Annotated in this window: 54 protein-coding genes, 5 tRNA genes and 1 pseudogene (2 of these 60 running past the window's edge); 11 read left to right on the top strand and 49 right to left on the bottom strand. The window is 71.2% G+C overall.

All coding sequences use genetic code 11. From position 1 onward, the window contains the following. From ACQPZG_RS09925 to ACQPZG_RS09990, 14 genes and pseudogenes are all read right to left on the bottom strand, one after another. A protein-coding gene (locus ACQPZG_RS09925; protein ID WP_433545460.1) for a YifB family Mg chelatase-like AAA ATPase crosses the window boundary here: on the bottom strand, positions 1-1,022 show its 5' portion. Its footprint begins 610 nt before the window's first position; the window shows 1,022 of its 1,632 coding nt (coding positions 1-1,022); its start codon is at positions 1,020-1,022; its stop codon lies beyond the left edge, outside the window. Further along, on the bottom strand, positions 1,022-1,408 hold the full coding sequence (locus tag ACQPZG_RS09930) for a YraN family protein (RefSeq protein ID WP_433545461.1): 387 nt from the start codon (positions 1,406-1,408) through the stop codon (positions 1,022-1,024). Before ACQPZG_RS09930 ends, ACQPZG_RS09925 begins: the two co-directional genes overlap by 1 nt. 171 nt (positions 1,409-1,579) lie before the next feature. Then, complete coding sequence (locus ACQPZG_RS09935; protein ID WP_185034425.1) at positions 1,580-1,888, bottom strand: DUF2469 domain-containing protein; 309 nt, start codon at positions 1,886-1,888, stop codon at positions 1,580-1,582. A 55-nt stretch (positions 1,889-1,943) separates the two neighbouring features. Further along, positions 1,944-2,495, bottom strand: a complete 552-nt coding sequence (locus ACQPZG_RS09940; protein WP_433545462.1) for an NUDIX hydrolase — start codon at positions 2,493-2,495, stop codon at positions 1,944-1,946. After that, a complete protein-coding gene (gene lepB, locus ACQPZG_RS09945; RefSeq protein WP_433545463.1) occupies positions 2,492-3,217 on the bottom strand; it encodes a signal peptidase I in 726 nt (241 codons plus the stop codon). Before lepB (ACQPZG_RS09945) ends, ACQPZG_RS09940 begins: the two co-directional genes overlap by 4 nt. Before the next feature lie 44 nt (positions 3,218-3,261). Continuing rightward, complete coding sequence (lepB, locus tag ACQPZG_RS09950) at positions 3,262-4,248, bottom strand: signal peptidase I (RefSeq protein WP_433549336.1); 987 nt, start codon at positions 4,246-4,248, stop codon at positions 3,262-3,264. After that, positions 4,130-5,250, bottom strand: a pseudogene (lepB, locus tag ACQPZG_RS09955) (signal peptidase I). Before lepB (ACQPZG_RS09955) ends, lepB (ACQPZG_RS09950) begins: the two are co-directional and overlap by 119 nt. Further along, complete coding sequence (gene lepB, locus ACQPZG_RS09960; RefSeq protein WP_433545464.1) at positions 5,243-6,073, bottom strand: signal peptidase I; 831 nt, start codon at positions 6,071-6,073, stop codon at positions 5,243-5,245. The pseudogene lepB (ACQPZG_RS09955) and the gene lepB (ACQPZG_RS09960) overlap by 8 nt, the downstream one beginning before the upstream one ends. 45 nt (positions 6,074-6,118) lie before the next feature. After that, on the bottom strand, positions 6,119-6,469 hold the full coding sequence (gene rplS / locus ACQPZG_RS09965; protein ID WP_433545465.1) for a 50S ribosomal protein L19: 351 nt from the start codon (positions 6,467-6,469) through the stop codon (positions 6,119-6,121). Positions 6,470-6,598: 129 nt separating this feature from the next. Further along, on the bottom strand, positions 6,599-7,420 hold the full coding sequence (gene trmD / locus ACQPZG_RS09970) for a tRNA (guanosine(37)-N1)-methyltransferase TrmD (RefSeq protein ID WP_433545466.1): 822 nt from the start codon (positions 7,418-7,420) through the stop codon (positions 6,599-6,601). Then, a complete protein-coding gene (rimM, locus tag ACQPZG_RS09975; RefSeq protein WP_433545467.1) occupies positions 7,420-7,977 on the bottom strand; it encodes a ribosome maturation factor RimM in 558 nt (185 codons plus the stop codon). The genes trmD and rimM overlap by 1 nt, the downstream gene beginning before the upstream one ends. 182 nt (positions 7,978-8,159) lie before the next feature. After that, positions 8,160-8,399: an RNA-binding protein gene (locus ACQPZG_RS09980; protein WP_067164759.1), complete on the bottom strand. Its 240-nt coding sequence runs from the start codon at positions 8,397-8,399 to the stop codon at positions 8,160-8,162. Positions 8,400-8,401: 2 nt separating this feature from the next. Next, complete coding sequence (rpsP, locus tag ACQPZG_RS09985; protein WP_398420563.1) at positions 8,402-8,842, bottom strand: 30S ribosomal protein S16; 441 nt, start codon at positions 8,840-8,842, stop codon at positions 8,402-8,404. A 191-nt stretch (positions 8,843-9,033) separates the two neighbouring features. Then, complete coding sequence (locus ACQPZG_RS09990; RefSeq protein WP_185034411.1) at positions 9,034-9,627, bottom strand: hypothetical protein; 594 nt, start codon at positions 9,625-9,627, stop codon at positions 9,034-9,036. 544 nt (positions 9,628-10,171) lie between these two features. Between ACQPZG_RS09990 and ACQPZG_RS09995 the strand changes: the two genes are divergently transcribed. Then, a complete protein-coding gene (locus ACQPZG_RS09995) occupies positions 10,172-11,008 on the top strand; it encodes an SAM-dependent methyltransferase (RefSeq protein ID WP_433545468.1) in 837 nt (278 codons plus the stop codon). A 182-nt stretch (positions 11,009-11,190) separates the two neighbouring features. Here the strand turns inward: ACQPZG_RS09995 and ffh are convergent, their stop codons facing one another. The 5 genes from ffh to nsdA all read right to left on the bottom strand — a co-directional run bounded on the left by ffh (position 11,191) and on the right by nsdA (position 19,053). After that, positions 11,191-12,750, bottom strand: a complete 1,560-nt coding sequence (gene ffh / locus ACQPZG_RS10000; protein WP_433545469.1) for a signal recognition particle protein — start codon at positions 12,748-12,750, stop codon at positions 11,191-11,193. Between the two features lie 328 nt (positions 12,751-13,078). Next, the gene (locus ACQPZG_RS10005; RefSeq protein ID WP_433545470.1) at positions 13,079-15,523 is read right to left on the bottom strand and encodes a [protein-PII] uridylyltransferase; all 2,445 of its coding nucleotides are present in this window, start codon (positions 15,521-15,523) and stop codon (positions 13,079-13,081) included. Positions 15,524-15,574: 51 nt separating this feature from the next. After that, positions 15,575-15,913: a P-II family nitrogen regulator gene (locus tag ACQPZG_RS10010; protein WP_128977495.1), complete on the bottom strand. Its 339-nt coding sequence runs from the start codon at positions 15,911-15,913 to the stop codon at positions 15,575-15,577. Beyond that, on the bottom strand, positions 15,910-17,295 hold the full coding sequence (locus ACQPZG_RS10015) for an ammonium transporter (protein ID WP_433545471.1): 1,386 nt from the start codon (positions 17,293-17,295) through the stop codon (positions 15,910-15,912). Before ACQPZG_RS10015 ends, ACQPZG_RS10010 begins: the two co-directional genes overlap by 4 nt. Before the next feature lie 267 nt (positions 17,296-17,562). Continuing rightward, a complete protein-coding gene (gene nsdA / locus ACQPZG_RS10020; RefSeq protein ID WP_433549337.1) occupies positions 17,563-19,053 on the bottom strand; it encodes a transcriptional repressor NsdA in 1,491 nt (496 codons plus the stop codon). 470 nt (positions 19,054-19,523) lie between these two features. Here nsdA and ACQPZG_RS10025 point away from each other — a divergent pair, with 470 nt between their 5' ends. Beyond that, a complete protein-coding gene (locus ACQPZG_RS10025; protein WP_433545472.1) occupies positions 19,524-20,177 on the top strand; it encodes a bifunctional DNA primase/polymerase in 654 nt (217 codons plus the stop codon). A 70-nt stretch (positions 20,178-20,247) separates the two neighbouring features. On the opposite strand, the gene ftsY is transcribed toward ACQPZG_RS10025, so the two are convergent. Continuing rightward, on the bottom strand, positions 20,248-21,453 hold the full coding sequence (ftsY, locus tag ACQPZG_RS10030; protein WP_433545473.1) for a signal recognition particle-docking protein FtsY: 1,206 nt from the start codon (positions 21,451-21,453) through the stop codon (positions 20,248-20,250). Between the two features lie 205 nt (positions 21,454-21,658). On the opposite strand from ftsY, the gene ACQPZG_RS10035 reads away from it, so the two are divergent. Then, on the top strand, positions 21,659-23,116 hold the full coding sequence (locus ACQPZG_RS10035) for a cytosine permease (RefSeq protein WP_433545474.1): 1,458 nt from the start codon (positions 21,659-21,661) through the stop codon (positions 23,114-23,116). A 62-nt stretch (positions 23,117-23,178) separates the two neighbouring features. Continuing rightward, positions 23,179-24,219 (top strand): LLM class flavin-dependent oxidoreductase, encoded by a 1,041-nt coding sequence (locus ACQPZG_RS10040; protein WP_433545475.1) that lies wholly within the window; start codon positions 23,179-23,181, stop codon positions 24,217-24,219. On the opposite strand, the gene ACQPZG_RS10045 is transcribed toward ACQPZG_RS10040, so the two are convergent. From ACQPZG_RS10045 to ACQPZG_RS10060, 4 genes are all read right to left on the bottom strand, one after another. Continuing rightward, entirely contained in the window at positions 24,216-25,643 is a 1,428-nt protein-coding gene (locus ACQPZG_RS10045) for a sugar porter family MFS transporter (protein ID WP_433545476.1), read from the bottom strand. The two genes, ACQPZG_RS10040 and ACQPZG_RS10045, sit on opposite strands and share 4 nt — an antisense overlap. 207 nt (positions 25,644-25,850) lie before the next feature. After that, complete coding sequence (locus tag ACQPZG_RS10050) at positions 25,851-29,579, bottom strand: AAA family ATPase (RefSeq protein WP_433545477.1); 3,729 nt, start codon at positions 29,577-29,579, stop codon at positions 25,851-25,853. A gap of 224 nt (positions 29,580-29,803) precedes the next feature. After that, positions 29,804-30,025 carry a hypothetical protein gene (locus ACQPZG_RS10055; RefSeq protein ID WP_185034388.1) on the bottom strand — a complete coding sequence of 74 codons (222 nt, stop codon included), beginning with the start codon at positions 30,023-30,025 and terminating at the stop codon, positions 29,804-29,806. Between the two features lie 393 nt (positions 30,026-30,418). Beyond that, on the bottom strand, positions 30,419-30,712 hold the full coding sequence (locus tag ACQPZG_RS10060) for an acylphosphatase (RefSeq protein WP_433545478.1): 294 nt from the start codon (positions 30,710-30,712) through the stop codon (positions 30,419-30,421). A 134-nt stretch (positions 30,713-30,846) separates the two neighbouring features. Between ACQPZG_RS10060 and ACQPZG_RS10065 the strand changes: the two genes are divergently transcribed. Continuing rightward, on the top strand, positions 30,847-31,812 hold the full coding sequence (locus ACQPZG_RS10065) for a CAP domain-containing protein (protein ID WP_433545479.1): 966 nt from the start codon (positions 30,847-30,849) through the stop codon (positions 31,810-31,812). A 102-nt stretch (positions 31,813-31,914) separates the two neighbouring features. Here ACQPZG_RS10065 and mutM read toward each other — a convergent pair whose 3' ends face one another. The 9 genes from mutM to rpmB all read right to left on the bottom strand — a co-directional run bounded on the left by mutM (position 31,915) and on the right by rpmB (position 39,697). Beyond that, positions 31,915-32,778, bottom strand: a complete 864-nt coding sequence (gene mutM, locus ACQPZG_RS10070) for a bifunctional DNA-formamidopyrimidine glycosylase/DNA-(apurinic or apyrimidinic site) lyase (RefSeq protein WP_433545480.1) — start codon at positions 32,776-32,778, stop codon at positions 31,915-31,917. 102 nt (positions 32,779-32,880) lie between these two features. Next, the gene (gene rnc, locus ACQPZG_RS10075; RefSeq protein ID WP_433545481.1) at positions 32,881-33,768 is read right to left on the bottom strand and encodes a ribonuclease III; all 888 of its coding nucleotides are present in this window, start codon (positions 33,766-33,768) and stop codon (positions 32,881-32,883) included. Positions 33,769-33,787: 19 nt separating this feature from the next. Further along, positions 33,788-33,961 (bottom strand): 50S ribosomal protein L32, encoded by a 174-nt coding sequence (rpmF, locus tag ACQPZG_RS10080; protein WP_003965982.1) that lies wholly within the window; start codon positions 33,959-33,961, stop codon positions 33,788-33,790. Between the two features lie 2 nt (positions 33,962-33,963). Then, on the bottom strand, positions 33,964-34,602 hold the full coding sequence (locus tag ACQPZG_RS10085) for a YceD family protein (RefSeq protein ID WP_433549338.1): 639 nt from the start codon (positions 34,600-34,602) through the stop codon (positions 33,964-33,966). Positions 34,603-34,774: 172 nt separating this feature from the next. Further along, complete coding sequence (locus ACQPZG_RS10090; protein ID WP_433545482.1) at positions 34,775-35,863, bottom strand: cell division initiation protein; 1,089 nt, start codon at positions 35,861-35,863, stop codon at positions 34,775-34,777. 91 nt (positions 35,864-35,954) lie between these two features. After that, positions 35,955-36,455, bottom strand: coding sequence for a pantetheine-phosphate adenylyltransferase (coaD, locus tag ACQPZG_RS10095; RefSeq protein WP_433545483.1), 501 nt, complete (start codon positions 36,453-36,455; stop codon positions 35,955-35,957). 26 nt (positions 36,456-36,481) lie between these two features. Continuing rightward, positions 36,482-37,084 carry a 16S rRNA (guanine(966)-N(2))-methyltransferase RsmD gene (gene rsmD, locus ACQPZG_RS10100; RefSeq protein ID WP_433545484.1) on the bottom strand — a complete coding sequence of 201 codons (603 nt, stop codon included), beginning with the start codon at positions 37,082-37,084 and terminating at the stop codon, positions 36,482-36,484. 66 nt (positions 37,085-37,150) lie between these two features. Further along, positions 37,151-39,364 carry an ATP-dependent DNA helicase RecG gene (recG, locus tag ACQPZG_RS10105; RefSeq protein WP_433545485.1) on the bottom strand — a complete coding sequence of 738 codons (2,214 nt, stop codon included), beginning with the start codon at positions 39,362-39,364 and terminating at the stop codon, positions 37,151-37,153. A 147-nt stretch (positions 39,365-39,511) separates the two neighbouring features. Further along, positions 39,512-39,697 carry a 50S ribosomal protein L28 gene (rpmB, locus tag ACQPZG_RS10110; protein ID WP_003957616.1) on the bottom strand — a complete coding sequence of 62 codons (186 nt, stop codon included), beginning with the start codon at positions 39,695-39,697 and terminating at the stop codon, positions 39,512-39,514. 245 nt (positions 39,698-39,942) lie between these two features. On the opposite strand from rpmB, the gene ACQPZG_RS10115 reads away from it, so the two are divergent. After that, complete coding sequence (locus tag ACQPZG_RS10115) at positions 39,943-41,580, top strand: DAK2 domain-containing protein (RefSeq protein ID WP_433549339.1); 1,638 nt, start codon at positions 39,943-39,945, stop codon at positions 41,578-41,580. A 196-nt stretch (positions 41,581-41,776) separates the two neighbouring features. Here the strand turns inward: ACQPZG_RS10115 and thiD are convergent, their stop codons facing one another. Together thiD and ACQPZG_RS10125 are read right to left on the bottom strand one after the other, a co-directional pair. Then, positions 41,777-42,604: a bifunctional hydroxymethylpyrimidine kinase/phosphomethylpyrimidine kinase gene (thiD, locus tag ACQPZG_RS10120; protein ID WP_433545486.1), complete on the bottom strand. Its 828-nt coding sequence runs from the start codon at positions 42,602-42,604 to the stop codon at positions 41,777-41,779. A gap of 46 nt (positions 42,605-42,650) precedes the next feature. After that, entirely contained in the window at positions 42,651-43,616 is a 966-nt protein-coding gene (locus ACQPZG_RS10125; RefSeq protein ID WP_433545487.1) for a thiamine-phosphate kinase, read from the bottom strand. Positions 43,617-43,860: 244 nt separating this feature from the next. Between ACQPZG_RS10125 and ACQPZG_RS10130 the strand changes: the two genes are divergently transcribed. Beyond that, on the top strand, positions 43,861-44,094 hold the full coding sequence (locus ACQPZG_RS10130) for an Lrp/AsnC ligand binding domain-containing protein (RefSeq protein ID WP_185034368.1): 234 nt from the start codon (positions 43,861-43,863) through the stop codon (positions 44,092-44,094). Positions 44,095-44,114: 20 nt separating this feature from the next. Then, entirely contained in the window at positions 44,115-44,603 is a 489-nt protein-coding gene (locus ACQPZG_RS10135) for a DUF3515 domain-containing protein (protein ID WP_433545488.1), read from the top strand. Between the two features lie 56 nt (positions 44,604-44,659). On the opposite strand, the gene ACQPZG_RS10140 is transcribed toward ACQPZG_RS10135, so the two are convergent. From ACQPZG_RS10140 to ACQPZG_RS10150, 3 genes are read right to left on the bottom strand one after another with little or no spacing between them, the layout of a single operon-like run. Next, positions 44,660-45,832 carry a D-alanine--D-alanine ligase family protein gene (locus tag ACQPZG_RS10140; protein ID WP_433545489.1) on the bottom strand — a complete coding sequence of 391 codons (1,173 nt, stop codon included), beginning with the start codon at positions 45,830-45,832 and terminating at the stop codon, positions 44,660-44,662. Positions 45,833-45,866: 34 nt separating this feature from the next. Further along, positions 45,867-46,868, bottom strand: a complete 1,002-nt coding sequence (locus ACQPZG_RS10145; protein ID WP_433545490.1) for an NAD(P)H-dependent glycerol-3-phosphate dehydrogenase — start codon at positions 46,866-46,868, stop codon at positions 45,867-45,869. After that, on the bottom strand, positions 46,865-47,647 hold the full coding sequence (locus ACQPZG_RS10150; RefSeq protein WP_433545491.1) for a lysophospholipid acyltransferase family protein: 783 nt from the start codon (positions 47,645-47,647) through the stop codon (positions 46,865-46,867). Before ACQPZG_RS10150 ends, ACQPZG_RS10145 begins: the two co-directional genes overlap by 4 nt. 277 nt (positions 47,648-47,924) lie before the next feature. Here ACQPZG_RS10150 and cofC point away from each other — a divergent pair, with 277 nt between their 5' ends. Then, positions 47,925-48,542, top strand: a complete 618-nt coding sequence (gene cofC, locus ACQPZG_RS10155) for a 2-phospho-L-lactate guanylyltransferase (protein ID WP_433545492.1) — start codon at positions 47,925-47,927, stop codon at positions 48,540-48,542. Between the two features lie 35 nt (positions 48,543-48,577). After that, positions 48,578-48,781, top strand: coding sequence for a hypothetical protein (locus ACQPZG_RS10160; protein WP_433545493.1), 204 nt, complete (start codon positions 48,578-48,580; stop codon positions 48,779-48,781). A 183-nt stretch (positions 48,782-48,964) separates the two neighbouring features. On the opposite strand, the gene ACQPZG_RS10165 is transcribed toward ACQPZG_RS10160, so the two are convergent. From ACQPZG_RS10165 to leuC, 4 genes are all read right to left on the bottom strand, one after another. Further along, on the bottom strand, positions 48,965-49,651 hold the full coding sequence (locus ACQPZG_RS10165; protein ID WP_433545494.1) for an HU family DNA-binding protein: 687 nt from the start codon (positions 49,649-49,651) through the stop codon (positions 48,965-48,967). Between the two features lie 154 nt (positions 49,652-49,805). Further along, positions 49,806-50,033 carry a hypothetical protein gene (locus ACQPZG_RS10170; RefSeq protein ID WP_433545495.1) on the bottom strand — a complete coding sequence of 76 codons (228 nt, stop codon included), beginning with the start codon at positions 50,031-50,033 and terminating at the stop codon, positions 49,806-49,808. A 245-nt stretch (positions 50,034-50,278) separates the two neighbouring features. Beyond that, positions 50,279-50,872, bottom strand: a complete 594-nt coding sequence (gene leuD / locus ACQPZG_RS10175; protein ID WP_433545496.1) for a 3-isopropylmalate dehydratase small subunit — start codon at positions 50,870-50,872, stop codon at positions 50,279-50,281. Positions 50,873-50,877: 5 nt separating this feature from the next. Beyond that, positions 50,878-52,308: a 3-isopropylmalate dehydratase large subunit gene (leuC, locus tag ACQPZG_RS10180; RefSeq protein ID WP_433545497.1), complete on the bottom strand. Its 1,431-nt coding sequence runs from the start codon at positions 52,306-52,308 to the stop codon at positions 50,878-50,880. A 173-nt stretch (positions 52,309-52,481) separates the two neighbouring features. Between leuC and ndgR the strand changes: the two genes are divergently transcribed. Beyond that, positions 52,482-53,201 carry an IclR family transcriptional regulator NdgR gene (ndgR, locus tag ACQPZG_RS10185; RefSeq protein ID WP_185034348.1) on the top strand — a complete coding sequence of 240 codons (720 nt, stop codon included), beginning with the start codon at positions 52,482-52,484 and terminating at the stop codon, positions 53,199-53,201. Between the two features lie 482 nt (positions 53,202-53,683). Here the strand turns inward: ndgR and ACQPZG_RS10190 are convergent. From ACQPZG_RS10190 to gltX, 7 genes are all read right to left on the bottom strand, one after another. Then, positions 53,684-53,756: transfer RNA gene (locus ACQPZG_RS10190), tRNA-Glu, on the bottom strand. A 62-nt stretch (positions 53,757-53,818) separates the two neighbouring features. Further along, positions 53,819-53,890: transfer RNA gene (locus ACQPZG_RS10195), tRNA-Gln, on the bottom strand. 37 nt (positions 53,891-53,927) lie between these two features. Beyond that, positions 53,928-54,000 (bottom strand) — tRNA-Glu (locus tag ACQPZG_RS10200). Positions 54,001-54,063: 63 nt separating this feature from the next. Next, positions 54,064-54,136 (bottom strand) — tRNA-Glu (locus ACQPZG_RS10205). A 48-nt stretch (positions 54,137-54,184) separates the two neighbouring features. After that, positions 54,185-54,256: transfer RNA gene (locus ACQPZG_RS10210), tRNA-Gln, on the bottom strand. Between the two features lie 90 nt (positions 54,257-54,346). Beyond that, positions 54,347-55,066 (bottom strand): HAD family hydrolase, encoded by a 720-nt coding sequence (locus tag ACQPZG_RS10215; protein WP_433545498.1) that lies wholly within the window; start codon positions 55,064-55,066, stop codon positions 54,347-54,349. A 91-nt stretch (positions 55,067-55,157) separates the two neighbouring features. Then, positions 55,158-55,853, bottom strand: the 3' portion of a protein-coding gene (gene gltX, locus ACQPZG_RS10220; protein WP_433545499.1) for a glutamate--tRNA ligase. It continues 789 nt past the right edge of the window; 696 of the gene's 1,485 nt are visible here — the last part of the coding sequence; its start codon lies off the right edge, out of view — the gene reads right to left on this strand; the stop codon is at positions 55,158-55,160.

The raw sequence follows: 55,853 nt of genomic DNA on the forward strand, positions 1-55,853 counted from the left end.
TGCCGCAGCGCATCGAGCGCTTTTCCGGCGAACTCGGGTGCTTCGTCCATGAAGAGGACGCCCCGATGGGCCAGGGACACCGCGCCCGGCCGCGGCAGTCCGTTGCCGCCGCCGATGAGCGACTGCATCGTCGCCGAGTGGTGTGGTGCGCAGTAGGGGGCCCTGGTGACGAGCGGCTCGCCCGGGGGCAGGATGCCCGCCACCGAGTGCACGGCGGTCACTTCGAGGGACTCCCGTCGGGTGAGCGGCGGCAGCAGACCCGGCAGCCGCTCGGCCAGCATCGTCTTGCCCGCCCCCGGCGGGCCGTGCAGCAGCAGGTGGTGTCCCCCCGCCGCGGAGATCTCCAGGGCCTGCCGCGCCGCCTCCTGCCCCCCGACGTCCGCGAGCTCGGGCAGCGCGTCCTCGCGACCGGGCGCCAGCCCGGTGCCCGCCCCGGCGCCGGGCACCATGAGCCCGGCCAGCATCGCGTCGGGCCGTCCCCCCTCCACCGGTTCCTCGTCGGGCACCTGCTCCCCGGCGAGTACGGCGATGAGCTGGCGCAGGCTGCGTACGCCCAGTACCGAGATGCCCGGCACCAATGCGGCCTCCGCAGCGCTCTGTTCGGGAACGACCACCTGCTGGTATCCGGCCTCGGCGGCGGCGAGCACCGCCGGCAGGACGCCGCGCACCGGTCTGACCCGGCCGTCGAGTCCGAGTTCGCCGACCAGGACCAGGTCGGCGATCTCCTTGGGGTCGATCCGCTCCGCCGCGCTCAGCACGGCGACCGCGACGGCCAGGTCGAAGCCGCTTCCGCTCTTGGGGACCGAGGCGGGGCTCAGCCCCACCGTGAGCTTCTTCTGCGGCCAGGCGACCCCGGAGTTCACCACCGCGGCCCGCACCCGGTCCTTGCTCTCCACCAGGCTCTTGTCCGGCAGTCCCACCAGGGTGAAGGCGGCGACACCGGGTTCCAGGTCGGCCTGCACCTCGACCACCACGCCCTCGACGCCGACCAGCGCCACGGAGCAGGTACGTGCGAAGCCCATCAGGCCACCCCCCGCGCATGCTCCAGGACCGGGGCCCCGCGCCGGGGCAGTGTGACGCCCACGAGGTCGATCCTGGCGCCGCCGGGCGGCGGCCCGCCGTGCTCGTACAGCCAGAGCTCGGCCAGGGTCCGCAGCCGGTCGGCCTTCCTGGGCGTGACGGCTTCCATCGGGTGCTGGAAGGGTCCCGACCGCCGGGTCTTGACCTCGCAGACGACGATCGCGTCGCCGTCCCGTGCCACGATGTCGATCTCGCCCGCCTGGCAGCGCCAGTTGCGTTCCAGGACGGTCATTCCCACTTCGGCCAGCCAGCGGGCCGCCAGGTCCTCGCCGTAGCGGCCGAGGTTTCCGCGTGCGGTGCGCGGCTTGCGTTCACTCTTCGCGTTCATTTCGATTCCACCTCCGGAACCGAATGTGACGCAATCCCCGCGGGCTGGTGGATCTTGGTGGAGAACTCCGCGATTGTGGAAAACCCGGTCACCCGGAAGTCTTCGTCGGACGTTGCCCGGGATCCTCGGCCGGACAGTGTCCTCGAAGCCTCAGCCGGACGACGCGGTCCTTCAGCCGCCCGGCAGCTCCAGGTCGCTCTTGTTGAGCTCCTCCACGTTCACGTCCTTGAACGTGAGCACCCGCACCTGCTTGACGAACCTGGCGGGCCGGTACATGTCCCAGACCCACGCGTCCGCCATGGATACTTCGAAAAACACCTCGCCCTGGACCGAGTGCACCTGCATCTCGTAGTCGTTGGTGAGGTAGAAGCGCCGTTCGGTCTCGATCACGTATTTGAACAGACCGACGACATCGCGGTACTCCCGGTAGAGCTTCAGCTCCATCTCGGTCTCGTACTTCTCGAGGTCCTCGGCGCTCATGGCATGTTCCCCTTCAGCCGTGCGTCCCCCTATTGTGCGCCAGCCCCGTACGCCCCTATGCGATTTCCGGGACCAGGACGATCGGCGTACTCGGAGGACCCTCGTCGAGCAGCGTGCGCAGCAACTCGGCGAGCCTGGTCGGGTACACCGTCTCACGCGTCGCGGACAGTGCGGCGGAGGACCACCACCGCAGTCCCGCGACACTGCGCCGTTCCAGCTCCGTCAGCCCCGTCAGCACGGTCGCGGTCTGCCGCGTGCGCGCCAAATAGAACCATTCGTCCTGGTCCCAGCGGCGGCCGTCGAAGAGGAACGAGCAGTTCCGCTGCCACAGCACCGGTCCGAGTTCCACGTCCGTGATCCCCGTCTCCTCGGCGAGTTCACGCAGCGCCGCCTCGGCCCACGTCTCCTCGCCCTCCAGACCGCCGCCGGGCGTGAACCACCACATGCGGCCGGGGTCCTCGGGTTCGAAGCCGTGCATCAGCAGGATCCGGTCCTGCGGATCGAGCAGGACGACCCGCGCGACCCTGCGCCGCCGGCCCGCGGCGCCGTGCGCCCCGGTGTCCGCGGGCGGCCTCTCGGCTCCCCCGGCCCCGCTCGCCGTGGTCATGCGCGCGCCTTCCGTCGTCGTCCGACCAGCTTCGACAGGGGCCCGTGGGCCGCGCCGCCGAGGATGAGCACCACACCGGCCGCGATCGCCGTCACCACGGTCCGCACCGGCCCCGGCTCGGAGATTCCGCCGGGCATGTCCGCGAAGGTCTGCGGCCGTTCCAGCACGCCGCCGACGGGCCAGGCGACGGCGTCCACCCTGGCGGTCACCTTAGAGACCGGGACCGTGCCGCGGCCGGCGTCCATGAGATGTCCCCGGGAGTCCACCGAGGTCCGGCGCCGGTCGCCCAGGAGGAAGAGTTCGCCGTCGGGCACCGTGGCGCCGAAGGGCCGGGATCCCGCGCCGTCCCCGGAGCGCAGATACGGTTCTTCGACTGACGTTCCGTTCAGGGTCAGCCGGTTGTCCTTGTCGCAGCAGGCCACCGTGTCGCCGCCGACGCCGATCACCCGCTTCACCATCGGCATGTCCCCCCACACCGGATCGCTGAAGACCACCACGTCCCCGCGCCGCACCGGCTCGCCGGACAGCCGCTGTGCGAGTACCCGGTCGCCGGTCCCGATGGCCGGGGCCATCGAGTCCGTGGGCACGGTGTACGGCTTGTACACCACCGCTCCCCAGGCGAATCCACCGAGGAAGAGCACACAGCCGACGGCCACGGCCAGCCCCGACAGCACACTGCCGAGGCGGCCGCGGCCGTCGTCCGTACGTCCTGTTCCGCCCATCCCAGCGCACCCCCGCCTCGGAGAACACGATCCGGGACGGCACCCTACCCGGCGGTACGCCCGTCGGTCAGCCTCCGGCGGCGCCACAGCACCAGCGGCACCGCCGCCGCCAGTCCGAGCGCGCCGGGCGCCGCCGAGGCGGCGGCAGCGGCGGCAGCGGCGGCAGCGGCGGCCCCGCCGGCCAGGCCCTGCTGCTCGAAGGTGTCCGGCACGGGCAGCGTCGACCACCGGTTGATCGGCCAGGCCACGACGAAGGCCCTGCCGACGACCTCGTCCGTGCTGACGAACCCCTTGGTGGTGAGCTCCTCGTGGTAGCGGGAGTCCATGGAGTCCGAGCGGTTGTCGCCCATCACCCAGAGCTTGCCGTCCGGCACCTTCAGCGGCCCGAACGGGTTGTCGTTGCACGGGGCGCCCTTGGGCGCGATGTACGACTTGTCGTCGAGCGCCTTGCCGTTGACCGTGACGGACCCGCCGGCCTTGCACTCCACGGTGTCGCCGCCGACCGCCATGACCCGCTTGATCAGGTCCTTGTCCTCGGCGGACGGCATCAGGCCGATGAAGCTGAGCGCCTTCTGGAAGACGTTCGGCTCGGCAACCACGGTGTTGGTGAGCCAGTCGCCCGGGTCGTGGAAGACGATGACCTCGCCGCGCTTCGGCTCCGCGCCGAACCACGGGGTCAGTTTGTCGACCAGTACCCGGTCGCCCTTCTGGAGCGTCTCCTGCATGGACTCCGAGGGGATCGAGAAGGCCTGCACCAGAAACGTCTTGATCAGCAGGGCGAGGACCAGTGCGATGCCGATCAGCAGGGGCAGCTCCTTCCAGAAGGAGCGCGGCTTGCGCGGGGTTTTCGTCCCCTCGTCCTCGCTGCTGCCGTCGTTCCGGTCGCCGTTCTCCGCGTCGCTCACCGCTGCTTCACCGTTCTGCTGCTCCGTCACCAGGCCCCGGGTCGTGGGCGGGGGCGCGTCGGCGCGCCGCTCGGGCTCGGGCTCCTTCTCGGGTCCGTCGTGCCCGGACCGGGCCCCGACCGCCACATCCCCCACGTCCACTCCTCATTCCGTGCCACCGCCCGCACCCGAGAAGGCGCAGGCCCATCACTCCCATAACGAGCGGGAGTTCCCCTGGGCTCGGGAGGAGGACCTGGCGGTCCTGGGAGGCCACCCTATTCGACGGTCCGGGCGCGGCGACCGCCCCGCTCACGGTTCGGGGATGCGGGCGAAGGTCTCGGGGACCTCCAGCTTGCGCCAGTGCCCGATCGGCCAGGCGATGACGACGGCCCGGCCCAGAACCCCCTCCTCCGCGACCGTTCCGCGGTGCTTCTCGTTCAAGTGGTACCGGGAATCGGCGGAGTTCGACCGGTGGTCCCCCAGGACGAAGAGTCGCCCCTGGGGCACCTCCACCTCGAAGGGGATCTTCGAGGGGCGGTCGTTCGGAAAGACGTAGGGTTCATTGAGCGGCACGCCGTTGACGGTGACCTGTCCGTTCCTGTCGCAGCACTTCACGGTGTCCCCGCCGACCGCGACCACGCGCTTGATGAGGTCCTGCTCGTCCGCCGACGGCAGCAGCCCGATCCAGGTCAGCCCCTCCTTGACCTGCTTGATCCCGACGGGGTCCGGTTTCCCGGAGGCCGCCTCCTTCTCCAGCCAGCCGCCCGGGTCACGGAAGACGACCACCTCGCCGCGCTGGGGACGCGAGCCGAACCACGGGGTCAGCTTGTCGACCAGCACGCGGTCGCCGATCCGGATCGTCTGCTCCATCGAGCCGGACGGGATGACGAAGGCCTGCACCAGGAAGGTCTTCAGCACCAGCGCGATGAGCAGCGCCACGCCGATGAGGACGGGTATCTCCCTGACCGCGGACCTGCGCCGCCGCCGCTTGACGCGACGGGCCAGCTTGCGCCGCTCGGCCCGGCCCGGCGCGCTCCGCCCCTCGGGCGCGGCCCCCTCCGCCGGGGCTCCGGGCGCGGGGGGCCTGCTCCCCGTCGGCAGCGGGGCATCCTGCCCGTACGACGCGCGACCCCGCCCGCGGCTACCCACGGGACCCGGCCGGTGGTCGTGCGTCCCGCGCGTGCGCGCTGTCCGGTACGCCGTCGAAGGCCCCGGTGGGTGCCGTCGCACCCCACCGCCCGAACGGCCACGCCGTCCAGTCCGCCCTGCCGATGACCCGCTCGACGGGCACCATGCCGCCTCCCGGGCTGCCCAGGTGGTCGCGGGAGTCGCTGGAGCGGGACCGGTGGTCGCCGAGCATCCACAACCTGCCCTGCGGCACCACGATGTCGAAGGGCACCCGGGACGCGCTGTCCCCGGGGTGGAGGTACGTCTCGTCCACGGCCCGGCCGTTCACCCGGAGCCTCCCCCGCTTGTCGCAGCAGACCACCCGGTCACCGCCCACCCCCACCACCCGCTTCACGAAAACGGTCTCGGCGGGCTCCGTCAGTCCGAGGGCGGAGCCCGCCCAGCGCAGGGCCCCCGTCACGGGGTCGGCCGAGGGCTCCTCCCGTACGAACGAGCCCGTCCCGTCGAAGACCACGACGTCCCCGCGCTGCGGCACGGCCCCGAAACGGTACGCCAGCTTGTTCACGAGCACCCGGTCGCCCACGTCGAGGGCCGGCTGCATCGAGGTGCTGGGGATCAGGAAGGGCTGCATCACGAAGCCGCTGAGCAGCAGCAGGAAGGTGAGGCAGGCCGCGGTGTACAGCAGGGGGCCCCGCCACAGGGGCCGGTGACTTTGTCCGGACATGGCGTCTTCGGTGAGTTCGTCATGTCCGGACAAACGCGCGGAGCGCGACCGCTCGCCGTCCCCGTCGCCGGGGTCGGGAGAGCGGTCGCGCTCCGGGTGCTGTGCTGCTTCGGTGTCCATCGGAACCCGAGCCTATCCGGCGGGTTCCGGACGCCTGGGGCGCGATCAGTTGTCGCGCTTCTCCTTGATCTTGGCAGCCTTGCCGCGCAGCTCGCGCAGGTAGTACAGCTTGGCGCGACGCACGTCACCGCGGGTGACGACCTCGATCTTCTCGAAGATCGGGGAGTTCACCGGGAAGGTGCGCTCGACGCCGACGGAGAAGGAGACCTTGCGGACCGTGAAGGTCTCGCGGACGCCCGCGCCCTGGCGGCGGATGACGACACCCTTGAACTGCTGCACACGGGAGCGGTTGCCTTCGATGACGCGCACGTGGACGTTCACGGTGTCGCCGGGGCGGAAGGCGGGGACGTCGCTGCGGATCGAGGCAGCGTCGACGGAGTCGAGCAGGTGAGACATGTGAGTCTGCTTTCTTCACTGATGCCACAGGTCATCAGCGGCATTTCGGAGATGAAAGGGGATGCTGCACGCGTCGGACGGGCGTCGTTCCCCCTGTGGCAGGGGCGCACGCGGACGGACAACAGCTGCTTATTCTTCCACGGCTTCGGGGTCGCGCCCAAATCGGCCGTCGGGGCCCGGCCGCCAGCCCAGGATGGAGAGCATCTCGCGGTCCTTCTTGTCGAAGGCGGCGGGGTCCGAGCGCTCGATCAGGTCGGGCCGGTGGGCGGTGGTACGACGGAACGCCTCGTCCCGCCGCCAGCGCGCGATCTTCCCGTGGTGCCCGCTGAGGAGCACGTCCGGGATGCCGCGCCCGCGCCACTCGGGGGGCTTGGTGTAGACCGGCCCCTCCAGGAGGTCGGCCATCGCGCCGGGGGCGAACGAGTCGTCCTGGTGGGACTCCGCGTTGCCGAGCACGCCGGGCAGCAGCCGGGCGACCGCCTCGGTGATCACCAGGACCGCCGCCTCGCCGCCGGCCAGGACGTAATCCCCGATGGAGACCTCGTACACCGGCATCCGCGTCGCGTACTCGTCCATCACGCGACGGTCGATGCCCTCGTACCGGGCGGGCGCGAAGAGCAGCCAGGGGCGCGCCGAGAGTTCGACCGCGAGCTCCTGGGTGAAGGGGCGGCCGCTGGGCGTGGGCACGACCATGACGGGGCCGTGGGCGCCCGCCTCGTACCCGTCGGCCAGCGCCTGGTCGACGCACGCGCCCCACGGGTCGGGCTTCATGACCATGCCGGGGCCGCCGCCGTAGGGGGTGTCGTCGACGGTGTTGTGCCGGTCGTGGGTCCACCGCCGCAGGTCGTGCACCTGGACGTCGAGGACGCCGCGCGCGCGTGCCTTGCCGACGAGGGAGACGTTCAGCGGTTCCAGGTACTCGGGGAAGATCGTGACGACGTCGAGCCGCATCAGCGCGCGTCCTCTTCGTCTTCCCTGCTGGACGCCACGACCGCCTCGCTGTCGTCGATCAGGCCGGGCGGCGGTTCGATCACCGCGCGCTGCTCGTCCAGATCGATCGAGGTGACGATCTCCTCCACGAACGGGATCATCACCTCGCTGCCGTCGGGGCGCTCCACGATGAACAGGTCCTGCGAGGGCAGGTGCGTGATCTCGGTGATCCGGCCGATCACCGTGCCGTCGGCGAGCACCACGTCGAGGTCGACCAGCTGGTGGTCGTAGAACTCCTCGGGGTCCTCGGGGCTCGCCTCGGGGTCCACGTCGGAGATCAGGAGGGTGTTGCGCAGGGTCTCGGCCGCCGTGCGGTCGTGCACGCCCTCGAAGCGCAGCAGCAGCCTGCCGCTGTGCACCCGGCCGGTCTCCACGGTCAGCGGGCCCACCGCTGCGGGGTCCGTGGTCAGGACGGCTCCGGGGCCGAGCCGCAGCTCCGGCTCGTCCGTGCGCACCTCGACGGTGACCTCGCCCTTGATCCCGTGGGCGCGGCCGATCCGCGCGACTACCAGCTGCACTCTCGTTCTCTCCTCTTCGTACGGGTACGGCACGACCCGCCCGGTGCGGGTACGGCGGACCCGCGCGTACACAGTCCGTCGGCAAGCGTACGGAAAACGACAACGGGCCGGGGCGGGCCTCAGCCCTCCCCGGCCCCTGCCGGTAATGCTCTACTGCCTGATGCTCGGCGACTGCCCGATGATCAGTGGGCCTGGTCCACGTCGACGAGGTCGACGCGGATGCCACGGCCACCGATGGCCCCGACGACGGTACGCAGGGCACGGGCGGTACGGCCGTTGCGGCCGATCACCTTGCCGAGGTCGTCGGGGTGCACCCGGACTTCGAGAACGCGTCCGCGACGCAGGGTGCGCGAGGCGACCTGCACGTCGTCGGGGTTGTCCACGATGCCCTTCACGAGGTGCTCAAGAGCCTCCTCGAGCATGCTCAGGCCTCGGTCGACTCAGCGGCAGCGTCGGCCGGGGCCTCGTCCGCCTTCTTGTCGGCCTTCTTCGCCTTGGGGGTGATGGCCTCGCCCTTGGCGTCGCCACCCTCAAGAGCCTTCGCGAAGGCGTCGAAGGAAGCGCGCTTGTCTTCCTTCGTCGCCGGCTGGAGCAGCGGCGCGGGGGCCGGAAGGCCCTTGTGGGCCTGCCAGTCGCCGGTGAGCTTCAGGATGGCGAGAACGGCGTCGGTCGGCTGGGCGCCGACGGACAGCCAGTACTGCGCACGCTCGGCGTTGACCTCGATGCGCGAGGGGTTCTGCACCGGGTGGTACAGGCCGATCTCTTCGATGGCACGGCCGTCACGGCGCACACGGGCATCGGCGACGACGATGCGGTAGTGCGGCGAACGGATCTTGCCAAGGCGCTTCAGCTTGATCTTGAGCACTGGAGTGGTCTCTCCTGGAATTGACGTGGTTGGGCACAACGGGATGCCACGTGGGGTTGCGGTACTCGGGGTGCCCGATGGACGCGTCAGCCGGAGGAGAGAGGGGTCCTGTGCGGCTGTCGAGTACAGCTGTCCATTGTGCCACAGCTGCGGCACACGCCGTTCCCCGGCCCTGGTCACGCTCTGCTGGCTCAGCCGGCGGCGGCCACCACGTCCGGAATGCGGAACGGCTTGCCGCAGCCGCCGCACACGATCGGGGCCTGCGCCAGCACCGACGGCACGACGCGGACGTTGCGCCCGCAGTCGCAGACGGCCTTGACCCGCACCCCTCCCCCGGAGGACCCGTGCCGTGCGGCGGGGCCGCGGAAGGAACGCTTGGTGTCGGCGGCCGTCGCGACCGTGTGCGCCTTCAGGGCACGGGTCAGCCGCTCGATCGTGGGACGGTAGCGACGCTTGGCCTCGGGGTTGAGCGCGACCAGGGAGAACCCGCTGCTGGGATGCGGCTCCTCGGGGTGGTCCAGGCCCAACTCCTCGGCGATCGCAAGGAATCTGCGGTTGTGGTAGCGACCGGCGCGGGAGGTGTCACGGACGCCGCGGGCTGCGGCGATGCCGTGGACTGCCTCGTGCAGCAGTCTTTCGAAGGAGAGAGCCACGCCGCAGGCGGACGAGGACTCTCCGATCAGGGACTCGGGCGCGGCTAGATCGGGCAGCTCGGGGTGGTACCGCTGGATGTCGGCCCACGCCTGCGCCAGTTCTGCGGCGAGGACAGGTGGTGTCGTGCTCACGACGTGACAACGAGCCGGAGGGCCCCCGTGTTCCTATTCCGGGGCATCCCAAATAATTTGCACGTACCAGTCAGTTCCCGCTGATGCCGCGCGACGAGGGGCGGGTGCGCCGATTCGCGGAGAACCGGCGCGACGCACGCCAGGGCGGTGCGTATCGGCCGGTACGCCCTCGCGCGCACCCGCCGACGGTCCCGCTCGGGGCGGCGGCGGGCGGCCGGCGCCCGGGTGCCGTCCCCGGTCCGGGCCCTGTCGCAGGCGCGGCGCACGAGCCGCGCGACGCCCGCACGGGCCCCGGCGGGGTCCGCGCCCCGGCCGGGGTTCACCCGAATGGACTACGCGCGACGACTCGCCCGTACGGGGCGCACGCGGGGCCGGACATGGGGGGCGCACGCCCGGAGCACGCAAGTATTGCCCCGCCGCCCACTGGACTTGGGGACGGATGCGGAGTTCCCTGACATACGGGGGAAGTGCCGACGCGCACACACAGCACGGGGGTGGCCATAACGGGGCACGACCGACCTCACTGCGGATTGGGGCGCTTTCGATGACACCAACGCTCGTCCAGCACCACCCGAGCGCGGCTTCGGGTCCCAGGGGCACGCGCGCGCGTGACTGGGCCGAGATCCAGGAGCGGATGCTGGTGCCGCTCTACGAAGCGGTGTACGCGCGGCTGGAGGTGGGCCCCACCACCCGGCTGCTCGGCCTCGGCTGCGGGTCGGGTCTGGCCCTGCTCGTCGCCGCGTCGCGGGGCGCGTGCGTCGCCGGGGTGGACGACGACCCCGGGCGCGTGGCGCTCGCCAGGACCCGGCTCCACGACGAGGCGACACCCGGGACCGGGACGGCCGCCGTGGTCTGCGGCGGCCCGGCCGACACCGCGGACGCCGACTGCACTCCGTACAACCTGCTGACCGCCTTCGAGCCGATCGGCTGCGCGGCCGGGGACACCGACTGCCTCACCCCGACCCTCGCCGAGGCGGTGCCACTGGTGCGGCGCGGCAGCGCGGTCGTGCTGACCGGCTGGGGGCCGCCGGAACGCTGCGCCACCTCGGCGGTGCTGCGGGTGGCCTCCCGGCTGACCAACCCGCAACGTGCGTCCGGCGGCTGGCGGGCCCCGCTGCGGGACGACTTGGAGAACGTGGCGGCGCGGGCGGGACTGCGGCCCGACGGCTCGGGGCGGGTCGCCTGCCCCTTCGGATACAGCGACATGGACAGCGCGGTGCGGGGCCTGATGTCCACCGGTCTCTTCGACGCGGCGATACGGGCGACCGACCCGGCTCAGGTGGAGAAGGAACTGGTGGAGGCGCTGCATCCGCATCTGCGGGAGGACGGGACGGTGTGGATGCCGAACGTCTTCCGGTATCTGATCGCCCGTAAGCCGTAACGTTTCGGCTTCTCGCGGGAGCACGCGCGGCCGAGCACCGGGGCAGCGGGACGTCCCCGGGGCGGCCCGCGCGTCCGGGGCGGCGGTACGGGGTGGTGCTTCTCCGTACGTGCTGACGCACGTGCGCCGTGGGCGCCCACGCGGGTGGGCGGCCACGGCGCACGGTCGACGGGACCGGTCGATCAGCCCATGAACTTCTTGAACTCGTCCGGCAGTTCGAAGTCCTTGCCGCCCTGACCCGCGGGCAGCCCGAACGCGCCGCCGCCCTGCTGGGCGGCCTGCTCGCGCCGCTCGGCCGCCGCCTGCTCCTCGGCCTTGCGCTTCATCGGGTTGCCGGACTTGCGCTTGCCCTTGGCCTGCTTGACCTGCTTCTTCTGCTTGCCGGGACCGCCACCCATCCCGGGCATCCCCGGCATGCCGGGCATGCCGCCGCCCTGGGCCATCTTCGACATCATCTTGCGGGCGTCGAAGAACCGCTCCACCAGGTTCTTGACGGCGCTGACGTCGACGCCGGAGCCCTTGGCGATACGGGCACGGCGTGAACCGTTGATGATCGTCGGCTCGGCGCGCTCCGCAGGGGTCATCGACTTGATGATGGCCGCGGTGCGGTCCACGTCCTTCTCGTCGATGTTGCTGATCTGGTCCTTGATCTGCCCCATGCCCGGCAGCATGCCGAGCAGTTTGGAGATCGAGCCCATCTTCCGGACCTGCTCCATCTGGGCCAGGAAGTCGTCCAGCGTGAAGTCCTTGCCGCCCTTGGAGGAGGACAGCTTGGAGGCCATTTTGGCGGCCTCCTCCTGACTGAACGTCTTCTCCGCCTGCTCGATGAGGGTGAGCAGGTCACCCATGTCGAGGATGCGGGAGGCCATCCGGTCCGGGTGGAACGCGTCGAACTCGTCGAGCTTCTCGCCGTTGGAGGCGAACATGATCTGACGGCCGGTGACGTGCGCGATGGAGAGCGCGGCGCCGCCCCGGGCGTCGCCGTCGAGCTTGGAGAGCACCACGCCGTCGAAGCCGACGCCGTCGCGGAAGGCCTCTGCGGTGTTGACCGCGTCCTGACCGATCATCGCGTCGACGACGAAGAGGATCTCGTCCGGGCTGACGGCGTCGCGGATGTCCGCGGCCTGCTGCATCAGCTCCTGGTCGATGCCGAGGCGGCCGGCGGTGTCGACGATGACCACGTCGAACTGCTTGGTCTTCGCGTACTCGATGGAGTCCTTGGCGACCGTGACCGGGTCTCCGACGCCGTTGCCCGGCTCGGGAGCGTAGACGGCGACACCGGCGCGGTCGGCCACGACGCTGAGCTGGTTGACGGCGTTGGGACGCTGGAGGTCGCAGGCCACGAGGAGCGGGGAGTGCCCCTCGCCCTTGAGCCACAGCCCCAGCTTTCCGGCGAGGGTCGTCTTGCCGGCACCCTGGAGACCCGCGAGCATGATCACGGTCGGGCCGGACTTGGCGAAGCGCAGGCGACGGGTCTCGCCGCCGAGGATGCCGACCAGTTCCTCGTTGACGATCTTGATGATCTGCTGGGCGGGGTTCAGCGCCTTGGAGACCTCGGCGCCGGCGGCGCGCTCCTTGACCTTCTTGATGAAGGCCCGGACGACCGGCAGGGCGACGTCCGCTTCCAGCAGGGCGATGCGGATCTCGCGGGCGGTGGCGTCGATGTCCGCCTCGGACAAGCGGCCCTTGCCCCGGAGATTCTTGAAAGTCGCGGAAAGGCGATCGGAGAGGGTATCGAACACTGTGGTCGCAGATCCTCGGGTTGGGGGCGGAGTCCTTGGCCCCCCAGAGTATCCGGCCCGGCAAAACGTCGGCCCCCGCCTGCCGGAGTCCGGCGAACGACGGCCGCGGAGCGTGCCGTCGGGGGGCGGGGAAGCGCGCGGCCCGGCCCCGCACCCCCGCACGGCCCCGCACCCCCGCACGGCCCCGCACCCCCGCACGGCCCCGCACCCCCGCACGGCCCCGCACCCCCGCACGGCCCCGCCCGGCGGCGAACGGCCCGCCCGAAGGGTGTTCGCCCGCACGCGGCCCACAAGTTCGGGGGGGCGCACCCCTCCCCCCGCGCAGCGCCTACCCCTGCCCCAGCGCCACTCCCACCTCCCGTGCGACCTCCGCCGCCTCCCCGGCGCCCAGCGGCTCCCCGTCCTTCCCCGTCACATAGAACGCGTCGACCGCGCTGGAACCCAGCGTCGAGACGTGCGCACTGCGCACCCGCACCCCCGCCTCGTCCAGCGCCCGGCCGATCCGGTGCAGCAGCCCCGGTGCGTCCTCGGCCCGCACCTCCAGGACCGTCGCGTGCCGTGAGGCCGCCGGGGCGACGGTCACCCGCGCGGGCGGTACGCCCGACCGGCGGCGCGCCCTGCTCGCGTAGGCCTTCTCCCGCTCGGCCAGCCGGGACGCCAGGTCCAGCGACCCGTCCAGCGCCCGTACGAGGTCGGCCCGCAGCCGCGCCGCTCCCGGCAGGCCCCCGTACGCCGCGGCCACCCGCCAGGACAGCAGGAGCAGCGCGGGAGCCCCCTCCAACGGCGGCTCCGCCGCACGCAGTTCCGCGGTCCGCACGGTCAGCCGGTGCATCGCCAGCACCCCGGCGACCGCGGGCAGCACCCCCGGCTGGTCCGGCACGGCCATCGTCAGCTCCACCCCGAGCGCCGCGTCGCCCGCGTCGTCCTCCTCCCGTGCCCGCAGCGCCAGCACGGGCCCGCCGGTGCGGTGCGCCTCCAGTGTCAGCCGCTCCTGCTCCACGGTCGGCGCCCCCGGCTCGGGTTCCGGGATCGGGCCCCCCGCCAGCACCGCGCCCACCCGTTTCACCAGGTCGGCCACGAGGGACGCGCGCCATGCCGACCAGGCGGCGGGCCCGGTGGCCAGGGCGTCCGCCTCGGTGAGCGCGTGCAGCAGTTCCAGCGTGGACGCCGTGCCGACCGCTTCCGCCACCGCCCGTACCGTCGCCGGATCGTCGAGGTCACGCCGGGTCGCCGTGTCCACGAGCAGCAGGTGGTGCCGTACGAGGGCGGCCACCACGGCCACGTCCGCTTCACCGAAGCCGATCCGGGTCGCCATGTCCCGCGCGATGGTCTCGCCCACCACGGAGTGGTCGCCGGGCCACCCCTTGCCGATGTCGTGCAGCAGCGCGGCCACCAGCAGCAGGTCGGGCCGTCCCACCCGCCGGGTGAATCCGGCGGCCCGCACCGCCGCCTCCAGGAGGTGGCGGTCGACGGTCCAGGTGTGCACGGGGTTGCGCTGCGGCCGGCAGCGCACCCGCTCCCAGTCGGGGAGCAGCCGTGCGATCAGTCCCTCGGCCTCCAGCGCCTCCCACACCGGTACCGCCGACTCGCCCGCCCCGAGCAGCGTCACCAGTTCCTCGCGGGCCTCGGCGGGCCACGGCACCGGCAGGTGCGGCGTCACCCTGGCGAGTTGCCGTACGGCGTGGATGCTGACCGGCAGACCGGCCTGCGCGGCAGCGGCGGCGGCCCGCAGCGGAAGGACCGCGTCCCGTTCCGGGCGCGCGGTGCGCGCCAGGACCGCCTCGCCGTCCTGCTCGACGACGCCGTCGGCGAGCGGCGTGCGCTCCGGGCCCGCGGGCCGCCCGCCCAGCAGGGCCTTGAGCCGTGGCCGCACGGACCGGGCCCGCACCACCCGTTCCACTTCGCGCCAGGTCACGTCACCGGCGTAGGAGAGGGTGCGGGCCGCCTCGTACACCTTGCGCAGCAGCACGTCCGCGTCGAGGACGCCGAGCGCCGCCGCGACCTGGTCCTGTTCCTGGAGGGCGAGCCGGTCGGTGGCCCGGCCGGTGGCGAGGTGGAGGGCATCGCGTACGTCGAGCAGGGTGCGGCGGGCCTCGGCGAGGCCCTCGCGGGGGGCGTCGGCGATCCAGGAGGCGGCGACGGCGCGCAGCGCGGTGGCGTCGCGCAGACCGCCGCGCGCCTCTTTCAGGTCGGGTTCCAGGAGGTACTGCAACTCGCCCGCGCGCTCCGCCCGTTCGAGGCAGAGTGCGTGGAGTGCGGGGAGGCGTTTGACCGCCTGGTTGCGCCAGTCGGCGAGGATCGTGGTGCGCAGTGCGGCGGTGAGGCCGAGGTCCCCGGCGATGTGCCGGGCGTCCAGGAGGCCGAGGTGGGCCTTGAGGTCCTCCCCGGCGACCTTGCGGGCCTCGGCGGGAGTGCGCACGGAGTGGTCGAGGGCGAGGCCGAGGTCCCAGACCGGGTACCAGACGCGGTCGGCGAGGGCGGAGATCGCCCTGGGGTCGGATCCGTCGTGCAGCAGGAGCAGGTCGAGGTCGCTGCGCGGGGAGAGTTCACCGCGCCCGTAGCCGCCGACGGCGACCAGTGCCGCGTTCCGTACGCCGGCCTGTGCGGCGGCGGCGTCGAACAGTTCTGCGACCCAGGTGTCGGTGAGCTTCGCGAGGCCGGAGCGGCGCGGCGGCCCGGACCGCGACTCCTGGGTCAGGAGTCGCAGCCGGGCCGCCGCGTAGCCGCCGGGTCGCGCGCCGGACTGTTCTTCGGTCTCTTCCACACGCGTCACCCAGCAGCTCCCTTGCCGTTCAGCAGAACGTCCCGCGGTTCGTCCGGTTCGCTACAGCGCGTCCGGTCCGCGCTCGCCGGTCCGTACCCGGACCGCCGTCTCGACGGGCACGCTCCACACCTTGCCGTCGCCGATCTTGCCGGTGCGGGCGGCCTTCACGACCACCTCGATCAGCTGCTCGGCGTCGTCGTCCTCGACGAGCACCTCGATGCGGATCTTCGGCACGAGGTCCACGGTGTACTCGGCGCCCCGGTAGACCTCGGTGTGGCCGCGCTGGCGCCCGTACCCGCTGGCCTCGGTGACGGTCAGCCCGTGGACCCCGAAGGCCTGCAGGGCCTCCTTGATCTCGTCGAGCCGGTGCGGCTTGACGACCGCAGTGATCAGCTTCATGCGTCCACCTTCTTGCTCGCTTCGACAGGGGGTCCGGGCACGGGGGTACGGGGGGCGGTGCCGCCGCCCGCGCCGGTGAAGTCGTACGCCGTCTCGGCGTGTTCGGTCCGGTCGATGCCGGAGACCTCGACGTCCTCGTCCACCCGCATGCCCATCGTCCTGTCGAGGACGAAGGCGAGGAGGGCGGAGACGGCCAGGGAGTAGGCGAGGACGGCGAAGACGCCGATCGCCTGCTTGCCGAGCTGTTCGAGGCCGCCGCCGTAGAAGAGGCCCTTGGCGTCGGACTGTACGCCGCCGGTGGCGAAGAACCCGACGAGCAGCGAGCCGATCACGCCGCCGACCAGGTGGACGCCGATGACGTCCAGGGAGTCGTCGTACCCCAGCTTGAACTTGAGCCCCACGGCCATCGCGCACACCACACCGGCGATGGCGCCGACGGCGATCGCGCCGAGCGGCGAGACCGACCCGCCGGCCGGGGTGATCGCGACGAGACCGGCGACCGCGCCCGAGGCGGCGCCCAGCGTGGTGAACGCGCCGTGCCGGATCTTCTCGTACGCCAGCCAGGCCAGCATCGCCGCGGCGGTCGCGACCTGGGTGTTGACGAACATGACCGCGCCCACGCCGTCGTCGTTGCCCAGCCAGGAACCGGCGTTGAAGCCGAACCAGCCGAACCACAGCAGTCCCGCGCCGAGCATCACCAGCGGCAGGCTGTGCGGGCGCATCGGGTCCTTCTTGAAGCCGATCCGCTTGCCGATCACGAGGATCACGCCGAGGGCCGCCGCACCGGCGTTGATGTGGACGGCGGTGCCGCCCGCGAAGTCGATGACGCCCATCTCGAACAGCCAGCCGCCCGCGCCCCACACCCAGTGCGCGACGGGGAAGTAGACCACGACCGCCCACAGCGTGATGAACAGCGCCCAGGCGGTGAACTTCACGCGGTCCGCGAGCGCACCACTGATCAGGGCCGGGGTGAGGACCGCGAACATGAGCTGGAAGACGGCGAACACGTAGACGGGGATGGTGTAGCCGTCCCAGAGTTCGGTGACGCCGATGCCGCTCAGCCCGACGAAGTCGGCGTTCCAGCCGATGACCGAGCCGATGTCGTCACCGAAGGCGAGGCTGAAGCCGAAGAGCACCCACAGGATCGTGACGATCCCCAGGCTGATGAAGCTCATCATCAGCATGTTCAGGGTGGACTTGACGCGGACCATGCCTCCGTAGAAGAAGGCGAGGGCGGGCGTCATCAGCATCACCATGGCGGAGCAGATGAGCATGAAACCGGTGTTGGCGGCGGAGAGCGTCGGGGCCTCCGCGGCGAGCGTCACCGGCAGCCCGGGATCCGTCCAGGAAGTCATCGCGTCTGTCGTGATGCCTGGGGGCATCGGCGTCTCCTCGTCCTCGGTGCGGCCAGTGCGGGGTGGCTGGTTATGGACCCCGAGAGTGGCGGAGCGCCGTTTCGGAAGATGCCCCTCCGTGTTTCGCCGCAGTGACGATGGCGTCGTGCGTGTTACGCGGGAATGAACACGCCGATCATGTCCGGCGTACGGGGAGCGGACAGGGGCCGGCCGCGGCAGCTACCCGGATGACCAGGCGCGGGGGAGCCGAGTCGGGGTTCACGGGGTCGCTGTCGCGGCCGGGTTCGGGGGGCCTTACACCGCCTCTGCGGCTTCGGGCAGTTTCGCTCCCAACTGGTCGGTCAGGTCGTGCACTTCGGCCACGTCGCCGAATTCCCGTACCGCGCCTTCGACGGTCTTGCGCAGCCGGTTGTTGACCCGCTCGGAGCGGACCTTCTCCGCGACGCCGAGGGCCCGCTGCGAGTAGGCGACGGCCTGCTCGGGCTCCCTCTTCAGAAGGTGCACGGTGGCCATGCCGATGAGGTTGAGCGCGTACGACCGCTGGTGCTCGTCGTCCTTCCCGAAGAGGTCCACGGCGCGTTCCATGACGGGTTCGGCGAGTGAGGCGTAGGTGGGGCTGCGCCCGGCCACGTAGGCGAGGTCGCGGTACGAGTGGGAGTTCTCGCCGTTGAGTTCGGCCTCGGAGAAGAAGCGGATCCAGTCGGGGTCCTGCTCGTCGTCGAGGCCCGCGTCGACGAAGGTGTCCTCGGCCATCCGCACGGCCCGCTTGCACTTGCTGGGCTGGCCCATGTTGGCGTACGCGCGTGCCTCCATCGCGTACAGCATGGCCTGGGTGCGCGCGGTGGCGCAGTCGCGGCTGCCGTACTGGGCGAGGTGGACCAGTTCCAGGGCGTCGTCGGGCCGTCCGAGGTGGATCATCTGGCGGCTCATGCTGGAGAGGATGTACGAGCCGAGCGGCTTGTCCCCGGCCTCCTTGGCCGCGTGCAGCGCGAGGACGAAGTACTTCTGGGCGGTGGGCTGGAGGCCGATGTCGTAGCTCATCCAGCCGGCCAGTTCGGAGAGTTCGGCGGCACACCGGAACAACCGCTTGGAGGTGGCGTAGGGCTGGGGCTCCTGGAGGAGGTCGGTGACCTCGTGCAGCTGGCCGACGACGGCCTTGCGGCGCAGCCCGCCGCCGCACTGGGCGTCCCACCGGCGGAACATGACGGTGGTCGATTCGAGGAGTTGCAGTTCCGGCTCGGACAGCCGGGACGGGCGGCGGGCGGCGGCGGCCGACTCCTGCGGCGCGGGATCGCCGGCGGGGGCGGGAACCAGCCACCGCTGCATGGGCTCGATGAGGGTGGGCCCGGCGGACAGCATGAGCGAGGAGCCGAGGAAGCCGCGGCGGGCCAGCATCAGGTCGCTGCGGGAGAACTCGCTCAGCAGCGACACGGTCTGCGGTCCGGCCCAGGGAAGGTCCACCCCGGACACCGAGGGCGAGCGGTGCGCCGCGCGCAGACCGAGGTCCTCGATGGCGACGACCGCCCCGAAGCGCTCGGAGAACAGCTCGGACAGGATGCGCGGGATGGGTTCGCGCGGGTTCTCGCCGTCCAGCCAGCGGCGCACCCGGGAGGTGTCGGTGCTGATGTGGTGGGCGCCCATCTGCCGCGCCCGGCGGTTCACCTGGCGGGCCAGTTCGCCCTTGGACCAGCCGCTGCGCGCGAACCACGAACCGAGCTGCTCGTTCGGGCGCTTGCCGGCGTGACCGCCGCTCCCGTCGCTGCCGCCCACGTCGAACGCCCCCATTCCGTCGCCCGGAGCGGGCCGCACACCGCGCTCCGGAAATCCTGTGCTCACGCACGTCCTCCGCATGAACCCCTTACAGGATGCCGCCGGTAGGGGCCTCCTGTCCGCAGGACGCACCCCCTCGAACAGGAATCCGGCTTGCCCCCGGCATACCCACGAACGTGCGCACTCCCGGAGTTCATGCACCGAAAGTAGCCCCACGATCACCCGTCCGGCGAGGGCACTTACAGAAACGCCACCATTCGCCACCCCTCCGAGTGAACTCCCCTGCGAGCAGAAGCGATTCACTTGACACAGGACGGTCAGGAATCGGCGTAACGACGCACGCCGGAGCGTGTGCCGCGTCGCGCACCACCCCCGGCGTCCCGATACGCCGCCGGAGCCGGACCGACGGCAGCACCTCGCTGACGCAGCGTCACGGGAGCGCTCCGTGTCGTAACCACCGGCGAGTTCGACCCGTTGGAGGGGGCATGGGCTTCACGATCGGCGGCATCCGGGACATGCGCTCCGGCACGCGGCGCCGCAGCCGTACGTCAGAGGGCACAGCGGTGGCGGAGTACACCGGGCTGTGGGGCTGGGACGTGGTCCCGGGCGCGAGGGCGGCCGAGGGAGTCTGCTCCTGCGGCGGCCCGGCCTGCGAGGCCCCCGGCGCGCACCCCTTCGACTTCGCGCGGGTGGTCCCGGCCGGGGCGACCCTGGACGAGGTCGCCGCCGCCTGGGGCCGGTTCCCCGGGGCGGCCGTACTGCTGCCGGTGGGCAGGTCCTTCGACGTGCTGGATGTGACGGAGACGGCCGGCCGGCAGGCGCTGGTCCGGCTGGAGCGGATGGGCATCCCGCTGGGCCCGGTGACCGTGACGCCGGACGGCCGCGCGCACTTCTTCGTCGCGCCCGGCGCCTCGGCCGCCCTGCCGGAGCTGCTCTACCGGATGGGCTGGGACGACGCGGACCTCGACCTGCGCTGCCTGGGCCCGGGGGCGTACGTCACCGCTCCCCCGTCGGACCACGCGGGCCTGGGCCAGGTGCGCTGGCTGCGCCCGCCGTCGCTCGACACGGCGCGAAAGCCCCCGCAGGCGCGGCTGCTGCTGGGCACCCTGGCGTACATCTGCCACCGCCACCCGGCCTGACGCCCGTACGTACGAGGGAGGCACCGCGGGACGTCCCGCGGTGCCTCCCTCGTACGTGCGCGTCCGGAACTCAGTCCCCGATCAGCGCGTCCACGAACGCCTCCGGCTCGAACGGAGCCAGGTCGTCCGCGCCCTCGCCGAGGCCCACCAGCTTGACCGGTACGCCCAGTTCGCGCTGGACGGCGATGACGATGCCGCCCTTGGCGGTGCCGTCGAGCTTGGTCAGCACGATGCCGGTGATGTCGACGACCTCCGCGAACACCCGGGCCTGGACCAGGCCGTTCTGCCCGGTGGTGGCGTCCAGGACGAGCAGTACCTCGTCCAGCGGGCCGTGCTTCTCCACGACGCGCTTGACCTTGCCGAGCTCGTCCATGAGCCCGGTCTTGGTGTGCAGGCGGCCCGCGGTGTCGATGAGGACGACGTCGGCGTTCTCGGCGATGCCCTCCTTGACGGCGTCGAAGGCGATCGACGCGGGGTCGCCGCCCTCGGGACCCCGTACCGTCCGGGCGCCCACCCGCTCGCCCCAGGTCTGGAGCTGGTCCGCGGCGGCGGCGCGGAAGGTGTCGGCCGCGCCGAGCACCACGGAGCGGCCGTCGGCGACCAGGACGCGGGCGAGCTTGCCGGTGGTGGTGGTCTTGCCGGTGCCGTTGACGCCGACCACCATGACGACGCCCGGGGTGTCGACGCCGCTCTCGGTCTTCACGGCGCGGTCGACGTCGGTGCCGATGAGGGCGAGCAGTTCCTCGCGGAGGAGGGTGCGCAGTTCGTCGGGGGTACGGGTGCCGAGCACGCGGACGCGTTCGCGCAGCGCCTCGACGAGTTCCTGGGTGGGGGCGACGCCGACGTCGGCGGTGAGGAGGGTTTCCTCGATCTCCTCCCAGGTGTCCTCGTCCAGGTTGTCGCGCGAGAGCAGCGTGAGCAGGCCCTTGCCGAGCGAGTTCTGGGAGCGGGCGAGCCGGGCGCGCAGGCGCACCAGACGGCCGGCGGTGGGTTCGGGGACGTCGAGTGCGGGAGCCCCGACGACGGGCTCCTCGACGACGACGGGAGCCTCGGGGGCGCCCGGGAGGTCGACCTCCTCGATGGTGCGGCGCGCTTCGTCCTTCGGCGGAGCGGCGTCGTCGCCGACCTGAGGCTCGGCGGGCGGGGCAGTGATGGTCGGCGTGCTCGACGGCGCCGAGGGAGGCAGCTGCTTCTTCTTGCGGCTGCCGACCACGAGCGCGCTGATCGCGCCGACCGCGACCAGGGCGATGACTACAGCGAGGATGAGGATGTCCATAACCTCATCAGTATCGGCCACGGTGCGCCCGCGGGCCCTTCTTGGGGCTTCCTCCAAGAGACATACCCTCACGCAGCGGTGCACTCGGGTCAAAGTACGATGGTCGCATCGCAGTCCACGCGCGTAGAGTCCTGACCGATCACTCGTCACTCCCCCACCGGGCCGCAACGTCGCGCTCCGAGCGAGAGGCATGGAACCCCCACCCATGAGCACCACCGCCGAACCCGCAGCCACCCAACCCGCAGCCGAGGGCGCGGTGGAGACCCGGGGCCTCGAACCCGTTCCCGACAGCGAACGCAACGGGCACGTCGGGCAGCTGTTCCCCACGTGGGTGGCTGCCAACATCAGCGTGCTGCTGCTCACCATGGGCGCCGGGCTGGTCGTCTTCAACGGGCTGAACTTCTGGCAGGCGCTCATCGCGGCCGTCGTCGCCCCGGCCGTCTCGTACGGCCTGGTGGGTCTGATCTCGATCGCGGGCAAGCGCGGCGGCTCTCCCGGCATGGCGCTCTCGCGCGCGGTCTTCGGCCAGCGCGGCAACCTCTTCCCCGGCTCGCTGATCTGGGTGGCCCGCTGGGGCTGGGAGACGATCAACGCGGTCACCGGCGCCTACGCGGTGCTCACCGTGCTGGACCTGCTCTTCGACGTGCAGAGCAGCACCCCGCTCGTCATCGTCACCCTGCTGCTCTTCGTGGCGTGCACGTTCGTCGTCTCGGGCCTGGGCATCACGGCGCTCCAGGTCTGCCAGAAGTGGTCGACGTACCTCTTCGGCGTGTTCAGCGTGCTGGTCCTGATCTACCTCATCGCCAACACCGACTGGGCGTCCGTGTTCGCCAAGCCGGCCGGTTCGACGGCGATGCTGATCGCGGGCATCGGCACCATCGCGGCGGGCGGCATCAGCTGGGTCCCCACCGGCCCGGACTTCACCCGCTACCTGCCGCGCACCGCCAACGCGAAGCGGATGGTCACGGCGTCGATCGGCGGCGCGGGGATCGTCATCGTCCCGATGGTTCTGATGGGCGCGGTCATGGCCGTCTCCACCCCGGACCTGGCCAAGGCGCAGGACCCGGTGTCCTTCATCGGTGAGCTGCTGCCGACCTGGATCTCGGTCCCGTACCTGGTCATCGCACTGGTGGGCATGCTGCTCATCAACTCGATGTCGATGTACTCGGCCGGTTTCACCGCACAGACCCTCGGCATCAACGTCCCGCGCGCCTGGGCCGTCAGTGTGAACGCGATCATCAGCCTCGTCTTCGGCTTCCTGCTGATGGTGGTGGCGACCAGCTTCATGGGCTCGTTCATCTCCTTCCTGACGCTGCTCGCGGTCGCGTTCTCGGCGTGGATCGGCGTCTTCGGCATCGACATGCTCAAGCGCCGCGACTACGACGGCGAGGCGCTGATGGACACCACGCGCACCAGCGCCTACTGGTACAGCGGCGGCTTCGCCTGGTCCGCGATGATCGCGTGGGCCGTCGCCCTGGTGATCGGCCTGCTCTTCACCAAGGTCGAGTGGTTCACCGGCCCGCTGGCCACCACCTGGCTGGGCGAGAACGGCCTCGGCTGGGTCGTCACCACCGTCGTGGCGGGCGTCCTGTACGCGGTCCTGCCGCGGGCGCAGGCGCCGCAGGCCCGCGAGACCCGCGGGGCCGACACCCTGTCCATCTGACGCGACGTCAGCTAACGTCCCCCTCCGCCGGTCACACACCCGGCGGAGGGGGACGTTTCGCCATGACCTACTCGGTGGTCCGTTTCAACCTGGCCGATCCCGACGCCACGCGCACCTCCGCGCGGGCGCGCTACGCCGCCGCCCTGGAGATGGCCCGCTACGCCGACGAGCACGGCGTCGACACGCTCCAGACCGAGGAGCACCACGGCGCCGCCAACGGCTGGCTGCCCTCCCCCTTCACCTTCGCGGGCGCGGCCCTCGGTGCGACGCGGCGCCTCACCGTGATGATCTCCGCGGTCATCGGCCCGCTGTACGACCCGCTGCGCCTGGCCGAGGACATCGCCGTGCTCGACCTCTTGAGCGGCGGCCGGCTGGTCACCGTCGCGGGCATCGGCTACCGCCCTGAGGAGTACGAACAGTTCGGCGCCGACTGGGGCAGGCGCGGCAAGCTCCAGGACGAGCTGCTGGAGACGCTGCTCACGGCCTGGTCGGGCGAGCCCTTCGCGTTCCGCGGCCGTACCGTGCACGTCACCCCGCGCCCGTACACCCGGCCGCATCCGACGCTGCTGGTCGGCGGCAGCTCGAAGGCGGCGGCCCGGCGCGCGGCCCGGCTGGGGCTGCCGTTCTTCCCGAGCGCGCACCTGCCGGAGCTGGCGGCGTACTACGAGGAGCAGTGCGCGGCGCACGGCACGAGCGGCTTCTGCATGATGCCGGCCGCCAGGACTCCGCTGCTGCACGTCAGCGAGGATCCGGAGCGCGCCTGGGCGACGTACGGGAAGCACTTCCTGCACGAGGCGCGGACGTACGCCTCCTGGCAGTCGAAGGACATCAGCTCGGCGGTGCGTTCCACCGCGCACACCGTCGAGGACCTGCGGGCCGAGGGCGTCTACCGGATCCTCACCCCGGAACAGTGCGTGCGCCTGGCGGGGGAGAGTCTCGTCCTGCACCCGCTGTGCGGCGGCATGCCGGTGGCGGAGGGGCACGAGAGTCTGCGTCTGTTCGCGCAGAGGGTGCTGCCCCGGCTCGCGGAGCGGACCGGGGCAGCGGGTGGGACGGGTGACGCGCCGGAGGCGGGCGGCGCACCGGAGACGGGCGGCGCCTAACCCATCTCCTCCAGCCTCTTGCCCTTGGTCTCCTTCACGAACTTGAGCACGAAGGGGATCGAGAGGGCCGCGAAGAACGTGTAGATGACGTACGTCCCGGAGAGGTTCCAGCTCGCCAGGGAGGGGAAGGTCGCGGTGATCGTCCAGTTGGCGATCCACTGGGCGGCGGCGGCCACGCCGAGGGCGGCGGCGCGCAGCCGGTTCGGGAACATCTCGCCGAGGAAGACCCAGACCACGACACCCCACGACAGGGCGAAGAAGAGCACGAAGACGTGGGCGGCGATCAGGGCGACCATGCCCTGGGTGTCCGGGAGCTTGCCGTTCACCATGTCGGCGGAGAAGGCCCAGGCCTCGCAGGCGAGGGCGAGGGTCATGCCCGCCGAGCCGATCAGGGCCAGCGGCTTGCGGCCGATCCGGTCGACGAAGATCATCGCGATCACGGTGCCGATGATGTTGATGATCGACGTGGTGAAGGAGTAGAAGAACGAGTCGCTCGGGTCGATGCCCACGGACTGCCACAGCGTCGCCGAGTAGTAGAAGGCGACGTTGATGCCGACGAGCTGCTGGAAGACGGAGAGGCCGATGCCGACCCAGACGATCGGCAGGAAGCCGAACCTGCTGCCGAGCAGGTCCTTGAAGGTCGACTTGTGGTCGCTGCGCAGGCCGTCCTGGATCTCGGCGACCCGGGCGTCGAGGTCGATGTGCTCGCCCTCGACCTCGGCCAGGATCTTCTTGGCCTTCTCGGTCTTGCCGACGGAGACCAGGAAACGCGGGGATTCGGGGATGACGAAGGAGAGCAGCCCGTAGATCACCGCGGGCACGACCATCACGCCGAGCATGACCTGCCAGGCCTCCAGGCCGGCGAAGACCTTGTGGCGGTCGTCGCCGCCCGCCCAGTTGAGGATGCCCCAGTTGACGAGCTGGGAGATCGCGATGCCGAGGACGATCGCGCCCTGCTGGAAGGAGCCCAGCCGTCCGCGGTAGGCCGGAGGGGCGACCTCCGCGATGTAGGCCGGGCCGATCACGGAGGCCATGCCGATGGCGATACCGCCGAGGAAGCGCCACATGGTGAGGTCCCACAGCGCGAACGGCAGTGCGGAACCGACCGCGCTGACGGTGAACAGCACGGCGGCGATCTGCATGACGCGGATACGGCCGATGCGGTCCGCGATGCGGCCCGCGGTGGCGGCGCCGACCGCGCAGCCGATCAGGGCGACGGCGATGACCTGTCCGAGCGTGCCGGCGCCGATGTCCCACTTGTCACCGATGGCCTGGGTGGCTCCGTTGATCACCGAGCTGTCGTAGCCGAAGAGGAAACCGCCCATCGCGGCCGCGGCGGTGATGAAGACGACATGGCCGAGATGTTCCGGGGCGGCTTGCTTGCCTCCGGGCGACGACGACGGCGTCTGCGCTGTGCTGGTCACGTGAACTCCTGGGCCCGGCCGCGTCGCCGGGCATGTCCGTGGGGGGCAGGCACTTCAGGTGGCTTCCAGTGGGGCACGGGTCCGTACCGTTCACCACTCGACACCTTCAGCACCATTGACGCTACTTGAAGCCAAAAGGAACGGGAGCGATCGTAATCCTTCAACTTTTGAAGCTAGCGGCGGGGCTCCCCGCACGGCCTGCGACAGTCAGCGCAGGCGCTGGCTGATCACCTTGGAGACCCCGTCGCCCTGCATGGACACGCCGTACAGGGCGTCCGCCACTTCCATCGTGCGTTTCTGGTGAGTGATCACGATCAACTGGGAGCTCTCCTGGAGCTCCTTCATGATCCGAATCAACCGCTGGAGGTTGGTGTCGTCCAGCGCGGCCTCCACCTCGTCCATCACGTAGAACGGGCTGGGCCGGGCCTTGAAGATCGACACCAGCAGCGCCACGGCGGTCAGAGAGCGCTCGCCGCCGGACAGCAGCGACAGCCGCTTGACCTTCTTGCCCGGCGGACGCGCCTCCACATCGACCCCGGTCGCCAGCATGTTGTCCGGGTCGGTCAGGATCAGCCGCCCCTCCCCACCGGGGAAGAGCCGCGAGAAGACGCCCTCGAACTCACGCGCCGTGTCCCGGTACGCCTCGGTGAACACCTGCTCCACACGCTGGTCGACCTCCTTGATCACCTGTAGCAGGTCGGTGCGGGTCCGCTTGAGGTCCGCCAGCTGCTCGGAGAGGAACTGGTGCCGCTCCTCCAGCGCCGCGAACTCCTCAAGCGCCAGCGGATTCACCTTTCCGAGCTGCTGATACGCCCGTTCGGCCGCCTTGAGCCGCTTCTCCTGCTCGGCACGGACGAAGGGGCGGGGACGGTTGCGCGGATCGCCGGGATCCTCCGGCAGAGCCTCCCCGTCGACGGCCGGCGACGCGGGCACGGGCTGCTCGGGCCCGTACTCCGCCACCAGCGCCGACGGTTCCACGCCCAGCTCCTCCAGTGCCCTGGTCTCCAGCTGCTCGATGCGCAGCCGCTTCTCCGCTCCTAGTACCTCGCCGCGGTGAACCGAATCGGTCAGCTTGTCGAGTTCTTCCTTGAGTTCCCGGCCGAGGGACCGTTCGGTGACCAGTTCGTGCTCCTGCTCGGCCTTGGCGGCCTCCGCCGCCGCACGCTCCCGGTCGGCCCGGACGAGAGAGACCTCGGCGTGCGCGAGCAGCTGCCGGGCGCCCGCCGCGACCGCTGCCGCCACCTCCGCCTCGTACCGCAGCCTGGCCCGCCGCTGCTCGGCCCTGGCCCGTACCTCCCGCTCGGCACGTGCGGCCCGGTCGAGCGCGTCGGCCCGCCCCGCGAGCGCCCGCACCCGCTCCTCGTGGGTACGGACCTGGAGCCGCGCCTCCATCTCGGTCTGCCGCGCGTTCGCCCCGTCCGCCGCCAGCCGGTCCCTGACGGAGGCGTCGGGCTCCTCCGCCACCGGCGCCTCCTCCGCGACCGCGAGCCGTTCCGCCAGCTCCTCGGCCTCCTCGGTGGCACGATCCAGTGCCTCCTGCGCCCTGGCCGCGGCGGCGGCCGACCGCTCCGCCTCCTCCGCCGCCCCGCGTGCCTGCCCGGCCAGCCGTCCGAGCTGCTGCGCGACCGCGGACCGCTCCCGGTCCCCGGCCCGCCGCGTCTCCCCCAGCTCCTCGACCAGCGCGGCGCACCGGTCCCGCCGCTCCCCGGCCTCCGCCTGCCGCCGGGCCAGCTCCTCGCACCGAACGGACAGCTCCGCGAGCTGCGCGTCCGCCTCGTCCACCGACGCCTGCACCTCCAGCAGGCTCGGCGCCCCCGCCGAACCGCCCTGTGCGAAGTGGGCCCCGAGCACGTCGCCCTCGGCGGTGACCGCCGTCAGTTCGGGACGCGCGTGGACGAGGTCCTCGGCGTCCTCCAGCGTGCTCACGACCACCACGCCGTGCAGCAGCCGCCGCACCGCGGGCATCAGCTCCTGCGGCCCACGTACGAAGTGCACCGCGTACGGCGCGGCGGCGTTCGGCGCGGCGGCACCGGGCTCCACGGGGTCCGGCCGCGTGGGATCCGCCTGCACGGGATCCGCCTGCGTGGGGTCCGGACGCACGGGGTCCGGACGCACGGGATCCGCCTGCGTGGGGTCCGCCTGCGTGGGGTCCGCCTGCGTGGGGTCCGGCCGCGCAGGGTCCGGCCGCACGGGTTCCGGCCGCGTGGCGGGGGCTCCGGTCTCCCCTGCCAGCAGCAGTGCGGCCCGCCCCGCGTCCTGCTTGCGCAGCAGCCGGATCGCCTCGGCGGCCGCCGCGGGGTTCGCCACCGCGACCGCGTCGGCCGCCGCTCCCAGCGCCGCCGCCACCGCCACCTCGTACCCCGGCGCGACCGTCAACAGCTGCGCCGCGGGCCCGAGCAGCCCGGTAGGCCGGTCCGCCCCCAGCAGCGCACCGGTTCCGTCCTTGCGCCGCAGCCCGAGCGCCAGGGCTTCGCGGCGCGCCGCCGTCGCGGCCCGCCGACGCTCGACGGCCGTCAGTTCCTCCCGTGCACCACCCCACTCGTTCTCCGCCGCCGCCAGTTCCCGCCTGGCTTCGTCGTGCCGTACGGACAGCTCTTCGCCGCCCGCGTCGAGCCCGTCGACCTCGGCCCTGAGCTGCTCGTACTCCTCCTGGGCGGTGACGGCGCGGTCCTGCGCCGCGTCCCGTGCCTCGGCCAGCCGCTCGATCTCCGCCCGCGCCGAACCCGCCCTGCCGCGGGCGGCGTTGACCTGGCCGTTGAGCCGCGCCAGACCCTCGCGGCGGTCGGCGACGGCCCGCGCCAGGTCCTTGAGCCTGCGCTCCTCGGCGGCCAAATCGCGCTCCAGCTCGGCGCGGTGCTCGACGGTGTTCTCCAGTGCGTGCCGCGCGGCCTCCAGGGCGGCTTCGAGTTCGGCCTCCTGCTCACGGATCCGGGCCGCCTCCCGCTCCATGTCCTCCGGCTCGCGCCCCCGCCGCTCCTCCTGCGGGGCCGCGTTCGCGCTGGTCACGCGTGCCTCGGCGAGGGAGATCGTGCCGCGCACGCGCTCGGCGAACTGCGACAGCCCGTACCAGGACTGCTGTGCCCTGCCGAGGCGCGGCGCGAGTCGCCGCACCTCGGCCTCCAGCTCCGCCTCGCGCTGCTGCGCGGCCTTGAGCCGGCTCTCGGCGCGTTCCTTGCGCTGCTTCAATGCGGCCTCGTCCGCGATCTCCGCGCCCAGTGCCCGCTGGAGCGCGACGAGGTCGTCGGCGAGCAGCCGCAGCCGTACGTCGCGCAGATCGGCCTGGATGACGGCGGCCCGTCGCGCCACGGCTGCCTGCCGTCCCAACGGCTTGAGCTGGCGGCGGAGTTCGCCGGTGAGGTCCTCCACGCGCGCCAGGTTCGCCTTCATCGCCTCCAGCTTCCGCAGCGCCTTCTCCTTGCGCTTGCGGTGCTTGAGGACACCCGCCGCCTCCTCGATGAAGGCGCGGCGGCCCATCGGATCGGCGTGCAGGACGGAATCGAGCTGGCCCTGCCCGACGATGACGTGCATCTCCCGGCCGATGCCGGAGTCGGAGAGCAGCTCCTGGATGTCCAGCAGTCGGCAGGTGTCGCCGTTGATCTGGTACTCGCTGCCGCCGTTGCGGAACATGATCCGCGTGAGGGTGACTTCGGCGTACTCGATGGGCAGCGCACCGTCGGAGTTGTCGATCGTGAGCGAGACCTCGGCCCGGCCGAGCGGGGGCCGCCCCGTCGTGCCGGCGAAGATGACGTCCTCCATCTTGCCGCCGCGCAACGACTTGGCGCCCTGCTCCCCCATGACCCAGGAGAGCGCGTCCACCACATTGGACTTGCCGGACCCGTTGGGCCCCACGACGCAGGTGATACCGGGTTCGAAGCGGAGCGTCGTGGCGGAGGCGAACGACTTGAAACCTCGGAGGGTCATGGCCTTGAGATGCACGCAGCCCGACTCTACCGGGCCGTCGCGGTTTCACCGATGAACGTGCAGGGCACATCAGACGTTAAGAAAACGCCGGACGCAGGCCGGACGGTCGATGTCCGAGGAAAGGAAAAAGGGACGCCGAAACGTCCCTTGGAGATGCTGCGGCAGTGAGGCGCCGACGGTGGTGTCCGTACGGGAGTGCCGCAGAAGTGAGACCGGTACAGGAGGGGCCTGCAACGGAATCAGGTGAGTGCGGGCTCCGCACGGGGGACGTCGATGTCGAAGTCCTCGTCGAGCAGAGAAGAGTCTCCGCGGTGCTGAGCGGCGGCCGTGAGCGAGTCGTTCTCGTTCTGAATCCGGTTGAGCTCGGATTCGAGATCCTGAACGCGCTGCTGAAGCCGTCGCATCTCGGCGAGGAGTCGCGGGTCGGAGCCGCCGACGTAACCGAGAAGCGCCTTTGCCATGATGAGTGGTCCTCCACACTGAGTGACCGACCGAGAGCGGTGTGGGTCGTGAGGGAATCGCACCCGCGGTGCTTGGCAGTGTTGTTGTTCCACTGCGGTTCTTGCTGCCAAACAGCTAAGGTGCGCGGGGATTCCAGAGTCTCACCAAAAAGTTTGACGGTCAACACGATCACACGCCGTATCGCCGGGCGGCCCGGGGGCGTTCCGCCGTGCACTCACCGGCGTCGCTCGACCTGCGGGGCCCTGGGGGCGTAGAGATCATCCTCGTACGGGCAGCCTTCCATGGCAACCCGATTCTGGCAACCACCAGGGCGTTTCTCCTCGCGGGCGGTGACCGGGGCGCCGCGCGCAGTGACCGTTCGCGCCCTGCGGAGAGCAGGCCGGTGCACCCGTTCAGCGGATCGCGAAGCCCTTGTATCCCCCGCGCGGTGTGCCCCAGATCTCAGTGACACCGTCGACCCGGCCGGGAGTGTCGTCCGAGTGCAGCCACTCCAGCAGACGGTGGCAATTCTCACGCGAACCCTCCGCGACGACCTGCACCCGGCCGTCGTCGAGGTTGAGGGCGAAGCCGGAAAGGCCGCCGATCTCCAGCGCGTTTGCCCTGGTGAACCAGCGAAAGCCAACTCCTTGCACGCGGCCGCGTACCCAGGCGGTGAGCCGGGCGTCCGGCTGTGCGTCTCCGTTCATGACCGCACGCTAACCGGTCAATTGCTCACGAGGCACTTCGCCCCCACCCGTCATGCCGTACAGTCCCGACGCAATGAGGCTCATCCATTCGGGTGAACGCATTGACCGTCGAATTCCTGAGGAAGGCACAGCAGATGGGACGCCATCGACGCACCGCCGCCGGGCCCGCCACGGATGATCACGCTCCCGTCGAGGTCGGCGGGCACCGGGGCGACAGCCGCCGGCGGAAGCGCTCCGCCCCCGTGCGGAGCGGACTGCTCGGAGTCTCCGCAGCCGTGGCGTTCGGTGCCGTCGCCGTTGCGTCCGGGATCCTTCCCGGCGGTGACGCCCTGACCTTCGGCGGCGGCTCCGGCAGCTCCGGGGACCGGGCGTCCGCGGGCGGCACGGTGGACCTGAGAGCTCAGGGCGGCGCCGTCGAAACCCCGACGGAGCGCGCCTCCTCCCCCGCCGCCGCGCGCGGCGAGGAGCGGGCACAGGGGCCTGCGCCGACCCCCTCGCAGAGCACCGGCGAGCAGTCGTCCCCGGCAGCCGAGCCGACCGGAGCACCCGCCTCCGATTCGCAGAAGCACACGCGCGACGAAGCAACGAAGGAACCCACCACCGAGGCTCCCGCGACCACGACGCCCCCGACGAAGGCGGCCCCGAAGCCCCCGCGGACCACTGCGCCCGCCACCGAACGGGCCCCGGCCGCCACTCCGCCGCCGCGCAAGGCGCCCGCCTCGGCGAACGACGCCGCGGCCGCCGTGCTCTCCCTGGTGAACCAGGAGCGCGCGAAGGCCGGCTGCCGTCCGGTCCGCCCGGACACCGGTCTGGCGACGCTGGCCGCGAACTTCAGCCGGGACATGGCGGCGCGCGGCTTCTTCGCGCACACCGACCCGGACGGCGCGACCCCGTGGGACCGCGCCGCCAAGGCGGGCATCAAGGACCTGGGCGGTGAGAACATCGCCCGCGGCCAGGCGGACGCCCAGGCGGTGATGGACGCCTGGATGAACAGCGAGGGCCACCGCGCGAACATCCTGAACTGCGAGTACACGACTCTGGGCGTCGGCGTGCACATGGCCGAGGGCGGCCCGTGGTGGACGCAGAACTTCGGCTTCTGAGTCTGCGCGAGCGGGGCGTCCCCCTGTCCGGCCAGCCTTCGCGCGCAAAGGCGCCCCCGCAGGCCGTGCGCCCTCATGCGCCGCGTACGGCCCCGCAGCCGCTCAGGCGGTGACGGCCCTGGGCGGGCGCTGGCAGCGCGGGCAGAAAAAGCTGGAGCGGTTCATCCACGGGCGACGGCGCATGGCGGTGCCGCACCGGCGGCACGGCTCGTCCTCGCGTCCGTACGCGTCCAAGGACCGGTCGAAGTAGCCCGACTCCCCGTTCACGTTGACGTACAGGCTGTCGAAGCTGGTGCCTCCGACGGCGAGCGCCGCGTTCATCACGTCGCGCACGTGGCCCAGGAGTTCGGTGGAACGGGGCCGGGTCATGGTGGCGGTCGGGCGGTCGTAGTGCAGCCTGGAGCGCCACAGTGCCTCGTCCGCGTAGATGTTGCCGACTCCGCTGATCAGCGACTGGTCGAGCAGGGCCCGCTTGAGGGTGGTGCGCCGCAGCCGCAGCGCCGTGTGGAAGGCGGCGTCGTCGAATTCCTCGTCGAGCGGGTCGCGGGCGATGTGCGCGATGACGTCGGGAAGGCCGTCGGGGGCGGTGTCGTGCAACGAGAGCCCCCCGAAGGTGCGCTGGTCGACGAAGCGGAGCTCGGTGCCCAGCGCGTCGTCGAAGCGCAGCCTGACCCGCAGGTGCTTCTCGTCGGACGCCTCCTCGGGCTGCACGAGGAGCTGCCCGCTCATCCCGAGGTGTCCGAGCACGGCCAGCGGAGCGTCCTCGACGGGCAGCCACAGGTACTTGCCGCGTCGCCGGGCCGCCCCGATGCGGTGGCCGCGCAGCCGGGCGGCGAAGTCGGCGCCGCCGGCGAGGTGGCGGCGTACCGCACGGGGGTGCAGCACCTCGACCTCGGCGACGGTCCGCCCGGTGACCCAGCGTTCGAGTCCACGCCGGACGACTTCCACTTCGGGCAGCTCGGGCACAGGGCACTCCTCATGTGATGCGTGTGTCGCGTCGGGGGTACGCGTCCGGCCCCGGTGCCACCCCGCGAGGGGTGGCACCGGGGCCGGACGGTGTGCTGCGGGTCAGGCGACCGACGACCTGCTGTCGTCCGCCGACCCGGCGGCCGGAGCCACCGCGTCGGCGACCGTGGCCGCCGGTTCGGCAGCCGGGGCCGCCGGAGCGACGGCCGCGGTGGCGGAGACCGCCGGGTCAGCCGGCGTCGGGTTCTCGGCCTCGGCCTTCGCCGCCGCCTCGCGCTCCGCCGCAGCCGCGCTGATCGCACGCCATGCGGACTCCGCCGCCTGCTGTTCCGCTTCCTTCTTGCTGCGGCCGGTGCCGGTGCCGTACGAGACACCACCGACGCGGGCGGCAGCAGTGAAGACCTTTTCGTGGTCCGGGCCGGTCTCCGTGACCAGGTACTCGGGAACCCCGAGCCCCTCGGCCGCGGTGAGCTCCTGGAGACTGGTCTTCCAGTCCAGGCCGGCGCCGAGGCTGGACGACTTCTCGATCAGCGGATCGAAGAGCCGGTGCACCAGCTCGGAAGCCGCTTCCAGACCTTGGTCGAGATAGACCGCACCGATCACCGCTTCCAGGGTGTCGGCGAGGATGGATGCCTTGTCCCGGCCTCCCGTGCCCTCTTCGCCCCGGCCGAGCCGGATGAAGGAGCCGAGTTCGAGGCCGCGGCCCACCTCCGCGAGCGCACGAGAGTTGACCACCGCGGCCCGGAGCTTGGCCAACTGGCCTTCCGGGAGGTCGGGGTGGGTCCGGTACAGCGTGTCCGTGACCACCAGGCCGAGCACCGAATCCCCGAGGAATTCGAGCCGCTCGTTGGTGGGCAGACCGCCGTTCTCGTACGCGAACGAACGGTGCGTCAGCGCACGCACCAGAAGGGCGGACTCGAGGTGATACCCGAGCCGCCCTTCCAGAAGCGTGTGAGACGAGGCATTGTCCGTCTTGTATGACTCAGACATGGTGCCTCTCACCAGCCGCTCAGACCTCGAGGACCTGGCGCTTGTTGTACGTGCCGCAGCTCGGGCACGCAATGTGCTGGAGCTTCGGCTCCTGGCAGCGCTCGCACGACACCAGGGTGGGGACCGCAGCCTTCCACTGCGACCGGCGGTGGCGCGTGTTGCTGCGCGACATCTTCCGCTTCGGAACAGCCACGGCTACTTCTCCTGCTTCTCGTCGACGCCGGTACCGGCGTCGTGCACGTTGTCCTTCTCGTCGACCTGGCCGGTCTCGACGAGTCCCTGCAACGCCGCCCAACGGATGTCGACGGCGTCATGGTGGTGGTCGGGGTTCTCGTTCAGGCTGATCCCGCACTGCGAGCACATGCCTGCACAGTCCTCCCGGCACACCGGCTGCATCGGAAGTGCGAGCACTACCGCGTCACGCAGCACGGGTTCGAGGTCGAACAAGCCGTCCTCAAGGAAGAGCGTGTCCTCGTCGTCCTCGGCGTCGTCGCCCGGTTCCGCTTTCGCGCGGCCCCGGTCGTCGGCGTCAGGGTACGAGAACATCTCCTGGAAGTCCGCTGCAACCTTCAGCTGCACCGGCTCCAGACACCTTACGCACTCCCCCTCGGCCGCCGCACGGACGGTGCCTGTGACAAGCACCCCTTCCATGACGGATTCGAGGCGGAGCCTGATCTCCAAGGGCGCACCTTCCGGTACGCCGATGACCCCTTCGACACCGAAGTCCTTGGGGGCCTCCGCGGTGCGGGTCAGCCGCTGGAGCGCACCGGGACGCCGGCCCAGCTCGTGCGTGTCGAACACGAGGGGGTTGCGGTGGTCGAGGTGCGTACTCAGGGGATTTCCCGCCTTCGGATTGCTGTGGAGGGACTGCCCTGTGCGTGGCCGGACCGAGGGTCCATGGCGAATCGGGCAGCCGAAATCGCAGACGTGGTCCGCGACGAATGGCCAGGATACTGGACGCTTCGCCCAGGGCCCAATCCGGCCCCGGCGACCCGTCCGTCCGGAGCTAGCGGCCCTGCTCGTACTCGCGCAGCCGGTCGAGGTCGATCATGCTCGTGTCGAACATGCTCGTCTCGTCGAGCGCGCCCTGCTGGGGCGGGTGCCCCGGCTGCGCGGGCTGCTGCTGGTGCTGCTGTGCGGACTGGGCGGACTGCTGTCCGTACGGGTCGTAGCCCTGCTGCGGGTACGAGGCGGCGTACGGGTCCTGCTGGTAGCCGTACGGATCCTGCTGCTGGCCGTACGGGGCGGCGGCGTAGACGTCCTGGCCCTGCGGCTGCTGCGGGTACGAGGTGCCCGCGTACGGGTCGTACGGCTGCTGGGCCGGGATGCGGGGGTCGGCGGGCGACGGGTCCGGGACGGCGGCAGGCTGGGGCTCGGCGAGGTCGGCCAGGAAGTCGGCGTCGCTGCCGCGCAGACCGGAGCGTTCCAGGTCGTCCTGGGCGGCCATGTGGGCGCCGAGGTCGTCGGAGGCGACCCGGCCGTGCAGCTTCTGGCGGCCCTTGCCGACCGCGTCGAGGGTCTTGGCGAGGACGGCCTCGAAGGCGCCCAGCTTGGTGTCGACGTACTCGTCGGCGCGGTGCAGCAGGGTGGAGGGGTCCGGGCTGTAGTCCGGGGCGTCCTCGTCGGCGTACCCCTGCTCGTCGAGGCCGGGACCCCGGCCCAGCAGCTTCTCGCGCCCGCGGCCCACGGAGCCGATGGTCTTGGTGAGGACGACCTCGAAGTTGGCGAGCTTGGAGTCGACGTACTCGTCGGCCTCCGCGCGGATCTCCTCGGCGTCCCGCCGGGCCTCGGCGAGGATGCGGTCGGCCTCGGCCTGGGAGCGGCGGGCGACCTCGGTGTCGGAGATCAGGTCGCCGCGGTGCGCCTGGGCGGACTCGATGATCCGCTCCGCCTCCTGGCGGGCCTGCTCGACCAGCTGCTCGCGCCCGCCGATCAGCTCCTGCGCCTGGGCGAGGGAGTCGGGCAGGGCGCGGCGCACCTCTTCGAGCATGTCGAGCAGGTCGGCGCGGTTGACCACGCACGAGGCCGACATGGGCATGGATCGGGCGCTGCCGATCGCCTCGACGATCTCATCGAGCTTCTTCTGCACGTCCACCGTGTGCTCGCCACTCTCTCGGCCTGGTTTGGAGACGGACGGGACGACTGTACGGCCAGTCGGCTCCCGCCCGACACCTGCTGACGGGCCGTCAGCCGTCCTGGGTGGCGGACTTGTTCTCCGCGAGTCGCTCGGTGAGCGCCGTGTGGACGATCTCCGGCAGCAGGTGGGAGACGTCGCCGCCCCAGGCCGCGACCTCCTTGACCAGGCTGGAGGAGAGGAAGCTGTAGGTGGGGTTGGTCGGTATGAACAGGGTCTCGACGCCCGAGAGGCCGTTGTTCATCTGGGCCATCTGCAACTCGTAGTCGAAGTCGCTGACGGCGCGCAGGCCCTTGACGATCGCGGGGATGTCGCGGTCCTTGCAGAAGTCGACGAGGAGGCCGTGGTGGGACTCCACCACGATGTTCTCGTAGTCGGCGGTGACGTCCCGGATCAGCCCGATCCGCTCCTCGACGGAGAACAGGCCCTTCTTCGACTGGTTGATCATCACCGCGACGTGCACCACGTCGTAGAGCCTGGAGGCTCGGCCGATGATGTCCAGGTGGCCGTTGGTGATGGGGTCGAACGACCCCGGGCAGACTGCTCGGCGCATCTGTGGTCCCCGTCTCTGCGGTCCGGTCATCGTGCGTCTTCGCACGGTCGTGCGTCGTCGTGCGGTGACGCGGCGCGACCGTACCAAAGCGTCCCTTCGCCGTAGCGACGGGCCCTCAGCGGCTCGAAGCCCTCGGGCCACGCGAATTCTCCGCCCCGGGTGCTGCGTTCCACGGTGGCCAGCGCGTCCCGGGCGAGCCAGCCCTGGGCGCGGAGTGTGAGGAGAATCTCGCGGAGATCGTCGTCGGTGACCGCGTACGGCGGGTCCAGGAAGACGATGTCGTACGGGGTGGCGGGGGCTGCCGTCGTCACGACCTGCTCGGCCTTGCCGGCCCGCACCTCGGCACCGGGCAGCCCGAGGGTGCGCACGTTGTCCCGGATCGTCCGTACGGCCTTCTGGTCGGCCTCGACGAGCAGGGCGTGCGCACCGCCGCGGGACAGCGCTTCGAGGCCGACGGCCCCGGAGCCCGCGTACAGATCGGCGATCCGGAGCCCCTCCAGGGTGCCGAGCAGGGCCTCCCAGGTGGAAAAGAGGCCCTCGCGCGCCCGGTCGGAGGTCGGGCGGGTGCCGTTGCCCGGCGGGACTGTCAGGCGTCGTCCGCCGGCGGTGCCTGCGATCACGCGGGTCATGGATTCCTCTGTCGGGTCGGCGGTCGTGCGGTGCTCTGTCCTCCCACGATATGGCGTACGGGCCGGTCAGCCCTTGTCGAGGTACTGCTCGCGCTCCTTGTCGAGGAGTGCGTCGAGCGCGGTGCGCAGTTCCGGGAGCCCGTCCAGGCCCGGGTCGTCGGCGACGATCGCGACGGCCTCCTCGCGGGCGGCGGCGATCACTTCCTCGTCCTCGATGACGGCCAGCACCCGGAGCGAGGAGCGGACGCCGGACTGGGCCTGGCCGAGCACGTCGCCCTCGCGGCGCTGTTCGAGGTCGATGCGGGAGAGCTCGAAGCCGTCGAGCGTGGCGGCGACGGCGGCGAGCCGGGCGCGGGCGGGGCTCGCCTCGTGCATCTCGCTGACCAGCAGGCACAGTCCGGGGGCCGCACCGCGGCCGACCCGCCCGCGCAGCTGGTGCAGCTGGGAGACGCCGAACCGGTCCGCGTCCATGATCACCATTGCTGTGGCGTTGGGGACGTTGACGCCGACCTCGATGACGGTGGTCGCGACCAGCACGTCGACCTCACCGGCGGCGAAGCGACGCATCACGTCGTCCTTGTCGTCGGGCTGCATGCGCCCGTGCAGCACCTCGACGCGCAATCCGCTCAGCGGCCCGGCGCGGAGCTGGTCGGCGATCTCCAGCACGGCGAGCGGCGGACGCTTCTCCGGGTCCTCGGCGTCCTCGGCGGCCTTCTTCGTCTTCTTCTTCGGTTCGTCCTCGCCGTCGCCGATGCGCGGGCACACCACGTACGCCTGGTGCCCGTTCTCCACCTCCTCCCGCACCCGTTCCCAGGCGCGGGCCAGGAAGTGCGGTTTGTCCTTGGCGGGGACGACATGGGTGGCGATCGGGGAGCGCCCGGCGGGGAGCTGGTCCAGGACGGAGGTCTCCAGGTCGCCGAAGACGGTCATCGCGACCGTGCGCGGGATGGGGGTGGCCGTCATGACGAGGAGGTGCGGGGGCTGCTTGCCCTTCGAGCGGAGCGCATCGCGCTGCTCGACGCCGAACCGGTGCTGCTCGTCGACGACGACCAGCCCGAGGTCGTGGAACTGCACCTTGTCCTCGATCAGCGCGTGGGTGCCGATGACCAGGCCCGCTTCCCCGGTGACCAGGTCGAGGAGGGCCTGCCTGCGGGCGGGCGTCCCCATGGATCCGGTGAGGAGCACGACCTTGGTTCCGAGCGCGGACCCGCCGAGCATGCCTCCTTCCGCCAGCTCGCCCATCATCTCGGTGACGGAGCGGTGGTGCTGCTGGGCGAGCACCTCGGTGGGCGCGAGCATGGCCGCCTGCCCGCCGGCGTCGACGACGGCCAGCATGGCGCGCAGGGCGACCAGCGTCTTCCCCGAACCGACCTCCCCCTGGAGGAGGCGGTGCATCGGGTGTTCGGTGGCGAGGTCGTCGAAGATCTCCTTGGAGACCTTCTGCTGGCCGTCGGTGAGGGTGAAGGGGAGCTTGGCGTCGAAGGCGTCGAGGAGGCCGTCGGAGACCGGTTCGCGGGCGACCGCGGGCAGTTGTCTCTCGGCGAACCTGCGGCGGGCGAGGGCGACTTGCAGGACGAACGCCTCGTCCCACTTGAGCCGGTCGCGGGCTTCGGCGATCTCCGCCTTCGTGCGTGGCCGGTGGATCTTGCGGAAGGCTTCGGGGAGGGGGACGAGTCCGCGGCCCTCGCGCAGTGCGGTCGGCAGCGGGTCGACGATCTCGGTCCACCGGGTCGCCTCCATCGTGGCGAGCACCAGGTCGACCGTCTTGGCGATCTTCCAGCTCTCCATCTGGGCGCAGGCCGGGTAGAGCGGGATGAGCTGGTTGGCCCAGGCTTCCGCGGCGTCCGCTCCGGCGTCCTTGCCGAGCATCTCGTACGCCGGGTGGGAGAGCTGGCGGATGTTGCGGAACATGCCGACCTTGCCGGAGAACATGCCCTTGCGGCCCGGCAGCAGCTCTTTCTGGTGGTGGAAGAGCGCCTTGCCGAAGAAGACCAGCTGGAGCCGCCCGCTGCCGTCGGTGAGGGTGACTTCCAGGCGCTGGCCCTTGCCGTTGTTGAACCGCAGGACGCGGGCGTCGGCGACCTGGGCCACCACCGTGGCGTGCTCGTCGAGCGGGAGGTCGGCGAGCTGGGTGAGCTCGCCACGCTCGGCGTACCGCCGGGGATAGTGGTGCAGCAGGTCACCGACGGTGTGCAGGTCGAGGTGCTCGGCCATCACCTTCGCGGTGGTGCCGCCGAGTGTCTTCTTGAGTGGTTCGTCGAGCGAGGGCACGAGATCCATTGGACACCATGGGTCCGACAGCGCGGCAATCCTGTGGAAAACCGCCCGGACCGGCCCCGCACCGCAGGCGTCCATGAAAAAAACCGGCCCACCCGAGGGTGGACCGGTTCCTTAAGCAACCAGCTAGGTGGCCGCGCTATCGAGACGTCAGCGCGAGACCTTGCCGGCCTTGATGCACGAGGTGCAGACGTTAAGCCGCTTCGGCGTCCGACCGACCACTGCACGCACGCGCTGGATGTTGGGGTTCCAGCGACGCGAAGTACGGCGGTGCGAGTGCGAAATGTTGTTGCCGAAGCCCGGCCCCTTGCCGCAGACGTCGCAGTTGGCAGCCACGGTCACTCCAAAGACTTCAGATGCACTTACAGTGAATTCCGGCAGGCCGAAAGATCCGGGGATCCTGTGGCACTGCCGGGGGAATGTCCCGATTTTCATCGGGCAACCGGAGCAGCATACAACGGCTGCTCTCGTACAACGAAACTACCACGGTCCCGGGGACCCACGCCCCGGCCCCTTCTCCCGCCGGCTGCCTGCCGGGGACTACTCTGCGGGAGTTCTTGCTGCTCAAGGAGGAGGCCCAGGTGCCGCAGTCCCCCGACGATCTCGACGCCGTCGCGGTACGCACCTGGTGCTCGCTGGCCCTGGAGGCGCTGGGCGCGGAACGCGAGGAGATCGACGCGATCAACGTCTATCCGGTCGCGGACGGGGACACCGGCACCAACCTCTTCCTGACGATGGAGTCCGCCGCGCAGGCCCTCGAAGCGGTCTTCGCCGCGCACGCGACGGTCGTCGGCCCTCCCCCGTCCGCTCCCCTGCTGTCCGACGCGGTGCAGGCGATGGCGCACGGCGCGCTGATAGGGGCCCGCGGCAATTCCGGCACGATCCTCTCCCAGCTGCTGCGCGGCATGTCCGAGGAGCTGGCGCAGGACCTCGCGCACGCGGAGAGCGCCGACGGTGCCGATCTGCGCCGGGCACTGCGCCGGGCCGCCTCCTCCGCGTACCGGGCGGTGGCGCATCCCGTGGAGGGGACGGTGCTGACGGTGGCGACCGCGGCGGCCGACGCGGCGGCCGGCACGACGGCCGCGGCGGCCGCGCGGGCCGCGTACGAGGGCGCCCGCAAGGCTCTGGCCGGGACGACCGGGCAGTTGGCCGCCCTGGGCCGGGCCGGTGTCGTGGACGCGGGCGGCCGGGGTCTGGTGGCGGTGCTCGGGGCGCTGGTCGAGGCCCTGACCGGGGAGGCGGTCGCCTCGCGCCCGCGCGTGCCGCACGGTCTGCTCGTCGACGACTGCTCCGCCGACCACGCCGACGAGGGCGGCCCCGCCTTCGAGGTGATCTACCTGCTGGAGGCGGACGACGCGGCCGTGGACCGGCTGCGGGCGCGGCTGGACTCCCTCGGCGACTCGCTGGTCGTCGTCGGCGGCGACGGGCTGTGGAACGTGCACGTCCACGTCGACGACGCGGGAGCGGCGGTGGAGGCGGGTGTGGAGGCCGGCCGCCCGTACCGGATCCGGATCACGCACTTCGGTGCGGACCGCCTCGCCCCGCCGCGCGAGCGGGCCCAGCGGGCGGTCGTCGCGGTCGTCCCGGGCGAGGGACTCAGGGAACTGTGCGCGGCGGCGGGGGCGACCACCGTGCTGGCGCGGCCCGGGGAGCCGCCGGCCAGTGGTGAGCTGGTCGACGCGATCCGGCGGGCGCACGCGCGGGAGGTGGTGCTGCTGCCCAACGACGCCGATCTGCGGCACCCGGCCGCGGCGGCGGCCCAGCAGGTGCGTACGGAGGGGGTACGGGTCGCCCTCATCCCCACGCGGGCGGCGGTCCAGGGCATCGCGGCCCTCGCCGTGCACGAGCCGGACCGGCGGTTCGACGAGGACGTGGTCGCGATGACCTCGGCCGCGGGCGCCACCCGGTACGCCGAACTGGCCGTCGCGGAACGGCAGTCCTGGACGATGGCGGGGGTCTGCCAGGCGGGCGACGTCCTCGGCCTGATCGACGGGGACGTCGCCGTCATCGGCACGGACGTCGCGGCGACCGCGCGTACGGTGCTGGACCGGATGCTGTCGGCGGGCGGCGAGCTGGTGACTCTGGTACTGGGTGAAGACGTGCCGGACGGGCTCGCGGAGGCGCTGGAGTCGCATGTGCGCAAACGGCACCTGGCGGTGGACACGGTGATCTACGCGGGCGGTCGGCAGGCGTCGATGCTGCTGATCGGCATCGAGTGAGCAGCGCCGGGTGATCGGCGCCGCGTGAGCATCGCCGCGTGATCGGCACCGCGTGAGCGGCACCGCGTGAGCATCGCCGCGTGATCGGCGTCGCGTGAGCAGCACCGCGTGAGTAGCACCGCGTGAGCAGCGCCGAGCAGCCGGATGGCGACCGCCCGCCCGGCACGGCCCCGGTCCGGCACGGGCGGGCATCCGCTCACCGGTCCTGCGAGTCCCGCAGCCGCCAGCCGTGGTCGACCGGGCCGATCCCCGCGCCCAGCGCGAACCCCGCCGCGATGGCCTCGGTCACATACTCCTTGGCCGCCCGTGCCGCCTGCGGCACGTCCAGCCCCTTCGCGAGGCCGGAGGCGATGGCGGAGGCCAGGGTGCATCCGGTGCCGTGGGTGTGGCGGTTGTCGTAGCGGGTGGAGCGCAGCCAGTGCTCGTCGGTTCCGTCGGTCAGCAAGTCGACCGCGTCGCCCGGGAGATGACCGCCCTTGACGAGGACCCAGCGCGGCCCGCAGGCCAGCACGGCGTCGGCGGCGCGCCGCAAATCCTTCTCCGACTCGACGCGTACACCGGTGAGTTGGGCCACCTCGTCGAGGTTCGGGGTGGCGACGGTCGCCGTCGGCAGCAGGAACTTGCGTACCGACTCCACGGCGGACGCGGCGAGCAGCGGGTCGCCGTGCTTGGAGACGCCCACCGGGTCGACGACCACCGGGGCGTCCGTGCCCGCCAGCAGGTCCGCGACCTCTTCGACCAGTTCCGCGGACGACAGCATGCCGGTCTTCACGGCCTGCACGCCGATGTCGTCCACGACGCTGCGGTACTGGGCCCGCACCGCCGCCACCGGGAGGTCCCAAACCCCTTGCACGCCCAGGGAGTTCTGGGCGGTGACGGCGGTGAGCACGCTCATCCCGTGCACGCCCAGGGCGAGCATCGTCTTGAGGTCGGCCTGGACGCCCGCACCGCCGCCGGAGTCCGAACCGGCGACGGTGAGCACGCAGGGGAGCACGCCGTGACGTGCGGCAGGAGTTATTCGCATACCTGCGAATGTAACGCGGGCGCCGGGCGGCGAAGGCGCCGCCGGGTCAGCCCTCGATGTCGCCGAAGTGGTCCCAGCCGCCCTTGTTCGTCCAGGGCGCCCCGTCGACGGTGACCTGGGGCAGCGCGGACGGGTTCAGCACCTCGCCGATCACCTTCCAGCGGGCGGGCAGCTTCACGTCCGGGGGGAAGGTCGCCACGATCGCGTGGTCCTCTCCCCCGGTGAGCACCCACTGCAGCGGGTCGACGCCGACCGCCTGCCCGATGTCCGACATCTGGGTGGGGATGTCGATGAGGCCGGAGCGCAGGTCGATGCGGACCTTGCTGGCCTCCGCGATGTGCCCGAGGTCCGCGACGAGTCCGTCGCTGACGTCGGTCATCGCGGTCGCGCCGAGCCCGGCCGCGGCGGGGCCCGCGTGGTACGGCGGTTCCGGCCGTCGGTGGGCCTCCACGAAGGCGCGCGGCGAGCGGAATCCGCGGGAGAGCACCGCGTGCCCGGCCGCCGACCAGCCCAGCCACCCCGTCACCGCGACGACGTCGCCGGGCTGCGCGCCGGAGCGCAGCACCGGGTCGTGGTTGCGCAGGTCGCCGAGCGCGGTGATCGCGACGGTGATGGTCTCGCCGCGTACGACGTCCCCGCCGACCACGGCGGCGCCCGCCACCTGGCATTCGTCGCGCAGTCCGTCCATCAGCTCGGTCGGCCAGGTCGCCGGGAGTTCGGCGGGCACGACCAGGCCCAGCAGCAGGGCGGTCGGCACGGCGCCCATCGCGGCGATGTCGGCGAGGTTCTGTGCGGCGGCCTTGCGGCCCACGTCGTAGGCGGTCGACCAGTCGCGCCGGAAGTGCCGGCCTTCGAGCAGGATGTCCGTACTGGCGACGACCCGCCGGTCCGGTGCGGCGACCACGGCCGCGTCGTCGCCGGGCCCGAGCCGTACGGCCGGGGTGGAGGTGAGCCGGGAGGTCAGCTCTCGGATGAGGCCGAACTCCCCCAGCTCGCCCACGGTGCCCTTCATGTATGTGCCCCTTCTGCCCCAGTGCGCTTGCGGTCGCGAGCCGACACTGCTGTAGGTACCGTCAACACGTACGTCAACTTCTGTTCTTCGTACGACGTGCCGTACGGACTGCCGTACGGCTTCGGACGCGCGGCGGCCCCTGTCCCGGCGGTCGCGCAGGTCTCCCCACCGCCCGCGGCGACACGGTACGGTGGCGTCTCTTTCCCCCACCCCACATGATCCTCGTGGCCGCCTTGGAGGTTCCGTGGTACAGGCGTACATCCTCATCCAGACCGAAGTCGGCAAGGCGTCGACCGTCGCCGACCTGATCGGCAAAATCTCGGGAGTCGTCCAGGCCGAGGACGTGACCGGACCCTACGACGTGATCGTGCGGGCCCAGTCGGACACCGTCGACGAACTCGGCCGCATGGTGGTTGCCAAGATCCAGCAGGTGGACGGCATCACACGCACACTGACCTGCCCGGTCGTCCACCTGTAGCCCCGTCTACGCTTGGCCGGATGAAGTCCTCGACCCACCGGCTCGGCCGCACCTCGGCCGCCGCAGCGCTTCTGCTGTCGGCGGCCGTTGCCTGTTCTCCCACCGACGGTTCGCAGGCCGTGGCGGTTCCTTCGCCGCCCGCCGACATCGCGGGGTACTGCAGGGCGCTCCACAAGGAGCTCCCTGCGAAGGTCCTTGAGGACGTGGCACGCCGCGACGCGTCGCCCGAGTCCCCGTACACCGCGGCCTGGGGCGACCCGGCGATCGTACTGCGCTGCGGGATCGACCGGCCCGCCGAGGTGGCCGACCCGTCCTTGCACGGCGCGGAGGTGAACGGGGTGGGCTGGGTGGTCGACGACCGGGGCGAGGACGGGCTGCGGTTCATCTCGCGCTACCGCGAGGCGTACGTGGAGCTGCTGGTCCCCGCCTCCTACCACGCGGACGCGGGCATCCTCGTCGACTTCGCGAAGCCCGTCGACAAGTCGATCCCCAAGACCCTGGACGACTAGCCGGCCCGGGGGTCCGGCCGGTCGTCCAGGGGCGGTGTCCGCCACCCGTACGGGTACTACCGCAGTCCGGTGGGACGCCGCAGCGCCGCCTGGATGAGCCGGTCGATCAGCTCCGCGTAGTCCACGCCGCTCTCCTGCCACATCCGCGGGTACATCGAGATGGGCGTGAAGCCGGGCATCGTGTTGATCTCGTTGATCACGAACTCGCCGTCGTCCTGGAGGAAGAAGTCCGCGCGGACGAGCCCCTCGCAGGACGCCGCGTCGAAGGCCCGGACGGCGAGCCGCTGGAGTTCGGCGGTCTGCGCGTCGGTCAGCGGCGCGGGGACGATCCCGGCCGCGGAGTCGATGTACTTCGCCTCGAAGTCGTAGAAGTCGTGGGCGGAGACCGGCGGGATCTCCGCGGGCACGCTCGCCCGCGGGCCGTCCTCGAACTCCAGCACCCCGCACTCGATCTCGCGCCCGGTCAGCAGCGACTCGACGAGCACCTTCGGGTCGTGCCGCTGCGCCTCCTCGATCGCCTCGTCCAGCCCGCCCAGGTCGCTCACCTTGGTGATGCCCATGGAGGAGCCGCCGCGGGCGGGCTTCACGAAGAGCGGCCAGCCGTGCTCGCCCGCGAAGTCGACGATGCGCGCGCGGGCGGCGGAGGGGTCGGCGGCCCACTCGCGCGGCCGGATCACCTCGTACGGTCCGACCGGGAGCCCGAAGGAGAGGAAGACGCGCTTCATGTACTCCTTGTCCTGGCCGACGGCCGACGCGAGGACGCCGGAGCCGACGTAGGGCACCCCGGAGAGCTCCAGCAAACCCTGGAGCGTGCCGTCCTCGCCGTACGGGCCGTGCAGCACGGGGAAGACGACGTCGACCTCGCCGAGCGCCTTGGGCACCGAGCCCGGCTCGCTGTGGACGACCTCGCGGTTGGCGGGGTCGACGGACAGGACCACGCCGCCCTCGGTGGACTCGGCGAGCTGCTCGACGTTCGGGACATTGCGGTCGGTGATCGCCATGCGGTCGGGCTCGTCGGCGGTCAGCGCCCACCGCCCGTCCGAGGTGATGCCGATCGGCAGCACGTCGTACTTCTCGCGGTCGATGGCCCGCATGACGGCACCGGCCGTGACGACCGAGATCCCGTGCTCGGAGCTTCGGCCGCCGAAGACGACGGCCACGCGCGGCTTGCGCGGCTCCTGGGGCACCTGGTCCTGGTCAGGGCTCTGGGGGAGGTTCTGGCTGCTCATATCGGCTTGAGGGTACCCGCTGCGCCCGCCGGAATCAGCGCTCGGGCTTCGCGCTGCGCGACATGAGTTCCTTGACCGCGACCAGCGGCGGCTTGCCCTCGTGGACGATGCTCACCACCGTCTCGGTGATCGGCATCTCGACGCCGTGGCGCGTCGCCAGATCCAGCACGGACTCGCAGGACTTGACGCCCTCGGCGGTCTGCTTGGTTGCGGCGACCGCCTCCTGGAGGGTCATGCCGCGGCCCAGGTTCATGCCGAAGGTGTTGTTGCGGGACAGCGGCGAGGAGCAGGTGGCGACCAGGTCGCCCATGCCCGCGAGTCCGGCGAAGGTGTGCGGGTCGGCGCCCATCGCGAGGCCGAGCCGGGTGGTCTCGGCGAGGCCGCGGGTGATGAGGGATGCCTTGGTGTTGTCGCCGAGGCCCATGCCGTTGGCGATGCCGACGGCGAGCGCGATGACGTTCTTGACCGCGCCGCCGAGTTCCACGCCGACCACGTCGGTCGTGGTGTAGGGGCGGAAGTACGGGGTGTGGCAGGCCGCCTGGAACCGTACGGCGGCGTCCTCGTCCCGGCAGGCGACCACGGCGGCGGCGGGGTGCCGGGCGGCGATCTCCTTGGAGAGGTTGGGGCCGCTGAGCACGGCCACCCGCTCCTCGGACACCTGTGCGACCTCGGCGACGACCTCGCTCATGCGCTTGGCGGTGCCGAGTTCGACGCCCTTCATCAGGGAGACGATGACCGACCGGGCGGGCAGCAGACCGGTCCAGCCGACGAGGTTCTCGCGCAGCGTCTGCGAGGGGATGCACAGCACCGCGAAGTCCGCGCCCGCGGCGGCCCGCGCCGCGTCGGCGGTCGCCGTGATCCCGGCGGGGAGTTCGACCCCCGGCAGGTAGTCGGGGTTCGTACGGGTGGAATTGATGGCGTCCGCGAGGGCGGCGCGGCGTCCCCACAGGGACACCTCGCAGCCCGCGTCGGCGAGCACCATCGCGAACGCGGTGCCCCATGAACCGTTGCCGAAGACGGCGACCCGTGTCGTCACTTCTCTTCCTTACCCGTCGTCGTCCTCGCCGCGGCCTTCGCGGCCGCCGCCCTGCGCCGCTGCTCGGCGCGTGCCTTGCGGTGGTCGTACACCTCGGCGGGCACCGGTTCCTGCCGCAGCTCGGCGAGGAGTTCGGTGATCGCCGCCATGATGGCCTCGGTCGCCTCGCGCAGTACGTCGGGCGTCGGTTCCTTGCCGTAGAACCGTTCCAGGTCCACCGGCGGTCCGGCGAGCACCCGAAGGGTCTTGCGCGGGAAGAAGTGCGTCTTCCTGCCCTTCGCGTACGGCGGCATGGCGAGGTTCGCACCCCACTGTGCCACCGGGATCACGGGCGCTCGGGTCTGCAACGCGACGCGTGCGGCCCCCGTCTTGCCTGCCATCGGCCACATGTCGGGGTCGCGGGTGAGGGTGCCCTCCGGGTAGAAGGCGACGCACTCGCCGCTCTCGATGGCCGCGATGGCGGCGCGGAAGGCGTTCATCGCGTCCGTGGTCTCGCGGTAGACGGGGATCTGGCCGGTCCCGCGCAGCATCATGCCGACGAACGGGGTCTTGAACAGGCCCGCCTTGGCGAGGAAGCGCGGCACCCGGCCGGTGTTGTACTGCCAGTGCGCGTACGACAGCGGGTCCGCATAGGAGTTGTGGTTCACGGCGGTGATGAATCCGCCCTCCGCCGGAACGTGCTCCATTCCACGCCAGTCACGCTTGAACAGAACCAGCAGCGGGGGTTTGGCGATGACCGCGGCCAGGCGGTACCAGAAGCCGATTCTGTGGCGGGACACTCGGGACACCTTCCTCTGGGACCCTGGCCACTGCACCCCGTGTGCACCTGTGCGCCTGGTTCAGGCGGACAAGTGTCGCCCCGGGCCCCTCGTCTGTCGAGAACACCGTACGCCCCGGGCCCGGGGCCGGGCCTCCTGGTTGCGGGCGCCGCGCGCGACAATGGTCCGCGTTCCGTCGCCGACCACGGGACGAAGGTCCCGACCCGCACCGGACGAAAGGCCCGTTCTGAACCCGCCCCGGCCCCCCGCCTGGTCCCTGGTCGTCCCGCTGAAACCCTTGGCGCGGGCGAAAAGCAGGCTCGCGCCCGCCGCCGGAGACACCCTCCGGCCGGGGCTCGCCCTGGCGTTCGCGCAGGACACCGTGGCGGCGGCGCTGTCCGTCGCGGAGGTACGGGATGTGGTGGTCGTCACGGACGACGAGGCGGCGGGAGCGGCGCTGGCCGCGCTGGGGGCGCGCATCGTGCCCGACGTGCCGGCCGCCGGCCTCAACGCGGCGCTGGCGTACGGGGCGCGGGCCGTGCGGGCGCGGCGACCGGACGCGGCGGTCGCCGCGCTGAACGCGGACCTGCCCGCGCTGCGACCGGCCGAATTGCGGCGGGTGCTGTCCCGGGCGGCGGAATTTCCGCGTGCATTTCTGACGGACGCGGCCGGAATCGGAACTACATTCCTTTCCGCTGCGCCAGAAGTGGAATTGCGGCCCTCGTTCGGGGGACCCTCCCGTATCCGGCACCTCATTTCGGGTGCCGAGGAACTCCTGCTCGAATTCGTGGATTCGGTGCGTCAGGACGTCGACACCGGTGACGATCTCCGGGCCGCGTTCGCCCTGGGAACGGGCCCGCGCACGGCTGCCCTGCGCGGCGCGTTCGCGGACGCCCTGCACCAGCCACAGTGCTGAGGGCGCGACGGGGCGGCTCCCGCTACGCTGCGGTCATGCAGGCGACCGCGTACACATACGACCCCGAAACCCGCAACGGCAGCGTGCTGCTCGACGACGGCACCCCGGTCCCCTTCGACGCGGCGGCCTTCGACGCCGGCGGCCTGCGGCTGCTGCGCGCGGGCCAGCGGGTGCGGATCGAGACGGCCGGGCAGGACGCGTCCCGGCGGATCACCCTGGTGACGCTCCAGACGTTCTGAGCGGGGCCCGTGCGGCCTCCTGATGCTCTTGTGGCACGTGTTTCCCCGCTTCCCAGCCGTAACTCCGCTGCGTCCGTCCGCGGAACGCGCGCCGGAGGCGCCTTGCCCGGCCCCGGAACGCACCGCGGGCCGGGCTCCCCGGAGGGAGCCCGGCCCGGCGTGTGAGTACCGCGCTGCCGTGAACTACTTCTTCTTGGCGGGGGTCTTCTTCGCCGTGGTCTTGCGCGCAGTGGTCTTCTTGGCGGGCGCCTTGGTGGCGGCGGCCTTCTTCGCCGGAGCGGTGTTCTTGGCCGCGGCCTTCTTGGTGGTCGTGGCGGCCTTCTTGGCCGGGGTGGCCTTCTTCGCCGTCGTCGGGGTCGCCTTCTTGGCGGCGGCGCCGGTGGTCTTCTTGGCCGTGGTCTTCTTCGCCGTCGCCGTGGTCTTCTTGGCGGGCGTCGCGGTCGTCTTCTTCGCCGCGGTGGCCTTCTTGGTGGCGGTCGCCTTCTTGGCGGTGGCCTTCTTGGCGGCGGCCTTGGCGGTCGTGCGGGTGGAAGAACCGCCCGAGAGGCTGCCCTTGGGCGCCTTCTTCACGGCGACGTCGTTCTTCGGGAGCTTCTTCGAGCCGGCGACCAGGTCCTTGAAACCCTGACCCGCACGGAAGCGCGGCACGGAGGTCTTCTTGACCCGAACGCGCTCACCCGTCTGCGGGTTGCGGGCGTAGCGGGCGGGACGGTCGACCTTCTCGAACGAGCCGAAACCGGTGACCGAGACGCGGTCGCCCGCGACGACGGCACGCACGATCGCGTCCAGGACGGCGTCCACGGCGTCCGCGGCCTGCTGACGGCCGCCGACCTTGTCGGCAATCGCTTCTACGAGCTGGGCCTTGTTCACGTCTTCCCCTTCGGAGACATTGCCGGAACGAAATGTCCAGGCTTTTTCGCACGTTAGGCAGATATATACCGCAAATCAAACACGAAACGGGCTAATCACCCTAGTGCCGCAACGAAGTAGGTCTTGCGGGAGATCCGTAGACCTGTTGACAGACCTAGTTGCCTTCCGGAAATCGACCCTCGTCGAGGTCCTGAGTGAACCTGTCGAGACGTCTAGCCGCATCGGCGAGATCGTGTTTCGCCGCGGCCGTGATGACCAGCAGCTTCCGGGACAGCGCCATCCGTACGCCCTCCGGGACTTGCAGTGCACGCACCCTTGTGTGTGCTTCTTTCAATCGGTCCGCGACCGCGCCGTAGAGCTTGAGTTGGCTGTCGCGGTCCATGCACCGATTGTGCCATCTGGGGCGAGTTGTCGCCTCCGCCGGGGGCAACTAGCGGAATTCCAGGCTCCATCAGCCCCACCAGTCACTCCAACCCCGGTGTCCAACTTCCGGACTCACAAGCGTAGTTGAGACCCGGAACACAGTTCGGCGCCCCCCGCCACGAATGGCGGGGGGCGCCGAAAGTGAGGCATGGATCTCAGGCCGAACGGGCTATCGCGGCACGGAGAACGAGGCCCGGGAGGGGATCAGGCGCGCAGGGTACTCGGCTTGTGGGAGGGGCGGCTTGATTCGTACGTCGAGATCGCGTCCTCGTTCTGGAGCGTGATGCTGATGTCGTCCAGGCCGTTGAGCAGACGCCAGCGGGCGTTCTCGTCCAACTCGAAGTCGGCGGTGATGCCCTCGGCCCGCACCTGCCTGTCCTGGAGGTCAACAGTGATCTCGGCGGTCGGGTCCTGCTCCACCAGCTCCCACAGCGCGTCCACCACCTGCTGGTCCAGAACCACGGTCAGCAGGCCGTTCTTGAGCGAATTGCCCCGGAAGATGTCCGCGAAGCGGGAGGACACAACTGTCTTGAAACCGTAGTTCTGGAGTGCCCAGACGGCGTGCTCGCGGGAGGAGCCGGTACCGAAGTCGGGGCCGGCGACCAGCACGCTGGCGCCCGCCCGCTCGGGCTTGTTGAGCACGAACTCCGGGTCCTTGCGCCATGCCTCGAAGAGCCCGTCCTCGAAGCCGTCCCTGGTCACCTTCTTGAGCCAGTGGGCAGGGATGATCTGGTCGGTGTCGACGTTGGAGCGGCGCAGCGGGACGGCCCGGCCGGTGTGCGCGGTGAAAGCTTCCATGGTTCTCAGGCCTCCACGAGGGCGGTTGCGTCTGCGTCGGACAGGTCGGCGGGCGAGGCCAGGTGGCCGAGTACGGCGGTCGCGGCCGCGACCTGCGGCGACACCAGGTGCGTACGGCCTCCCTTGCCCTGCCTGCCCTCGAAGTTCCGGTTGGAGGTGGAGGCGGAGCGCTCACCGGGAGCGAGCTGATCGGGGTTCATGCCCAGGCACATCGAGCAGCCCGCGTGCCGCCATTCGGCCCCGGCCTGCGTGAACACCTTGTCCAGGCCCTCCTCGATGGCCTGCAGTGCCACCCGTACCGAACCCGGCACGACCAGCATCCGCACCCCGTCGGCCACCGAACGGCCCTCGACGATCGCGGCGGCGGCGCGCAGGTCCTCGATGCGGCCGTTGGTGCAGGAGCCGACGAAGACGGTGTCGACCCGGATGTCGCGCAGCGGCTGCCCCGCGGCCAACCCCATGTACTCCAAGGCCTTTTCCGCGGCGTGGCGCTCCGAAGCGTCTTCGTACGAAGCAGGGTCGGGGACGTTCGCGGAGAGGGGCGCGCCCTGACCGGGGTTGGTACCCCAGGTGACGAACGGGGCGAGCGAGGCGGCGTCGATGACGACCTCCGCGTCGAAGACCGCGTCGTCGTCGGTCCTCAGCGTCTTCCAGTACGCCACGGCGGCGTCCCAGTCCTCGCCCTGCGGGGCGTGGTCGCGGCCCTTCAGGTAGTCGAAGGTGGTGGCGTCCGGGGCGATCATGCCCGCGCGGGCGCCGGCCTCGATCGACATGTTGCAGATGGTCATGCGGGCTTCCATCGACAGCTTCTCGATGGCGGAGCCGCGGTATTCCAGGACGTAGCCCTGGCCGCCGCCGGTGCCGATCTTCGCGATGATCGCCAGGATCAGGTCCTTCGCGGTGACGGTGTCCGGCAGTTCGCCCTCGACCGTGATGGCCATGGTCCTGGGACGGGCCATCGGCAGGGTCTGGGTGGCCAGTACGTGCTCGACCTGCGAGGTTCCGATGCCGAAGGCCAGTGCGCCGAACGCGCCGTGCGTCGAGGTGTGCGAGTCGCCGCAGACCACGGTGGTGCCCGGCTGCGTCAGTCCCAGCTGCGGTCCCACCACGTGGACGACGCCCTGCTCGACGTCGCCCAGCGGGTGCAGCCGCACTCCGAAGTCGGCGCAGTTCTTGCGCAGCGTCTCCAGCTGGATGCGCGAGACGGGGTCCGCGATCGGCTTGTCGATGTCGAGGGTGGGAGTGTTGTGGTCCTCGGTGGCGATGGTGAGGTCGAGACGCCGTACCGCGCGGTTGCTCTTGCGCAGTCCGTCGAAGGCCTGCGGGCTGGTGACCTCGTGCAGCAGGTGAAGGTCGATGAAGAGCAGGTCGGGCTCTCCCTCCGCGCGCCGGACGACATGGTCGTCCCAGACCTTCTCCGCGAGTGTCCTACCCATCGCTTTCCCTCCGGCCGGCGGCTTTGCCGGCTCAACTAGAGATGTCGGTCCGCCCCGCCGGACCCCCGTACGGGGCGGTGACCGCGGGCCGTTGTACGGCCGCGGGTACAGCGTGACAAGTTCGTTGGAAAATTGAACTTGCGTTTCACAGAGTGAGACGCGAGTATCGACGCATGGACAACTCTAGCGGCGTCGGCGTTCTCGACAAGGCGGCGCTCGTGCTGAGCGCCCTGGAGTCCGGTCCGGCCACCCTCGCGGGGTTGGTCGCGGCCACCGGGCTCGCACGACCCACGGCCCACAGGCTGGCCGTGGCACTGGAACACCACCGGCTGGTGGCCCGGGACATGCAGGGCCGTTTCATCCTCGGCCCCCGGCTCTCCGAGCTCTCGGCGGCGGCCGGCGAGGACCGCCTGCTGGCCACGGCCGGACCGGTACTGACCCATCTGCGCGACGTGACCGGCGAGAGCGCACAGCTCTACCGCCGCCAGGGCGACATGCGCATCTGCGTGGCCGCCGCGGAGCGGCTGTCCGGGCTGCGGGACACCGTCCCGGTCGGCTCCACGCTCACCATGAAGGCCGGTTCCTCCGCCCAGATCCTGATGGCCTGGGAGGAGCCGGAGCGACTGCACCGGGGACTGCAGGGCGCCCGCTTCACGGCGACCGCGCTCTCGGGGGTGCGCCGCAGGGGCTGGGCCCAGTCGATCGGCGAGCGCGAGCCGGGGGTGGCCTCGGTCTCCGCCCCGGTGCGCGGCCCGTCCAACCGCGTGGTCGCCGCCGTCTCGGTCTCCGGACCGATCGAGCGACTGACCCGCCACCCGGGCCGGATGCACGCCCAGGCGGTCATCGACGCGGCGGCCCGCCTCTCGGAGTCGCTGCGCCGCTCGGGCGGCTGAACACCGCTGCCGGTCCCCGGCGGGGGGCCGGCCACCACCGCTCGGCTCCCCCGGTTCCCGCGAACCACCGCTGAGCTTCAACCGGCCCCGCGCGTCACGCACTTCGGCGGATTCGCCCGGTCGTCGCAGCGCCGACCATCCGGCCGGTGCCGAGCAAGGTGGCGGTGGCTGTGTACGTCCACGATCCCCTCGACCCGCAGGCCGGGCGGCTGGTGCGGACGGATGACGCGTGGTTCCGCGGTGCGTACGAGGGGTTCCGCGCCATCGCTCCGGGTGGTCGGAGGCGAAGGATCTCAGGGGTCGCGCGGCGAAGCGGCAGGCGCCGTACGCACGGACGGCGAGCGCGGCACCCGTGACCGCACTCGCGGACCACCGAGGGCCGATGGCACCCGGCCACGACGCGGCGGATCCGTGCGACGCGGGGCCGGACATGCGAAGAGGCCCTCCGCATCACCAGGATGCGGAGGGCCTCTTCTCGTACGTACCCCCGACCGGATTCGAACCGGCGCTACCGCCTTGAGAGGGCGGCGTGCTAGGCCGCTACACAACGGGGGCCTGTGAACTGCAGATTGGTCTTCCTCTTGCGCACCCGAAGGGACCAAGGGAATCAACTTGCGCTGGGCTACCAGGACTCGAACCTAGAATGACGGTACCAGAAACCGTAGTGTTGCCAATTACACCATAGCCCATGGTGGTTGAGACCATTTTGAGTTGGTTGACAACCAGTACCCCCGACCGGATTCGAACCGGCGCTACCGCCTTGAGAGGGCGGCGTGCTAGGCCGCTACACAACGGGGGCCCTAGCGATCCTCGCGTCGATACATCCAGGAGCGACCTGAAGGTGTCGGAAAGAAAGGATCTGTACCCCCGACCGGATTCGAACCGGCGCTACCGCCTTGAGAGGGCGGCGTGCTAGGCCGCTACACAACGGGGGCCCTAGCTGAGCTGCTTCATGCTCTACGAACTTCAACAGCTCTCGCGAGCTGGGCTACCAGGACTCGAACCTAGAATGACGGTACCAGAAACCGTAGTGTTGCCAATTACACCATAGCCCACCAGAACACAACCCCCCGATCGGGGGTTTCTGTTCGGTCTGCGCCTTCCGGCCGGACCTTTCGGCCCGCTCGGGCGGCGCAGAAAGAACATTACCCGAAGGTTCCCGGGGCACCAAAACGGGTATTGCCCGCCAGCAGGTCAGGGAGCTGCGCCAGCCCCGAGACGCTCACCAGCTCCGGATGCCCGCCCGCCCCGCGGCGGTCCAGCCAGATCCCGGTGAGCCCGGCGGCGACCGCTCCGCGGGCGTCGATGTCCGGCTCGTCCCCGATGTACGCCACCTCGTGGGGCGGCAGCGCGAGGGCGTCGCAGGCCGCGTGGAACGCCTCGGGGGCCGGCTTGGCCACCCCGAGCTCCGCGGCGCACAGCACCGCCTCGAAACGGTCGCGCACGCCGAGGACGCGCAGCTTGCGGTCCTGGTTGCGGATGCTCGCATTGGACAGGACCGCGTGCCGATAGCCGTCTGCGAGAGCGTCCAGGACGGGCACCGCGTCCGGAAAGAGCGCCCAGGCGGCCTCGTAGTGGGCCACGTGCCGGGCGAACCAGTCGTCGGCGCCGGCGTCGGGCACGTCCGCACCGAGGAAGTCTCGGATCCGGTCGCGGCGCTGTTCCTCGAAGGTGGAGTGCCCCGCGGCGAACCGCCCCCAGTGCAGCCGGGTGAGTTCCTGCCACCGCGCGAGGGCGTGCTCCGCGCTCTCGTACCCGTGCGGCAGCCCCTCGGCGGCGAAGTGCCGCTGCATCCCGATGCGGTCGGCGGAGGCGTAGTCGAAGAGCGTGTCGTCGATGTCCCAGAGGACGGCGCGGAGGGGCATGGAAGCAGTATTCGCGCATTCGTGCGGCCGAAAACCAGCGGGGACGGCGACCGTGCGGTCGCCGTCCCCTGCCGTTCGTGCGGTGCCGCACCTACCCGGCGAGCTTCGCCAGGGCCGCGTCGATGCGGGTCAGGGTCTTGTCCTTGCCCAGGATTTCGAGGGACTCGAAGAGGGGCAGGCCGACCGTGCGGCCGGTGACGGCGACGCGGACCGGGGCCTGGGCCTTGCCGAGCTTGAGACCGTGCTCCTCACCGGCGGCCAGGACCGCGTTCTTGAGGGACTCCGGGTCCGACCAGTCGGCCGCCTCCAGCGTGGCGCGGGCGCTGGTGAGGAGAGCGACCGGGTCGCCCTTCATGGCCTTGGCCCAGGACGCCTCGTCCTCGACCGGCTCCGCGCGGAACAGGAAGTCGACGTTGGCGGTGATGTCGGAGAGCACCGTGACGCGGGTCTGGGCGTGCGGGGCGATGGCCTCCCAGGCGGGGCGGTCGAACTCCTCCGGGGCCCAGTTGGCGTGCGGGGCCGCCAGCCAGGGCTCGCAGGCGTCGGCGAACGCCTTGGGGTCGAGGAGGCGGATGTGGTCCGCGTTGATCGACTCGGCCTTCTTCAGGTCGAAGCGCGCCGGGTTGGCGTTGACGTCGGCAACGTCGAACTTCTCGATCAGCTCGGGGACCGTGAAGATGTCCTGGTCGGCGGAGAAGGACCAGCCGAGCAGGGACAGGTAGTTCAGCAGGCCCTCGGGGAGGAAGCCGCGCTCGCGGTAGACGTTGAGGGACGCCTGCGGGTCGCG

Source organism: Streptomyces sp. CA-294286, assembly GCF_050947155.1.
Lineage (GTDB): Bacteria > Actinomycetota > Actinomycetes > Streptomycetales > Streptomycetaceae > Streptomyces.

Coding starts and splice junctions, on each gene's coding strand:
- ACQPZG_RS10170 (WP_433545495.1), bottom strand. CDS start 50,033: ATGGACCGCGACAGCCAACTCAAGCTCTACGGCGCGGTCGCGGACCGA.
- ACQPZG_RS09940 (WP_433545462.1), bottom strand. CDS start 2,495: ATGACCACGGCGAGCGGGGCCGGGGGAGCCGAGAGGCCGCCCGCGGAC.
- ACQPZG_RS10140 (WP_433545489.1), bottom strand. CDS start 45,832: ATGAGCAGCCAGAACCTCCCCCAGAGCCCTGACCAGGACCAGGTGCCC.
- ACQPZG_RS09980 (WP_067164759.1), bottom strand. CDS start 8,399: ATGCTCGAGGAGGCTCTTGAGCACCTCGTGAAGGGCATCGTGGACAAC.
- ACQPZG_RS10035 (WP_433545474.1), top strand. CDS start 21,659: ATGAGCACCACCGCCGAACCCGCAGCCACCCAACCCGCAGCCGAGGGC.
- thiD (WP_433545486.1), bottom strand. CDS start 42,604: ATGCGAATAACTCCTGCCGCACGTCACGGCGTGCTCCCCTGCGTGCTC.
- ACQPZG_RS10215 (WP_433545498.1), bottom strand. CDS start 55,066: ATGCCCCTCCGCGCCGTCCTCTGGGACATCGACGACACGCTCTTCGAC.
- ACQPZG_RS09995 (WP_433545468.1), top strand. CDS start 10,172: ATGACACCAACGCTCGTCCAGCACCACCCGAGCGCGGCTTCGGGTCCC.
- ACQPZG_RS10065 (WP_433545479.1), top strand. CDS start 30,847: ATGGGACGCCATCGACGCACCGCCGCCGGGCCCGCCACGGATGATCAC.
- ACQPZG_RS10010 (WP_128977495.1), bottom strand. CDS start 15,913: ATGAAGCTGATCACTGCGGTCGTCAAGCCGCACCGGCTCGACGAGATC.
- ACQPZG_RS09930 (WP_433545461.1), bottom strand. CDS start 1,408: ATGAACGCGAAGAGTGAACGCAAGCCGCGCACCGCACGCGGAAACCTC.
- leuD (WP_433545496.1), bottom strand. CDS start 50,872: ATGGAAGCTTTCACCGCGCACACCGGCCGGGCCGTCCCGCTGCGCCGC.
- ftsY (WP_433545473.1), bottom strand. CDS start 21,453: ATGGACATCCTCATCCTCGCTGTAGTCATCGCCCTGGTCGCGGTCGGC.
- ACQPZG_RS10135 (WP_433545488.1), top strand. CDS start 44,115: ATGAAGTCCTCGACCCACCGGCTCGGCCGCACCTCGGCCGCCGCAGCG.
- ACQPZG_RS10025 (WP_433545472.1), top strand. CDS start 19,524: ATGGGCTTCACGATCGGCGGCATCCGGGACATGCGCTCCGGCACGCGG.
- rsmD (WP_433545484.1), bottom strand. CDS start 37,084: ATGACCCGCGTGATCGCAGGCACCGCCGGCGGACGACGCCTGACAGTC.
- coaD (WP_433545483.1), bottom strand. CDS start 36,455: ATGCGCCGAGCAGTCTGCCCGGGGTCGTTCGACCCCATCACCAACGGC.
- ACQPZG_RS10125 (WP_433545487.1), bottom strand. CDS start 43,616: ATGAAGGGCACCGTGGGCGAGCTGGGGGAGTTCGGCCTCATCCGAGAG.
- ndgR (WP_185034348.1), top strand. CDS start 52,482: ATGGACAACTCTAGCGGCGTCGGCGTTCTCGACAAGGCGGCGCTCGTG.
- leuC (WP_433545497.1), bottom strand. CDS start 52,308: ATGGGTAGGACACTCGCGGAGAAGGTCTGGGACGACCATGTCGTCCGG.
- lepB (WP_433545464.1), bottom strand. CDS start 6,073: ATGGACACCGAAGCAGCACAGCACCCGGAGCGCGACCGCTCTCCCGAC.
- ACQPZG_RS10015 (WP_433545471.1), bottom strand. CDS start 17,295: ATGCCCCCAGGCATCACGACAGACGCGATGACTTCCTGGACGGATCCC.
- ACQPZG_RS09935 (WP_185034425.1), bottom strand. CDS start 1,888: ATGAGCGCCGAGGACCTCGAGAAGTACGAGACCGAGATGGAGCTGAAG.
- ACQPZG_RS10040 (WP_433545475.1), top strand. CDS start 23,179: ATGACCTACTCGGTGGTCCGTTTCAACCTGGCCGATCCCGACGCCACG.
- rplS (WP_433545465.1), bottom strand. CDS start 6,469: ATGTCTCACCTGCTCGACTCCGTCGACGCTGCCTCGATCCGCAGCGAC.
- ACQPZG_RS10160 (WP_433545493.1), top strand. CDS start 48,578: ATGCAGGCGACCGCGTACACATACGACCCCGAAACCCGCAACGGCAGC.
- trmD (WP_433545466.1), bottom strand. CDS start 7,420: ATGCGGCTCGACGTCGTCACGATCTTCCCCGAGTACCTGGAACCGCTG.
- lepB (WP_433545463.1), bottom strand. CDS start 3,217: ATGGGCGGAACAGGACGTACGGACGACGGCCGCGGCCGCCTCGGCAGT.
- rnc (WP_433545481.1), bottom strand. CDS start 33,768: ATGTCTGAGTCATACAAGACGGACAATGCCTCGTCTCACACGCTTCTG.
- nsdA (WP_433549337.1), bottom strand. CDS start 19,053: ATGGGGGCGTTCGACGTGGGCGGCAGCGACGGGAGCGGCGGTCACGCC.
- ACQPZG_RS10055 (WP_185034388.1), bottom strand. CDS start 30,025: ATGGCAAAGGCGCTTCTCGGTTACGTCGGCGGCTCCGACCCGCGACTC.
- ACQPZG_RS10060 (WP_433545478.1), bottom strand. CDS start 30,712: ATGAACGGAGACGCACAGCCGGACGCCCGGCTCACCGCCTGGGTACGC.
- recG (WP_433545485.1), bottom strand. CDS start 39,364: ATGGATCTCGTGCCCTCGCTCGACGAACCACTCAAGAAGACACTCGGC.